The 57671-nt window shown below is 71.3% G+C and carries 41 protein-coding genes (1 of these 41 running past the window's edge); 26 read left to right on the top strand and 15 right to left on the bottom strand.

Annotation, left to right across the window (positions count from 1 at the left end):
- The 3 genes from AB0I91_RS25190 to AB0I91_RS25180 form a co-directional block, all read left to right on the top strand.
- Window positions 1–780 carry the 3' portion of a serine hydrolase domain-containing protein gene (locus AB0I91_RS25190; protein WP_499639123.1) on the top strand. Its footprint begins 342 nt before the window's first position, so the window shows 780 of its 1122 coding nt (coding positions 343–1122); the start codon falls outside the window, past its left edge; the stop codon is at window positions 778–780.
- A complete protein-coding gene (locus AB0I91_RS25185; protein WP_499639121.1) occupies window positions 777–1844 on the top strand; it encodes an alpha/beta hydrolase in 1068 nt (355 codons plus the stop codon). The genes AB0I91_RS25190 and AB0I91_RS25185 overlap by 4 nt, the downstream gene beginning before the upstream one ends.
- Window positions 1845–2152: 308 nt before the next feature.
- Entirely contained in the window at window positions 2153–2326 is a 174-nt protein-coding gene (locus AB0I91_RS25180) for a CsbD family protein (protein ID WP_498780192.1), read from the top strand.
- 107 nt (window positions 2327–2433) lie between these two features.
- Here the strand turns inward: AB0I91_RS25180 and AB0I91_RS25175 are convergent, their stop codons facing one another.
- From AB0I91_RS25175 to AB0I91_RS25165, 3 genes are all read right to left on the bottom strand, one after another.
- A complete protein-coding gene (locus AB0I91_RS25175; protein ID WP_498780190.1) occupies window positions 2434–4026 on the bottom strand; it encodes a cellulase family glycosylhydrolase in 1593 nt (530 codons plus the stop codon).
- Between the two features lie 101 nt (window positions 4027–4127).
- Window positions 4128–4745 (bottom strand): alpha-ketoglutarate-dependent dioxygenase AlkB, encoded by a 618-nt coding sequence (locus AB0I91_RS25170; RefSeq protein WP_498780188.1) that lies wholly within the window; start codon window positions 4743–4745, stop codon window positions 4128–4130.
- Window positions 4746–4821: 76 nt separating this feature from the next.
- Complete coding sequence (locus tag AB0I91_RS25165; protein ID WP_498780186.1) at window positions 4822–4989, bottom strand: hypothetical protein; 168 nt, start codon at window positions 4987–4989, stop codon at window positions 4822–4824.
- A gap of 213 nt (window positions 4990–5202) precedes the next feature.
- Here AB0I91_RS25165 and icmF point away from each other — a divergent pair, with 213 nt between their 5' ends.
- From icmF to AB0I91_RS25150, 3 genes are all read left to right on the top strand, one after another.
- Window positions 5203–8442, top strand: a complete 3240-nt coding sequence (gene icmF / locus AB0I91_RS25160; protein WP_499639119.1) for a fused isobutyryl-CoA mutase/GTPase IcmF — start codon at window positions 5203–5205, stop codon at window positions 8440–8442.
- Between the two features lie 163 nt (window positions 8443–8605).
- Window positions 8606–9130 (top strand): hypothetical protein, encoded by a 525-nt coding sequence (locus AB0I91_RS25155; RefSeq protein WP_499639117.1) that lies wholly within the window; start codon window positions 8606–8608, stop codon window positions 9128–9130.
- A 5-nt stretch (window positions 9131–9135) separates the two neighbouring features.
- Entirely contained in the window at window positions 9136–10068 is a 933-nt protein-coding gene (locus AB0I91_RS25150) for a hypothetical protein (RefSeq protein ID WP_499639115.1), read from the top strand.
- A gap of 10 nt (window positions 10069–10078) precedes the next feature.
- Here AB0I91_RS25150 and AB0I91_RS25145 read toward each other — a convergent pair whose 3' ends face one another.
- Window positions 10079–11113 carry a LacI family DNA-binding transcriptional regulator gene (locus AB0I91_RS25145; RefSeq protein ID WP_498780180.1) on the bottom strand — a complete coding sequence of 345 codons (1035 nt, stop codon included), beginning with the start codon at window positions 11111–11113 and terminating at the stop codon, window positions 10079–10081.
- Window positions 11114–11385: 272 nt separating this feature from the next.
- Between AB0I91_RS25145 and AB0I91_RS25140 the strand changes: the two genes are divergently transcribed.
- Genes AB0I91_RS25140 through AB0I91_RS25125 form a run of 4 tightly spaced genes read left to right on the top strand, consistent with a single transcriptional unit; the run spans window position 11386 to window position 15811 of the window.
- On the top strand, window positions 11386–12633 hold the full coding sequence (locus AB0I91_RS25140; RefSeq protein WP_498780179.1) for an ABC transporter substrate-binding protein: 1248 nt from the start codon (window positions 11386–11388) through the stop codon (window positions 12631–12633).
- Entirely contained in the window at window positions 12633–13553 is a 921-nt protein-coding gene (locus tag AB0I91_RS25135) for a carbohydrate ABC transporter permease (RefSeq protein WP_498780177.1), read from the top strand. The genes AB0I91_RS25140 and AB0I91_RS25135 overlap by 1 nt, the downstream gene beginning before the upstream one ends.
- 9 nt (window positions 13554–13562) lie before the next feature.
- The gene (locus AB0I91_RS25130) at window positions 13563–14444 is read left to right on the top strand and encodes a carbohydrate ABC transporter permease (protein ID WP_498780175.1); all 882 of its coding nucleotides are present in this window, start codon (window positions 13563–13565) and stop codon (window positions 14442–14444) included.
- Window positions 14441–15811, top strand: coding sequence for a GH1 family beta-glucosidase (locus AB0I91_RS25125; protein ID WP_499639114.1), 1371 nt, complete (start codon window positions 14441–14443; stop codon window positions 15809–15811). The genes AB0I91_RS25130 and AB0I91_RS25125 overlap by 4 nt, the downstream gene beginning before the upstream one ends.
- 152 nt (window positions 15812–15963) lie before the next feature.
- On the opposite strand, the gene AB0I91_RS25120 is transcribed toward AB0I91_RS25125, so the two are convergent.
- On the bottom strand, window positions 15964–16761 hold the full coding sequence (locus AB0I91_RS25120; protein ID WP_499639113.1) for a DUF3152 domain-containing protein: 798 nt from the start codon (window positions 16759–16761) through the stop codon (window positions 15964–15966).
- Window positions 16758–18305, bottom strand: coding sequence for a putative glycoside hydrolase (locus tag AB0I91_RS25115; RefSeq protein WP_499639112.1), 1548 nt, complete (start codon window positions 18303–18305; stop codon window positions 16758–16760). The genes AB0I91_RS25120 and AB0I91_RS25115 overlap by 4 nt, the downstream gene beginning before the upstream one ends.
- 158 nt (window positions 18306–18463) lie before the next feature.
- Here AB0I91_RS25115 and AB0I91_RS25110 point away from each other — a divergent pair, with 158 nt between their 5' ends.
- Window positions 18464–19504: a polysaccharide deacetylase family protein gene (locus AB0I91_RS25110; protein WP_499639111.1), complete on the top strand. Its 1041-nt coding sequence runs from the start codon at window positions 18464–18466 to the stop codon at window positions 19502–19504.
- Between the two features lie 106 nt (window positions 19505–19610).
- Here AB0I91_RS25110 and AB0I91_RS25105 read toward each other — a convergent pair whose 3' ends face one another.
- Together AB0I91_RS25105 and AB0I91_RS25100 are read right to left on the bottom strand one after the other, a co-directional pair.
- The gene (locus tag AB0I91_RS25105) at window positions 19611–21599 is read right to left on the bottom strand and encodes a hypothetical protein (RefSeq protein ID WP_498780168.1); all 1989 of its coding nucleotides are present in this window, start codon (window positions 21597–21599) and stop codon (window positions 19611–19613) included.
- A 125-nt stretch (window positions 21600–21724) separates the two neighbouring features.
- Window positions 21725–22210, bottom strand: coding sequence for a hypothetical protein (locus AB0I91_RS25100; RefSeq protein ID WP_499617958.1), 486 nt, complete (start codon window positions 22208–22210; stop codon window positions 21725–21727).
- 157 nt (window positions 22211–22367) lie between these two features.
- Here AB0I91_RS25100 and AB0I91_RS25095 point away from each other — a divergent pair, with 157 nt between their 5' ends.
- Together AB0I91_RS25095 and AB0I91_RS25090 are read left to right on the top strand one after the other, a co-directional pair.
- Window positions 22368–25862, top strand: coding sequence for an ATP-binding protein (locus AB0I91_RS25095; RefSeq protein WP_499639110.1), 3495 nt, complete (start codon window positions 22368–22370; stop codon window positions 25860–25862).
- A 30-nt stretch (window positions 25863–25892) separates the two neighbouring features.
- Entirely contained in the window at window positions 25893–29300 is a 3408-nt protein-coding gene (locus tag AB0I91_RS25090; RefSeq protein ID WP_499639109.1) for a DNA topoisomerase (ATP-hydrolyzing), read from the top strand.
- Window positions 29301–29386: 86 nt separating this feature from the next.
- Here the strand turns inward: AB0I91_RS25090 and AB0I91_RS25085 are convergent, their stop codons facing one another.
- Window positions 29387–29632 (bottom strand): hypothetical protein, encoded by a 246-nt coding sequence (locus tag AB0I91_RS25085; protein ID WP_499639108.1) that lies wholly within the window; start codon window positions 29630–29632, stop codon window positions 29387–29389.
- A 115-nt stretch (window positions 29633–29747) separates the two neighbouring features.
- Here AB0I91_RS25085 and AB0I91_RS25080 point away from each other — a divergent pair, with 115 nt between their 5' ends.
- Complete coding sequence (locus AB0I91_RS25080; protein WP_499639107.1) at window positions 29748–35342, top strand: NACHT domain-containing protein; 5595 nt, start codon at window positions 29748–29750, stop codon at window positions 35340–35342.
- Window positions 35343–35382: 40 nt separating this feature from the next.
- Here the strand turns inward: AB0I91_RS25080 and AB0I91_RS25075 are convergent, their stop codons facing one another.
- Window positions 35383–36441, bottom strand: coding sequence for an acyl-CoA dehydrogenase family protein (locus AB0I91_RS25075; RefSeq protein WP_499639106.1), 1059 nt, complete (start codon window positions 36439–36441; stop codon window positions 35383–35385).
- 140 nt (window positions 36442–36581) lie between these two features.
- Here AB0I91_RS25075 and AB0I91_RS25070 point away from each other — a divergent pair, with 140 nt between their 5' ends.
- From AB0I91_RS25070 to AB0I91_RS25035, 8 genes are all read left to right on the top strand, one after another.
- Window positions 36582–37670 carry an LLM class flavin-dependent oxidoreductase gene (locus AB0I91_RS25070; protein ID WP_498780160.1) on the top strand — a complete coding sequence of 363 codons (1089 nt, stop codon included), beginning with the start codon at window positions 36582–36584 and terminating at the stop codon, window positions 37668–37670.
- On the top strand, window positions 37667–38245 hold the full coding sequence (locus tag AB0I91_RS25065; RefSeq protein WP_498780159.1) for an FMN reductase: 579 nt from the start codon (window positions 37667–37669) through the stop codon (window positions 38243–38245). The genes AB0I91_RS25070 and AB0I91_RS25065 overlap by 4 nt, the downstream gene beginning before the upstream one ends.
- 66 nt (window positions 38246–38311) lie before the next feature.
- Window positions 38312–39028, top strand: coding sequence for a GNAT family N-acetyltransferase (locus tag AB0I91_RS25060; RefSeq protein WP_498780158.1), 717 nt, complete (start codon window positions 38312–38314; stop codon window positions 39026–39028).
- 70 nt (window positions 39029–39098) lie between these two features.
- Window positions 39099–40226 carry an acyltransferase family protein gene (locus tag AB0I91_RS25055; protein ID WP_499639105.1) on the top strand — a complete coding sequence of 376 codons (1128 nt, stop codon included), beginning with the start codon at window positions 39099–39101 and terminating at the stop codon, window positions 40224–40226.
- A gap of 186 nt (window positions 40227–40412) precedes the next feature.
- Complete coding sequence (gene hisG / locus AB0I91_RS25050) at window positions 40413–41276, top strand: ATP phosphoribosyltransferase (RefSeq protein ID WP_498780155.1); 864 nt, start codon at window positions 40413–40415, stop codon at window positions 41274–41276.
- 155 nt (window positions 41277–41431) lie between these two features.
- Window positions 41432–41980 carry an NADPH-dependent FMN reductase gene (locus tag AB0I91_RS25045; RefSeq protein ID WP_498780153.1) on the top strand — a complete coding sequence of 183 codons (549 nt, stop codon included), beginning with the start codon at window positions 41432–41434 and terminating at the stop codon, window positions 41978–41980.
- 28 nt (window positions 41981–42008) lie between these two features.
- Window positions 42009–42956: an ATP-binding cassette domain-containing protein gene (locus AB0I91_RS25040; RefSeq protein ID WP_498780151.1), complete on the top strand. Its 948-nt coding sequence runs from the start codon at window positions 42009–42011 to the stop codon at window positions 42954–42956.
- Complete coding sequence (locus AB0I91_RS25035; RefSeq protein ID WP_498780150.1) at window positions 42953–43795, top strand: ABC transporter permease; 843 nt, start codon at window positions 42953–42955, stop codon at window positions 43793–43795. Before AB0I91_RS25040 ends, AB0I91_RS25035 begins: the two co-directional genes overlap by 4 nt.
- 1 nt (window position 43796) lies before the next feature.
- On the opposite strand, the gene AB0I91_RS25030 is transcribed toward AB0I91_RS25035, so the two are convergent.
- A complete protein-coding gene (locus tag AB0I91_RS25030; protein WP_499639104.1) occupies window positions 43797–46757 on the bottom strand; it encodes an ATP-binding protein in 2961 nt (986 codons plus the stop codon).
- A gap of 347 nt (window positions 46758–47104) precedes the next feature.
- Window positions 47105–47728, bottom strand: a complete 624-nt coding sequence (locus AB0I91_RS25025) for a TetR/AcrR family transcriptional regulator (protein ID WP_498780146.1) — start codon at window positions 47726–47728, stop codon at window positions 47105–47107.
- Between the two features lie 77 nt (window positions 47729–47805).
- Between AB0I91_RS25025 and AB0I91_RS25020 the strand changes: the two genes are divergently transcribed.
- Window positions 47806–48684: an SDR family NAD(P)-dependent oxidoreductase gene (locus AB0I91_RS25020; RefSeq protein WP_498780145.1), complete on the top strand. Its 879-nt coding sequence runs from the start codon at window positions 47806–47808 to the stop codon at window positions 48682–48684.
- A 105-nt stretch (window positions 48685–48789) separates the two neighbouring features.
- Here AB0I91_RS25020 and AB0I91_RS25015 read toward each other — a convergent pair whose 3' ends face one another.
- Window positions 48790–51786 (bottom strand): 3-keto-alpha-glucoside-1,2-lyase-like domain-containing protein, encoded by a 2997-nt coding sequence (locus AB0I91_RS25015; protein WP_499639103.1) that lies wholly within the window; start codon window positions 51784–51786, stop codon window positions 48790–48792.
- Between the two features lie 335 nt (window positions 51787–52121).
- On the opposite strand from AB0I91_RS25015, the gene AB0I91_RS25010 reads away from it, so the two are divergent.
- Together AB0I91_RS25010 and AB0I91_RS25005 are read left to right on the top strand one after the other, a co-directional pair.
- Window positions 52122–53249, top strand: coding sequence for a CBM35 domain-containing protein (locus AB0I91_RS25010; RefSeq protein WP_499639101.1), 1128 nt, complete (start codon window positions 52122–52124; stop codon window positions 53247–53249).
- On the top strand, window positions 53207–54193 hold the full coding sequence (locus AB0I91_RS25005) for a glycosyl hydrolase (protein WP_499639157.1): 987 nt from the start codon (window positions 53207–53209) through the stop codon (window positions 54191–54193). Before AB0I91_RS25010 ends, AB0I91_RS25005 begins: the two co-directional genes overlap by 43 nt.
- Here the strand turns inward: AB0I91_RS25005 and AB0I91_RS25000 are convergent.
- Both AB0I91_RS25000 and AB0I91_RS24995 read right to left on the bottom strand, forming a co-directional pair.
- Window positions 54183–56282 (bottom strand): putative bifunctional diguanylate cyclase/phosphodiesterase, encoded by a 2100-nt coding sequence (locus AB0I91_RS25000; protein WP_499639099.1) that lies wholly within the window; start codon window positions 56280–56282, stop codon window positions 54183–54185. The two genes, AB0I91_RS25005 and AB0I91_RS25000, sit on opposite strands and share 11 nt — an antisense overlap.
- Window positions 56282–56425, bottom strand: a complete 144-nt coding sequence (locus AB0I91_RS24995) for a hypothetical protein (protein ID WP_499617944.1) — start codon at window positions 56423–56425, stop codon at window positions 56282–56284. The genes AB0I91_RS25000 and AB0I91_RS24995 overlap by 1 nt, the downstream gene beginning before the upstream one ends.
- Before the next feature lie 150 nt (window positions 56426–56575).
- Here AB0I91_RS24995 and AB0I91_RS24990 point away from each other — a divergent pair, with 150 nt between their 5' ends.
- On the top strand, window positions 56576–57568 hold the full coding sequence (locus tag AB0I91_RS24990) for a cytochrome P450 (protein WP_499639097.1): 993 nt from the start codon (window positions 56576–56578) through the stop codon (window positions 57566–57568).
- Window positions 57569–57671 lie beyond the last annotated feature (103 nt).

Here is a 57671-nt window from a genome sequence, read left to right as displayed (position 1 = left end):
CCGATCGGGCACTACCTGCCCGGCGTGGTCACCGGGAACTACGACGGCGACGTCATCACGGTCCGCCAGCTCCTGCAGCACACCAGCGGCATGGTCCGGGACGTCCGCGACGCCGCCGCCAACCCGGACGGCGGCTACGCGTTGGCCGAACTGGTCCGCTCCGCCATGGACGAACCCGCCCAGTTCGCGCCCGGCGCCGGCTTCGGGTACTCCAACGTCGGCTTCCTCGTGCTCGGCCTGCTGATCGAACGCGTCACCGGCCGGTCGGCCCGCGACGCGATCACCGAACGGGTCATCACGCCGCTCGGGCTGACGAGCACGTCGTTCCCCGCGCCGGGGACGCGGGCGCTGGCCGACCCGTACCTGCCCGGCTACGTCGGCGGCCGGGTCGGCCCGTTCTTCTTCTGGGCCGAGGGCACCACGAACACCGAGCTGACCCTCTGGAGCACCGCCGGCGCGATGGCGTCCACGTTGGACGACCTGGCCGAGTTCTACGGCGCGCTCCTCGACGGGAAGGTCGTCTCGGCGGCATCGCTCGCCGAGATGCGCCGGACCATCGCGCCCGACCACTCGTACGGGCTCGCGCTGCTCAGGGTGGACCTCACGTGCGGCGGCGAGGCGTGGGGCCACAACGGCGCGCTGTCCAACGGCCACTACTCGATCACCCTGACCACCGACGACGGCCGGTTCGCGTCGCTGGTCACCAACGGGAACGTGGTCAGCTCCCGGCCGGTCTCGGTCGAGGTGCTGGACTCGGCGTTGTGCGAGGGGGCGGCGTGATCCGGCGACTGACCGCGCTCGCCGCGGCCGGTGCGCTCGGCCTGTCCGGCGCGAGTGCCACCGCGTCGGCGGCGGGCGGGCCTCCGGTGTTCGTCGACGGGCACGGGCTGACCGTGGTGAGCCAGCCGGCGTGGGTGGACGGCAACGAGCGGACGTTCGTGTTCACCGTGCGCACCGCCCAGGTGCCGGCGTACTCGGTGATGGAGGGGCAGGTCTCCGGCGAGCACGCGATCATGGTGACGCTGCCGGAGGGCTACGACCAGGCCGCCGCCACCCGCTACCCCGTGCAGTACCACCTGCACGGCCACCCGGACCGCCCGAACACCGTGGCGAACCAGCGGATGTTCGAGGAGACCTCGGTCGGCGTCCCGCTGATCACGGTGGCGCCCAACGGTTCCGGGCGGGGTTGGTACACGAACTGGCTCTACCCGCCCGCCGCGCTCGGCCCGCAGAACTGGGAAACCTTCCACCTCGACCAGGTGATCCCGTTCGTGGACGCCAACCTGCGGACCATCGCGCGTCGTGACGGGCGGGCGATCTCGGGTCACTCGATGGGCGGGTTCGGCGCGTTCCACTACGCCGAGCACCGGCCGGACCTGTTCGGCTACGTCGGCTCCTTCTCCGGCGGGCTCGACCTGTTGAGCCAGGAGCAGCGCGCGGCCGTCCTGGCGTCCACCCAACTGCCGGGCAGCGGCACACCGACCGTTCCGGTGGAGTCCATCTTCGGTCCGCCGATCTGGCCGCTGGACGGCGGGTGGAACCGGGAGAGCCCGGCGCAGCACGTGGGTTCGCTGCGGGGGATGGGCGTCGCGATGTACACGGGCAACGGCGGGGACCTCACCGTGAACCCGGTGCAAGCCGTGATCGAGAACCGGGCTTGGGCGACCAACATCGTGACCCGGGATCATCTCGTCGCGGCCGGCATCCCGCACACGTTCGTCGACTACGGCGACGGCAGCGGGTGGGCGGAGGGCTGCACGGGCAAGCACGCCCAACTGCCGTGCCTGCTGGCCGACATGGACCACTTCGTGGACCTGCTGATGGGCAGCCTCACCCACCCGTAGCCGAACCACCGCGTCGTCACCGGACCACCGCCGAGGTCCGGTGACGACGCCGCAACACGTGGGACCAACTCTTCATCCCCACCCTGACCTGCACCTTTCCTGATCACGGGCTCCACGATCGGGTGATCTTGCCGCCGACGATCAAAAAAGACGCCGTTACCATTGCCCTGAAACGTCGGTTGAAACAAAGAGGTCCGCGAGCAACCACCGGCCTACCCACCCACCGCCCCGACCGCCACCCCGACCACCGCCGCGATGATCGCGACCGTCGGCCGTTTCCCCGGTCCCGGCGGGGGTACCCGGGCGTCATGGGTATCGACGACAAGTTCGACGCCAAGGCCGACGAAGTCAAGGGCAAGGCGAAGGAAGCGGCCGGTCGTGCGACCGACGATCCCGACCTGGAGGCCGAGGGCCGGGGTGAGCAGGTCAAGGGCAACCTCAAGCAGGCGGCCGAGAAGGTCAAGGACGCGTTCAAGGACTGAGCGTTCAGGGGCCGAGCGGTCAAACGCTGGCTCGCGTCCAGCGCGGCGGGTGTCCGGGTAGCAACCCGGGCACCCGCCGCGCCGCGTTTCGCGGCGAGCTCAGGGCGTCACGCCGTGCAGGCGGCTCCGCCCAGCGTCACGCCGGTCGGCGCCCCAGCGGTGCCGTTCGCGGTGAACCCGAGCGACACCGAAGCACCCGCACCCAACGACGGCGCGTACGACGGCGCGGTCACGGTGACGGTCGACCCGGTCTGGCTGAACGTCCCGTTCCACCCGCTGCCGATGGTCGCACCGGTCGGCAGCGTGAACACCACCTTCCACGGGTTCACCGCGCTCGTCGCGCTGTTCGTCACCGTCAACGAACCCTGGAAGCCGCCCTGCCACGCGTTGTCCTGCCGCCACGCGACCTTGCACGCCCCCGAGCCGTTGCCCCCGGACGTAGTAGTAGTGGTAGTGGTCGTGGTCGTCGTAGTGGTCCCACCGGTCGGCGGGATCAGGTACGGCTGCAGGATGGACTGCTTGGCCTGGTTCACCGTGGTCCAGTCGTCACCCACGATCCCGCCCGTGTCCCCGGAATTCGGGTTCCACGACCAGTACGTGAACGAGATGCCGTCGACACCCTTGCCGGTGTAGGCCATCAGGTTCTCCAGCCACACCTTGTCCTTCGGGTTGGCCAGCGTCGACCCGAACTCGCCCATCATCAACGGCGCGGTGTTGCTCTTGTGGAGGTAGCCCCAGTACTTGTCCCAGATGGCGGGCATGTTCGCCGGGAAGTCCGGCGCGTTGAACCACTTCTGCTCGAACACCGAGGTCGCGTACTCGTGCGGCGAGTAGACCAGCCGGTTCGGCACGTCCAAGCGCACCGGGAACTCGCCCGCCTTGGACAGGTTGCCACCCCACCAGCCGCAGTCCTCGTCGTTGGACGGGTCGTTGTCCCACGTGTCGGACAGCCCGCCGCTCGGGCAGCTCACACCCTCGACGAAGATCAGCCAGTTCGGCTGCACGGACAGGATCGCGTTGCCCGCCCGCTCGGCCGCCAGCCGCCAGTCGCGCGCCACCACGCCGCAGCCCCAGCACGCGCCGGTGGCGTTGGGGTTGGTCCCCTCGGCGTGCGGCTCGTTGTGCAGGTCGGCGCCGATCACGGTGGTGTTGCCCGCGTACCGCTGCGCGAGCATCTTCCAGTCGTCGATCCAGGTGCTCTCCGGCACGGTCGCGGTGTACCAGAGCGCGGACTGCCCGGCGCTGGTCGGGCGGTGCCGGTCGAGGATGATGCGCATCCCCTTCTGGCCCGCGTACTCGATGACCTTGTCCAGGATCTGCAACGGCGACAGCCCGACCAGGTCGGGGTTGGTGAAGTCGTTGACGCCCGACGCCGTCGCGCCCGGCTTGAGCGCGTCGTTGGAGAAGGGCACGCGCAGCGTGTTGTAGCCGAGCGAGGCCATCTGGTCGAGCTGCTGCTTCCACGTGCGGTTGGACCACAGCCCGTGGAAGGTCTTGTTGTCGGTCTCCATGCCGAACCAGTTGATGCCGGTCAGCCGGACCGTCGCGCCGGTGCTGTCCACGATCTTGCTGCCCGCGGTGTGCAGGTAACCACCGGCCGGGGCCGCCGTGACCTGTCCCGCCGTCGCCACCGCGACGACCCCGCTGACGGCTACCGCAGCCGCCAGCAGAGCGCCGAAGATGGATCTCCGTTGCCGCATACCGCTCTCCTTTGAGGATGTTCGCAACGCGTTCTGGGAGCGCTCCCAGAGGGAGGGTAGTGACGGCGGTCATGCTCCACAAGCAGCAGAATTCCAGGTGATCAGCGCACGCCGCGCGGGCGGAACTGGATGCTGACGCGCGGTCCGACCGCTTTGCCCGCTTTGGGCACGGCGTGCTCCCACGTCCGCTGGCACGACCCGCCCATGACGATCAGGTCGCCGTGGCCGAGCGCGTACCGGAGGGTCGCCCCGCCGCCGCGCGGACGCAACGCCAGCGCGCGCGGCGCCCCGACGGACACGATCGCCACCATCGTGTCCTCGGTCGAACCTCGCCCGATCGTGTCACCGTGCCACGCCACGGAGTCGCGGCCGTCGCGGTAGTAGCACAGGCCCGCCGTGCGGAACGGCTCGCCGAGCTCCTCGGCGTACCAGGCGCTCAACCCGTCCCGCGCCGCGGTCAGCACGGGATCGGGGAGCGGCGCGTCCTCGCCGTAGAAGCAGAGCAGGCGCGGCACGTCCACCACGCGCTCGTACATCTGCCTGCGCTCGGCCCGCCAGGGCACCTCGGCGACCAGGCGTCGGAACAACGCGTCCGCGCCGGTCAGCCAGCCGGGCAGCACGTCGACCCACGCGCCGTCGCCCAGCTCGGTCCGCCGCACACCGGTCAGCGGGCGCAGCGCCGGGGCCTCGGCGCCGTCGTCGAACAGCGACACCTGCATGAGGTCAGCATAACCCGAGGGTCGAACACCCGTTCGACCCCAACAAGCTCTATAGCTTCAGTGCTGACTAAAAAGATCAGGCATCCGGCTCGGGCTTGCGACGACGGCCACCGGTGCGGACCTGCTTGGACGGCTCGTCGGCTGACTCGGTTTGCGGCTTCCCGGCGACGGCCGCATCGGCGGTGCCCGGGTGGTCGGCGAGCAGGATGGCGGCCAGCTCGTCGTAGATAGGTGTGCTGCTCATGGAAGATCCTCTACCCCGTTTGGACGGAAGTTACACGCGTGTTCGGAGAGGGGTACGGCCAGGGTTGCGAAAACGATCGACGTCGGTCGGATAGGTCCGATTTGTCCGGGTTCTCGGTGCCTCGGGTGACCTGTCGCACAACTCACTAGTACTTCCGATAGACGGATGTCCTAGTAATCTGGACGCAGTTCCGCGCTGCCGAAGGAGCCAGTCGTGACCGCTGCCCCGCTGCACACCCCGCTGCACCCGGTCCGCTTCGTGACCGCGGCCAGCCTGTTCGACGGGCACGACGCCGCGATCAACATCATGCGTCGGATCCTCCAGTCCCAGGGCGTCGAGGTGGTGCACCTGGGCCACAACCGGTCGGTGCGCGAGGTCGTCGCCGCGGCCGTGCAGGAAGACGTGCAGGGCATCGCCATCAGCGCCTACCAGGGCGGGCACGTCGAGTACTTCAGCTACCTGGTCGAACTGCTCGCCGAACGCGGCGCGGAGCACATCAAGGTCTTCGGCGGTGGCGGCGGCGTGATCGTGCCGGAGGAGATCGAGCTGCTGCACTCGCGCGGCGTGGCGCGGATCTTCTCGCCCGCCGACGGGCAGGAGCTCGGCCTGGCCCGCATGATCAACACGATGGTGGAGGCGTGCGACGAGCCGCTGGCCGAGCGCCGACCGTCGTCGTGGGACGGGCTGTTCACCGGCGACGAGGACGTGCTGGCGAGGGCGATCACGCTGATCGAGGCGGGCGTGCTGCCGGCGGACGTGCGCGACCGGATGGTCCACGTCGCCGGCGAGCGCTCGGTGCCGGTGCTGGGAATCACCGGAACGGGTGGTTCGGGCAAGTCGTCGCTGACCGACGAGCTGGTGCGCCGGTTCCGGCTGGACCAGCAGGACAAGCTGCGCGTGGCGGTGCTGGCGGTCGACCCGACGCGTCGTCGTGGCGGCGGCGCGCTGCTCGGCGACCGGATCCGGATGAACTGCCTGGACGGCGACCGCGTCTTCTTCCGCTCGCTGGCGACCCGCCGGGCGGGCTCGGAGGTGCCCGACGGCCTGGGTGACGCGATCCTGGCGTGCAAGGCGGCGGGGTTCGACCTGGTCGTGGTGGAGACGCCGGGCATCGGCCAGGGCGACGCGGCGATCGTGCCGTTCGTCGACTTCTCGCTGTACGTGATGACGCCCGAGTTCGGCGCCGCGTCGCAGCTGGAGAAGATCGACATGCTGGACTTCGCGGACGCGGTCGCGATCAACAAGTTCGAGCGGCGCGGCGCGGAGGACGCGCGGCGCGACGTGGCCCGCCAGCTGGTGCGCAACCGGGAGGCGTTCGGCGCCTCGTGGGAGGAGATGCCGGTCTTCGGCACGTCGGCGGCGACGTTCAACGACGACGGCGTGACCGCCCTGTACCAGCACCTGCGCGGCGAGCTGGCGCAACGCGGCCTGGACGTGGCCGAGGGCGTGCTGCCGGTGGTGACCGGGAAGGTGTCGACGTCGGCGGCGACCGTGGTGCCGCCCACGCGGGTGCGGTACCTGGCCGAGATCGCCGAGGCGGTGCGCGGCTACCACCGCGCCACCGAGACGCACGTGGACGCGGTGCGGCGGGTCGCCCACCTGCGCGCGGCACGCGAGGAGCTGGCGGGGGCCGGGCACGACACGGCGGCGATCACCTCGCTGCTGGAGTCCGCGCAGGAGCGGGTCGACTCGGTGTCCGCGGAGCTGCTGGCGTCGTGGCCGCGGGTGGTGGAGGCCTACAGCGGCGACGAGATGGTCGTGCGGGTGCGGGACAAGGAGATCCACACCAAGCTGACCCGGGAGACGTTGTCCGGCAACAAGGTGCGGCGGGTGTCGTTGCCGCGCTACGAGGACGACGGCACGTTGCTGCGGTTCCTGCGCAAGGAGAACCTGCCCGGCCACTTCCCGTACACGGCGGGTGTGTTCCCGTTCAAGCGCGACGGCGAGGACCCGGCGCGGATGTTCGCGGGCGAGGGCGACGCGTTCCGCACGAACCGCCGGTTCAAGTACCTGTCGCAGGGCTCGGAGGCGACCCGGCTGTCGACCGCGTTCGACTCGGTGACGCTGTACGGCCGCGACCCCGACACCCCGCCGGACGTCTACGGCAAGGTCGGCACGTCCGGTGTGTCCATCGCGACGCTGGACGACATGAAGGCGCTCTACGACGGGTTCGACCTCACCGCGCCGACCACGTCGGTGTCGATGACGATCAACGGCCCGGCGCCGACGATCCTGGCGTTCTTCCTCAACACGGTGCTCGACCAGCAGGTCGACAAGTTCCGCGCCGAGCACGGCCGCGAGCCGTCCGAGGCCGAGGCGGACGAGCTGAAGGCGTGGGCGCTGTCGACCGTGCGCGGCACCGTGCAGGCGGACATCCTCAAGGAGGACCAGGGGCAGAACACCTGCATCTTCTCCACCGAGTTCTCCGTGCGGATGATGGCCGACATCCAGGAGTGGTTCATCCGGCGGAAGGTGCGCAACTTCTACTCGGTGTCGATCTCGGGCTACCACATCGCCGAGGCCGGGGCGAACCCCATCAGCCAGTTGGCGTTCACGCTGGCCAACGGGTTCACCTACGTCGAGTCGTACCTGGCGCGCGGCATGGACGTCGACGACTTCGCGCCGAACCTGTCGTTCTTCTTCTCCAACGGCATGGACGCCGAGTACAGCGTGATCGGCCGGGTGGCGCGGCGGATCTGGGCGATCGCGATGCGCGAGCGGTACGGGGCGAACGAGCGGTCGCAGAAGTTCAAGTACCACGTGCAGACGTCCGGTCGGTCGCTGCACGCGCAGGAGATGGACTTCAACGACATCCGGACCACGCTGCAGGCGTTGTGCGCGCTGTACGACAACACGAACTCGTTGCACACCAACGCCTACGACGAGGCGGTCACCACGCCGACGGAGTCGTCGGTGCGCCGGGCGATGGCGATCCAGCTGATCATCAACAAGGAGTGGGGCCTGTCGGCGAACGAGAACCCGTTGCAGGGCTCGTTCGTGGTCGACGAGCTGACCGACCTGGTCGAGGAGGCGGTGCTGGCGGAGTTCGACCGGCTCTCCGAGCGCGGCGGCGTGCTGGGCGCGATGGAGACCGGCTACCAGCGCGGCCGGATCCAGGACGAGTCGATGCTCTACGAGCAGCGCAAGCACGACGGTTCGCTGCCGTTGATCGGGGTGAACACCTTCCTGCCCGGTGACGGGAAGCGGGAGGACGTGACCATCGAGCTGGCGCGGGCGACCGAGGACGAGAAGCGGTCGCAGGTCGAGCGGACGCGCGCGTTCGCCGCCGCGCACGCGGCCGAGGCGGAGCCCGCGTTGCGCCGGCTGAAGGAGGCCGCCGCGTCGGGGGAGAACGTGTTCGCGGTGCTGATGGACGCGGCCCGGGTGTGCACGCTCGGTCAGATCACCGAGGCGTTCTTCGAGGTGGGGGGCCAGTACCGCCGCAACGTCTGATCAGCGGTGGACGCTGGTCCACTCGGTGTATCCGAGGACGCGCCCCGAAACTCTTAATGGGTGAAACCGCAGGGAGATGGCAGGGCGGTGGTTACCGATGAGGCGGTCGACCGGAAGATCGTTCGCAGTGCTGGTCTGCGCGGTGGTCGTCGGGTGTTCCGACGTGCCGGGAAAGCCGGTGTCCTCGCAGCTCACCACGATTCAGTCGACGGAGGCGTCCCAGGAGGGCACCGCGGCCGAACCCGAGCCGGGCGAGGCGACGGAACCCGAGGCGACGGATCCCGGCGGGGGCGAATCGGGTACTCGGGGGACACCACCGGCGCCCTCGTCCACCACGGCGGGGAAACCGGGAGCGCCCGGCAGCCCGATCCGCTACGACCCCAGCCGCCTGGCCCAGGGCCCGGAGGAGAAGAAGCGGACGATCGAGGCCCAGTTGGAGGAGCAGTGCGGCCCGAGCCGGTGCCACATCAAGGTGGTCACGAAGCTGCGCGGTAGCACCGGCTGCATCTCGGAGATCTCGCCCAACCCAGTCGACCGGGGCGGCACCGTGATCATCTACCACGGTCCGCAGTGCCCTGGCGACGGCACCACCGGGTCGGGCACCGTCGACCCCGGAGGTCCGTCGACGAAGACCACGACCACGACCACCACGACCACGACGGTCACGAAGACCTCGGCCGGTAGGTGAGCGTGGTGAGCACGCGCCGCACCGTCACCGCTCCCGCCTCGCCGGCCGTGCCCGACCTGGCCGATCCGCAGACGGGGCCGCCGCGGGCGCTGCGGATCGTGGCGTCGGTGGTCGCGAACACCACCCTGCTCACGGCCCTGCTGTACTTCTTCGGCCTGGTGGCCACGCAGGTGTTCTTCGCCCACTTCCGGGTGCACTACACGCTGCTCGGCCAGACCTCGGACGAGATCCTGGCGCGTGGCGCGGACGGGCTGTTCATGCCGCTGGCGGGGTTCGCGATCGCCGTCCTGCTCGTCACCTTCCTGGCCCGCTACCTGCGCACGCGGCTGTCCGCGCGGCGGTGGGCGGCGTTCCTGCGGGTCTGCGCGCCGGTGGCCGCCGTGCTCGGCGCCGCCCTGCTCGCGGTGACGGTGCCGATCACCGTCGACCCGGAGCCGTACCGCGGCTACCCCGGTCTGCCCGGGCTGGGTTTCGCGGTCGGCGTCGTCCTGCTGGCGTTCGCGTGGCGGCGGTGGAGCGTCACGGCGGGCCGTGGCCGCAAGGGCGCGGGATTCGGCGTCGCGGAGTCGGTGGCCGCGTTCCTGCTGGTCAGCATCGGCCTGTTCTGGGCGGTCGGCGACTACTCGAGCGCGGTCGGGACGCGGCGCGGCGCCGAGACCGAGGCACGGGTGCCGGAGATGCCCGCGTTGGTCGTCTACAGCGGGGAGAGCCTGAACCTGACCGGCGAGGGGGTGCGCCAGGTGACGTGCGCGCAGCCCGACGCGGTCCACAAGTACCGCTACGACGGGTTGAAGCTGCTGCTGCAGTCCGGGGGCCAGTACGTGTTCCTGCCCGCGACGTGGCGCACGTCGTCCGGCACCGCGTTCGTCGTGCCCCGCACCGACTCGTTGCGCCTGGAGTTCGGGCCACCGCACAGCACCCCGGCGTTGACCTGCTGACCGGAGCGGCTCACCGGCTGGACGCGCGCACCACCAGCTTGGTCGGCAGGAACGCGGGCGCGGGCTTCTCGCCGCCGTGCACCATGGTCAGCACGGCGCGGGCCGCGGCCACCCCGATCCCCGCCTTGTCCTGCGCCAACGTGGTCAGCGGCGGGTCGACCAGGGCGGCCAGCTCGATGTCGTCGAACCCCACCACCGCCAGCTCGTCCGGCACCCGCAGCCCCGCGTGGCGCGCCGCGAGCAACGCGCCGACCGCCATCTCGTCGCTCGCGCAGAACACCGCCGTCGGCGGCTCGGGCAGCGCGATCAGCGACCGCATCGCCGCCTGGCCGCTGGGCCGGTAGAAGTCGCCCTCCACCACGTACTCCGGCGGCACCGCCAGCCCTTCCCCGGCCATCGCCGAGCGGAAGCCGTCCAGCCGGTCCGCCGCCGGGCGGTTGGCCCGCGGCCCGGTGATCGTGGCGATCCGGCGGTGACCCGCGCCGACCAGGTGCCGCACCGCCATCGCCGCGCCGCCGACGTTGTCCGACGTCACGTAGGTCGCCCGCGGCCCGTCGACGTCCACGTCCACCGCCACGCACGGCAGCCCGGACTGGGCGAACGCGGTGAACGCCGAGGCGTCGGACCCGCTGTCGATGAGCACCAGCCCGCCGAGGTGGTGCCGCCGGGTCATGTTCACGTACGCCACCGGGTCCGCCAGCGACGCGCCGACCGCCCGCAGCGCCGCCGACCCGCTCGTGGCGAGCATCAACAGGTGGTAGCCGTGCGCGCTCAGCGCCGACTTCAACCCGATCAGCAACTCCTGCAGGTACGGGTGCCGCCAGCCGGGCCTGCGGTGGTCGGTGTCCCACACCAGGCCGATCAGCCCGGACCTCTTCGTGGCCAACGCGCGGGCCGACTCGTTGGGCCGGTAGTCGAGCTCGCGGGCCACCCGCTCGACCACTTCGCGCTTTTCCTTGCTGACTGTCAGCGGCTGGTTGAAAACGCGTGAAACGGTCGCCACCGACACCCCGCACAGCTGGGCGATCTCACGGATCGTGGTCATCTGCCGCCCTTTCTTTGTAACCGGTTTCAGTCGCTCAGCCAGTGCGTCCTGACCAGGGTGGACACGGTATCACCTGCGGAAACGTCGAAGCGTGGGAACGGCCAGGTTATGGTTTCGTTACTTGACGGTGTCGCGGGCCGGGGCTGTCATGTACACCACAGCGGCGGGGTGCGAACCCCGGTCGAATTCGCCGGAAACCCCCGGATCGACCCAACGCGTGTCCGGCGTGCCCGAAAACGGCCCGCTCATTGATGGAGAAGGAGAGCCGCGTTATGAGACGAACTCCGACCCTGGTCGGCGCGAGCCTGCTGGCCGCCGCCCTGGTCGCCACCGGCTGCGGCAGCGGCGCGGGCGACGGCAAGACCAGGATCACCATCGGGCTGTTCGGCAACTTCGGCTACCAGCAGCTGTTCGAGGAGTACGAGAAGGCGCACCCGGACATCGACATCACCGACCGCACCGCCTCCTACTCCGACCACCACAAGAACCTCGCCGCCCACCTCGCCACGAACAACGGCGCCGCGGACGTCGAGGCCGTCGACGTCGGCTACATCAACCAGTTCAAGGCCAACCCCGGCCAGTTCGTCGAGCTGAAGTCCGACATCAAGGACCGCTGGCTGGACTGGAAGTGGGAGGGCTCGCTGTCCAAGGACGGCAAGCAGATCGGCTACGGCACCGACATCGGCGGCCTGGCCATCTGCTACCGCCGCGACCTGTTCGAGGCCGCCGGCCTGCCGTCGGACCGCGACCAGGTCTCGGCGCTGTGGCCGACGTGGGAGCAGTTCATGGCCACCGGCAAGCAGTTCGCCGCCAAGGCCCCGGCCGGCGCCAAGTTCTTCGACGGCGGCCCCACCGTGCTCAACGCGATCGTCGGCCAGGCCCCGACCGGCTACTACGACAAGAGCGACAAGATCGTCGTGGGCGAGAACGCCGACATCAAGAAGGGCTGGAACCTCGTCGCGCAGGGCGTCGCCGACGGCCTGTCCGCCGGGCTGCTGCACAGCACCCCGCAGTGGAACACCGGCTTCAAGCAGGGCCAGTTCGCCACCCTCGCCTGCCCGGCCTGGATGATGGCCAAGATCAAGGACCAGGCCCCGGACACCGCGGGCAAGTGGGACCTCGCGGCCGTGCCCGGCGGCGGCGGCAACTGGGGCGGCTCGTACCTGACCGTGCCCAAGCAGGGCAAGAACGTCGACAAGGCCGTCGAGCTGGTCACCTGGCTCACCGCGCCCGAACAGCAGGCCAAGGTCTTCGCCAACGCGGGCCTGCTCCCGTCCGCGCCGAAGCTCTACAGCGAGCAGTCGGTCGCCCAGAAGGCCGACCCGTTCTTCAACAACGCGCCCGTCGGCAAGGTCTTCACCGACGCCGCCCGCGCGTTGAAGCCGCAGTACCAGGGCCCCAAGGCCGGTGACGTGCAGACCGAGCTCGGCAACGCCATGCAGCGCGTCGAGCAGGGCAAGCAGAGCCCGGACGAGTCCTGGGACCAGTTCGTCGGCGACGTCAAGAGGCTCGAAGACTGATGAAGAAGGACTGGCGCGAACGCCGCCACCGGTGGGACATCCGCTACGCGCCGTACGCCTACATCGCGCCGTACTTCCTGCTGTTCGCGGTGTTCGGCCTGTTCCCCCTGCTCTACACCGCGTGGGTGTCGATGCAGGACCGCAACCTGCTCGACGGCGACGCGGCCACGTTCATCGGCGTGGACAACTACGTCGAACTGCTCACCGCGGACCCGTACTTCTGGAACGCGATGGGCAACACGCTGAGCCTGTGGCTGTTCACCACCGTCCCGCAGATCCTGTTCGCGCTCGGCATCGCGCAGCTGCTCAACCGGCGGCTGCGCGGCCGGACGTTCTTCCGGATGGGCGTGCTGCTGCCGAACATCACCTCGGTGGCGGCGGTGACGATCATCTTCGCGCAGCTGTTCGGCCGCGACTTCGGGCTGATCAACTGGGTGCTGGAGCTGTTCGGCGCCGGCCGGATCGACTGGCAGGCCGGCACCGGCAGCTCCCACACCGCCATCGCCGCGATGGTGGTGTGGCGCTGGACCGGCTACCACGCGCTGATCTTCCTGGCGTCCATGCAGGCCATCCCGAGCAGCGTGTACGAGGCGGCCCGGCTGGACGGCGCGAGCGCGTGGCAGCAGTTCTGGCGGATCACCGTGCCGATGCTGCGCCCGCAGATCATCTTCTCCACGGTGATCGCCACCGCGGGCAACATGCGGCTGCTGGCCGAGCCGCTGCTGTTCAACCCCGGCGCGGGCGCCGCGACCGGCGGCTCGGACCGGCAGTTCCAGACCGCCGCGCTCTACCTCTACGAGCAGGGCTTCTCGAAGTTCGACTTCGGCTACGCGTCGGCCATCGCCTGGCTGCTGGTCATCGCGACGGTCCTCATCACCGGGTTGAGCTACCTGGCCGCGCGCCGCATCCGGACGGACTGAGAGGACACCATGACCACCGTGCTCGAACCGCTGGCGCCCGGCGCGCCCGCGCCGCACCGTCGGCGGCGCGGGATGCTGCGGATGCCCGGACCGTGGACCTACGCGGCGTTGATCGCCGTGCTCGCCGGGTCGGCGTTCCCGGTGTACTGGTCGCTCGTCGTGTCGTCGCAGACGCCCGACAAGGTGGACAGCGTGCCGCCGGTGCTGGTGCCCGGCGGCAACCTGTTCGCCAACATCTCCCGGGTGTTCGACCAGTCGGACTTCGCGCTGGCGATGACGAACTCGCTGATCGTGTCGGGAACCATCACCGTGTCGGTGGTGTTCTTCTCCACCCTGGCGGGCTTCGCCTTCGCCAAGCTGAAGTTCCGCGGCCGGTCGGCGCTCATGCTGCTCGTCGTCGCCACCCAGGCCGTGCCCACCGAGCTCGGCGTCATCCCGCTGTACATGATGATGAGCGACTTCGGCTGGGCGGGCGAGCTCCACGCGGTCATCGTGCCTGGCCTGGTCACCGCGTTCGGCGTGTTCTTCATGCGCCAGTACTTCGAACGCGCGGTGCCCGACGAGCTGCTGGAAGCCGGTCGGATGGACGGGTGCAGCTCACTGCGCCTGTACTGGCACGTCGTGCTGCCCGCCGCCCGCCCGGCCGCCGCCGTGCTCGGCCTGTTCACGTTCATGCAGGCGTGGAACGACTTCTTCTGGCCGCTGGTCGTGCTGCCACCGGAGAACCCCACCGTGCAGACCGCCCTGTCCACCCTGGCCAGCGGCTACACCACCGATTACACCCTCGTGCTCACCGCGGCCACGATCGGCACCGTGCCGGTGCTCGCGGTGTTCCTCCTGTTCGGCCGGCAGATCGTCGGCGGAATCATGCAAGGAGCTCTCAAAGGATGACCGACTTCCCTCAAAGATTCCGCTGGGGCGTCGCCACGTCGGCCTACCAGATCGAAGGCGCCGTCGACGCCGACGGGAGAGGACCGTCGATCTGGGACGCGTTCGGCGCGGTGCCGGGCGCGGTCGCCGGTGGGGATACCGGCGCGGTCGCCTGCGACCACTACCACCGGATGCCGGAGGACCTGGCGCTGCTCGGCGAGCTCGGCGTGGACGCGTACCGGTTCTCGGTGGCGTGGCCCCGGATCCTGCCGACCGGCGCCGGCGCGGTCGAGCAGCGCGGGCTGGACTTCTACCGCCGGCTGGTCGACGGGCTGCTGGAGCGGGGCATCGAGCCGTTCCTCACCCTGTACCACTGGGACCTGCCGCAGGCGTTGGAGGAACTGGGCGGCTGGCGGTCGCGGGACACCGCGGACCGGTTCGCCGAGTACGCGGTGGTCGTGCACGACGCCCTGGGCGACCGGGTGTCGAAGTGGACGACGTTCAACGAGCCGTACGTGTCCTCGATCGTCGGCTACGGCGAGGGCAGGCACGCGCCCGGCGCGCGGGAGGGCCACGGCTCCCTCGCCGCCGCGCACCACCTGATGGTGGCGCACGGGCTCGCGGTGCGGGCCATGCGCGGCACGCCGGGACACGAGTTCGGCATCGTGCTGAACCAGTCGCCGTCGACCCCGGTCACCTCGTCGGACGCGGACGTCGCCGCGGCGCGCAGGCACGACCTGCTGCTGCGCCGCCAGTTCACCGAACCGCTGTTCGCCGGCCGCTACCCGGACGACTACGAGGAGACGTTCGCGGGCGTCACCGACCTGTCCTTCCGCCGGGACGGCGACCTGGAGCTGATCTCCACGCCGCTGGACTACGTGGGCATCAACTACTACTACCGGCAGCACGTGGCCGACGCGCCGCACCGCGACCCGAACCCGGCCACCCGCACGTCGATCGACATCGGCATCGACACCACCCGCCTGCCGGACGTCCCCCGCACCGCGATGAACTGGCCGGTCGAGCCGGGCGGGCTGACCCAGACGCTGGTCGGGCTGAAGGAGCGCTACCCCGACCTGCCGCCGGTCTACGTCACCGAGAACGGGTGCGTGTACCCGGACAACCCCGGCTTCGTCGACCAGGAGCGCATCGACTACCTGCGCACCCACCTCGCGGCGGCCCACGACGCGATCACCGCGGGCGTCGACCTGCGCGGGTACTTCGTCTGGTCGTTCCTGGACAACTTCGAGTGGGCGCACGGCTACAAGCACCGGTTCGGCCTCGTGCACGTGGACTACGAGACGTTGGTCCGCACGCCACGGGCGAGCTTCCACTGGTACCGCGACCTGGTCGCCGAGCAGCGGGCCAGGACGGCCGCGGCGGGGTGACCCACGTGGCCGCCGTCGCGCGGAGGCGCGTCCGCGCGACGGCGGTCGTTCCGCCACGGGCTCCGGCCGGTGGCGTCAAGCCGACCTCTTCGGTCGCGGGCCGGGTGGGACGCGCTCGACGGAGTTCCCCGCCGACCTGAGGTCCCCGACCGTCACGGCCAGGGGTTCGGCGTGCACGACTTCCCGTCCGGCACGACCACGACACCCTGGTCGCTGCCCGTCGTGATCGACGCCAGCCCGTCGTTGTCCACGCTCAACGTCTGCTGCATCATCACCGGCGCCGGCGCGCCGTCCGCCGGGCACACCTCGTGGCCGAGGCCGAGGAAGTGCCCGACCTCGTGGTTGACCGCGTAGGTCCGGTAACCGCGCAGGTCGTCGCCGTAGGTGTGCGCGCCCCGGAACCAGCGCGCCGAGCTGAGGTGCACCGTCGAGCCGACCCGGCACGACGTGTCGTAGGGCAGCTCGAACCCGCACAACGACCGCGCGGTCCGCTGCGAGGTCAACCGGATCCGCAGCTCCGGCTCCACCTCACCGCCGACCCGCCGGAACGCGTGCCGGCTCGCCCACCCGCGCGGGTGCCGCAGCACGTGGTCGACCACGGCGGCGAACGAGTCGTCGCCGTGCGGCAGCGCCACCCCGTCCTCGACCTCGACCGCGTACGTGATGCCGGACGCGGGGGCCGAGCCCGACGGCGGCACGACGTGCCAGGTGCCCGCGCCCTGCTCGGGGAACGGCGGACCGGCCGGCAGGTCCGCGCCGGAGCGCAACGAGTCGACCGACGGCGCGCTCCGCTCCTCCGACGGCGTGGGCGAGGACACCGACGGCACGACCCGGGCCGACGGCCACGCCACCGTCGCCGGCCGGGCCTCCATCCCGACGTCCAACGCCACCACCGTCGTCGCCGCCAGGCAGACGCCGGTCAGGTAGGGCACCGCGGAAACCGCCCTCATGCGGGCTCCAGACCCGCCGAGCCGTACGTGCAGGCCGCGTTCCACAGCAGGAACGACGGCGCGCCCGCCTCTGAGGTGGCGCGCACCTGCGCCTGGACCTCACCCGGGCCGTAGTTGTGCCCCAACGAGAACGCCTGCAGCCACGGGATCACCGTCGCGCCGGTGCCCCCGGTCATCCGGACGAAGTCCGCGACCGACGCCCGCACGATCTCGTACGGCATGGCGTTCGGGTTGGCCACGCCGTACTCGTTCGGGCCCCAGTGCGACGGGTAGACCATCGGCGCGACGTAGTCCACGTGCGCGGAGATGGCCGGGATGTCCTGCGCCACGTCGGTCGGGCTGTGCGCGGCGATGCCGAACACCGACGCGCCCAGGTACGCGCCGTGCTCCCGCACGGCCGCCCGGTTCTCCTTCAGGAAGTCCACGATGGACTGCTCGGGGCTGGTGGTCAGGCCGGGGAACACCATCTGCCCGATCGGGCCGTCCGGCCGCCGCACGTAGTCGTAGAGGACGTCGTCGAAGCCGAGCGACGCGGCCTCACCGGCGATCGCGGTGTTGTACGCCCGCACCTCGGGGTTGGCGAAGTTGGTGAACGCGTACTCGCCGTAGTGCGCCGACCAAGGCGCGCCGGACGAGTTCTGCGCCAGCCGGTCGCGCGCGCCCGCCTGCCACGACGCCTTGCCGAGCACCGGGTCGCGGAACGCCACCAGCCTGCCGACCACCCGCAGCCCCATCCCGTGCAGCTCGTCGAGCACGGCGCGCGCGTCGTAGTAGTTGCGGTTCGCGCCGATCTGCCTGGCCAGCGGCACCTGCGAGTCGTAGCCGATCTCGCCGCTCTCGTCCTTGATGTCGAGCTGCACGGTGTCGATGCGGCCCTCGCGCGCCATCGCCAGCACCGGGTCGCGCAACGACGCCGTGGCCCACGCGGCGGCGCTCATGTGCACCCCTCGCATCCCGGGGTGGGTGACCTTGACCGCGACCTCCTGGCGCTGCGCGTTGCCCGCGGCGTCGCTGGCCTCGACCTGGACGCTGGTGGCCGCCGACTCCAGCGAGACCTCGAACTTCCCGTCGCGCACCGGCACCCGCTGGTCGCCCACCCGCACGGTGTCCGCGCCGTCCGCGCTGCCCTTCACCGTCACCGGGCCGCGCGGCGACTCGGCCTCGACCACGTCCACCTTCAGCGCGGGCGGTGTGGCGTCCACGGTGAACTCGCGTTGCACCTCCACGTCGGGCATCCAGGGCAGCGGGTTGGCCGCCCGCACGGACAGCGTGTGCCTGCCCTCGGCGAGCTTGACCCCGGTCAACGTCATGCGGCCGTCGGCGCGTCGCGCCTCCACCGGCTGTCCGTCCACGTGCACGGTGACACGGTCGAGCCCGCTGACCTCCGCCGTGGTGATGGACACGCGCTCTACACCCGAAGGAGTGACAGCGGTGCCGTCGCCCAGCTCCGCCACGGCGAGGCCGACACCGCGCCCGTGGACGATCGTCGTGACGACCCCGGCGATCAGCAGCAGCACCACGACGCCGACGACTGGGATCAGCACGCGCTTGAGCTTCCGGGGCGATTCCGACATCGGGTGACTCCGATCTGGCGAGGCATCGGTCATCAGCGACTTGACCGGGTGGCGGAGCGCCAAACCCAAGGTCATCCGAAGGGGTGTACCACGGTGTCGACCCGGCCGCGGCGCGGAACCATTCGACTGTGAACACCACGTCGACGCCGGTCCGGACCGTTGTGGCGCTCGTCGCGGCCCTGTGCTGCGGCTGCGCCGGCCAACCCGGCGCGGGGCCGCCCGACGAGGCCGCGGCGCAGCTGCCCGCGCGCTCCTCGTCCGCCGCGCCGTCCTCCTCCGCGCCGCCCGACCCGGCGGCCGTGGGCGCGAACGAACTCGGCCAGGTGCCGATCCTGATGTACCACCGGCTCGTCGAGCAGACCACGTCCGTCTACGACCGGACGCCAGCGGCGTTCCGGGCGGAGCTGGAGCGGTTGGCCGCCGAGGGGTACGTGCCGGTGACCACGACCGAGTACGCGACCGGGCGCATCGACCTCCCGGCCGGCGCGCACCCCGTCGTGCTGACGTTCGACGACGGCGACGCGACCCAGTTCGCGCTCGGCGCCGACGGGAAGCCCGCGGCCGGCACGGCCATCGCCATCCTGCTGGACGTCGCCGCGCGGCACCCCGGCTTCCGGCCGGTGGCCAGCCTGTACGTCAACGCCGGGCCGTTCGGGTCGCCGGACGGCGCGGCCCTGCGCTGGTTGCGCGAGCACGGGTTCGAGATCGGCAACCACACGCGCGACCACACCAACCTCGCGTTGACCGACGACGGGGGAGTGCAGGAGGCGATAGCGTCCGGGCAGCGGGAGATCCAGCGGGCCGTGCCGGACTACCAGGTGTCGAGCCTGGCGCTGCCGTTCGGCGCGATCCCGTCGAACGGCGCGCTCGCCCTGCGCGGCGGCTACGAGGGCACGCAGTACGAGTACGCGTGCGTGCTGATGGTGGGCGCGGGCCCGGCGCCGTCCCCGTACGCGGCGGACTTCGACCCGGCGCGCACGCCCCGCATCCGGTCACAGGACCCGACCGGCGAGGACGCCCGCTACGGCTCCACGGTGTGGCTCGACCAGCTGGCCGCCTCGCCCGCGCAGCGCTACACGTCCGACGGCGTGCCGGACCGGATCTCCTACCCGTCCTCGGCCGGCGTCGCCCCCGCACCGAACTTCGCCGACCGCGCGGTCGCGTACTGAGGCGTGCTCAGGCACGCACCACCGCTCAGGCTGCTGCCTGCCTGGGGGTCAGCGCCTGCCGAGCCGTGTCGCCCCGCCTGCCGCCGCCCCGCCTACCGCCCTGACCTCACGCGGTGGCGCGGGCGTGGTTGCGGAGGGCGATCGCGGCCCGTTCCAGACTGCCCAGCACGCCCGGCGGCAGCTCGTGGTGCCGACCGACGACCTCCTGCGCCATGACCTGCATGGGCGCCGACTCCTCCGCCTCCACCACCGCGAGCACCTTGAACGCCGTGCCCGGCGCGAACAGCACCCGCTCCTGGACCACGCTGCCGAACGAGTCGACCACCGAGACCCGCCGACCCGTCACCGACCAGAGCAGGAACTCCACCCGCCCGTCGACCGGCACCTGCGGCCCCGCGACGGTGTTGAGCAGACCGTGCTCCACCAGCACGTCACCGGTGCGGAACCGGCGCGCGTCACCCCAGCAGACCGTCACGCCCTGGTGCGTCGGCAACCGGCGCAGCCCCGACACCACCGACGCGGCGTACGGCCACAACCGGCCCAGCTTCCCGCTGCGCAGCGCCTCGACCAGGATCTCCTCGTCGTTGCGCAGGCACGCCGACACCGCCGCGAGGTCCGTCACCACCGCCTCGAACGCCTCCGGGTCGTCCGGGCGCTCCACGATGTGCCGGCACGCCACCGCCGCGTGCTCGCCGTACCGCTCGCCCAGCATCCGGCGCACCGCGTCGCGCTCCGGCTCCGTGCTGCGGTGGTCGACCGGCACGACCTCCTCGCCCACCTGCTCACCCCACACGGGCGCGGGGGAGTCCGCCAGCGGGCCGTCCACGCTCAGCGGCACCGGCTCGTCGGAGGTCACGGGCGGCGCGGGCTCCTCGGCCACCGGCGGGCGCGGCATCGGCGACGGGTCGCAGAACACGACCTTCAGCAGCCGCCGCACCTCCGGCTCCAGCCGCTCCACCAGCGACGCGCCCGCCACCGCGACCGCGCCCGCCGTCGTGCGGCCGGGCGAGCCGACGGTCAGCCGGGCCCACTCCGGGTCCACCGGCAGCGCCCGCACCTCCGGTCCGTTGTCCTCCGCGTCACGCACCCACAGCCCGGACGGCACGACCTCGAGCACCACGCCGCCACCCAGGTCGAAGATGCCCGGCCCGCGTTCCACCAGCCCCTGCACCGGCACCCGGTAGCCCGAGACGACCGGCGCTCCACCCGGCGCGTAGCGGACCTCGGTCACGTACGGCCGCCAGGTCTGCTGCCCGCGCGGGTTCACCGCCACCACGGCCGCGCCGCTGCGCAGCGCGCCCACCGGCAGGCCCGTGTACAGCGAGATCGGCTCGCCGAGCCCTTCCGCCACCGCCTGCGCCTGGTGCTCGCCGCCGTACCAGACCAGCCGCACCCGCGACCGCGCCACCGACGGCAGCCCGCCGAGCAGGCGGCACACCTCCTCGGTCGGGATGGCCGGCTGGCCCGGTCCGCCGATCACGACGGTCAGCACGTTGTCCCGGCACGGCAGCCCGATCACCGCCCGCGCGTCCGGCGCCTGCGGGTCGAACTGCGCGCGTTGCGCCCGCAGCCACAGCCCGGCCGGGATCGGCTCGGAGATGCCCACCTCGCCCGTCGGCCACGGCGTGTTCGGGTCGACCGCCTCCCAGTTCGGCACCGGGAACCGCCTGCCCATCGGCACCGGCGACGCGCCCGGCAGGAACCGCAGCCAGCAGCCGTACCCGCCGTTGCCCGCGACGAACGCGGCGCCCGGCACGGTGGTGACCGCGCCGTCCGGCGCCACGACCTCCGCCTGCAACTGCTCGGTCAGCCACTGCGCGGGAGCCGTCGGCCGCATCGAGCCCGAGTGGGGCGTCATCAGCCGCACCGGCCCTCTGCCGTGCAGCGCGGCGGCCACCGCGGGCCAGAACGACGTCTCGTCACCGGCCGGCGGCTCGACGACGACCACCGTGCGACCGCGGTCGACCGGCAGGCTCCGGCCGAGCGCGACCGCCGCGGGGCTCGCGCCACCGGGCGGCCCGACGATCAGCGTCGCCCCGGCGAACGAGGCCGAGAACTGAGCGGGCGCGGGTGCGGGCGCCGGTGGCGCCGCCATGGGCTCTCGTTCGACCACCGGCTCCACCTGCGGGGCACGCTCCTTCGGTGCGGCACGTCGGAACTTCAAGGCGCCCGATCACCTCCAGGCACGACAGTGCGGGAACGCCAGCACTCTACGCGGATTCACCCGATCGAGGTCGGGCGCGTTGCTCCACCCTCGTCCACTGTGGACCTCAGAGCGGCTCCGACCAGCGCGCCGAAGGCCACGTGGTCCGCCCACTGCGCCGCCCGGTGCAGCTCCCGGACCGCCGGGAACCGCCGCCCGACCAGCTCCAGGTCCACCGCCGCGATCACCGCGCCCGCCACCGCGCCGGTGCGGGCGTCCAACGGCCACCGCCGGTCGACGGCCGCCAGCACGGCGGTCCAGAAGGCCGACACGCCGAGGTGGGCCACCGCGCCGCGGATCACACCCGTGCCGCCGAGCAAGGACGCCGCCGCCCGCGTCGACCGCAGAACGTCACCATCGGTGCACAGCGCGTGCACGGTCGACGGCACGCCGCCGAACACCGATCCGACCAGCCACGCCCGCGCCAGGCGTGGGCCGGACCTGCGACGGGTAACCGGCCCGGCGGGTGCTCCGCGGGCGCGCGTGCTCCGTTCTGATTCCATGTTCGAACCTGTGTTCGAGTATGACAAGATCGCGGTGAACCACACCGACGACGTGCCCGACCGTATCCGGACAACGGGGACCGCGCGTGCTCGCGCGCCTCGCTCGGCTACCGTGAACGCCGCTCGACACACGCCACGACCTGGGGAGAACGACCCGGTGACCGCTGAGATCCTGTACGGGGCCGACGACCTGACCCACCTGGAGGGTCTGGAGGCAGTGCGCAAGCGCCCCGGCATGTACATCGGGTCCACCGACAGCAGGGGCATCAACCACCTGTTCACCGAGGTGGTCGACAACTCCACCGACGAGGGCGTGGGCGGCCACGCCACCAAGATCGTCGTCACCCTGCACGCCGACGGCAGCGTCCAGGTCGACGACGACGGCCGCGGCATCCCCACCGGCACCCACGCCAAGTCCGGCCTGTCCGGCGTCGAGCTCGTCCTCACCCGGCTGCACGCCGGCGGCAAGTTCGGCGGCTCCGGCTACAAGACCTCCGGCGGCCTGCACGGCGTCGGCGCGTCCGCCGTCAACGCCCTGTCGCACCGCTTCGACGTCGTCGTCCGCCGCGAGGGCAAGACGCACGAGATGTCGTTCGCCCACGGCGTGCCCGGCGTGTTCGACGGGCCCGGTCCCGACGCCGGCTTCACCCGCCAGTCGGGCCTGCGCGTCACCGGCCGCACCAAGCGCACCGGCACGTCCATCCGCTACTGGTACGACGCCCGCTACTTCGAGAACGGCGCCGCGCTCGACGTCGAGGCCGTCCGCACGAAGCTGCGCAACACCGCGTTCCTCGTGCCCGGCGTGACCTACACCCTGCGCGTCGCCACCGACGACGCGATCAGCGAGGAGACGTTCCACTACCCGGGCGGCCTGGTCGACATGGTCGACTACCTCGCGCCCACCGGCGACAAGCCGGTCACCGGCACGCTGCTCATCACCGGCGCCGGCGTCTACCACGAGAACGCGGCCGACGAGAACGGCGTCATGCGGTCCAAGGTGGAGCGCCACGCCGAGGTCGAGATCGCGCTGCGCTGGGGCACCGGCTACGAGCGCATCGTCGAGTGCTTCACCAACACCATCCGCAACGTGCACGGCGGCACCCACCGCCGCGGCTTCGAACGCGCGGTGCTCAAGTCGGTCCAGGACGCGATCGGCAAGACCAGGGGCCTGCTCAAGCCCAAGGAGGACCCGCCGACGCTCGACGACGTGCTGGAGGGCATGACCGCCGTCGTCCACGTCCGCATCCCCGAACCGCAGTTCACCTCGCAGACGAAGGACGAGCTCTCCACCGCGGGCATCACCAAGGTGGCGCTCGGCATCGTCGAGAAGCACATCAAGGCCTGGACCGAGGACCGCCGCACCAAGGGCGAGGCCAAGCTCGTCCTGCAGAAGGTCGTCGACGCCTCGCGCGTCCGCCTGACCCAGAAGCAGCAGAAGGACGCCGCCCGCCGCAAGACGGCCCTCGAAGGCGCCGCGATGCCCGCGAAACTGGTCGACTGCCGCACCACCGGCGTGGCCCGCAGCGAACTTTTTCTCGTGGAAGGCGACAGCGCCCTCGGCTGTTTCACGGGTGACACGTTGGTGGCACTGGCCTCGGGACGTGCGATGAGCTTCGCCGACCTCACCGCCGACTGGGAACGCGGTGTCACCCACTTCGGCTACACGACGAACCGCGCCGGCCGCGTCGTCGTCGCACCGCTAGTGGAGCCTCGCCTGACCAAGCGTGACGCCCCGCTGGTGCGCGTCACGCTCGACAGTGGCGAATCGGTCCGCTGCACACCGGATCACCTGTTCCGCCTCCGCGACGGCTCCTACCGGCGAGCGGACCAACTCCAGCCGGGTGATTCGTTGATGCCGCTGTACCGATCGACCTCGGCCAAGGCCTCGGGTGACAAGCTCGAGGGCTACGAGCGGGTCTGGATGAACGACCGCGAGGAGTGGGTCTACACGCACTACCTCGCCGACGCCTACAACCTCCGTCACGGCCTCGACAGCGCTGACAACGGCACCGTCCGTCACCACGTGGACGTCGACAAGCGCAACAACGACCCCCGCAACCTTCGCCGGATGACGTGGGACGATCACGCCGCTCTCCATGCCTCGATGATGGGCGAGCACGTCCACGCCGGTTACCGGGCCTGGCTGGCGGAGGGCGGGCTCGAGTTCAAGTCGGCGATGTTGTCGGCGCAGTGGGAAGACCCGGACTTCCGGCAGGCGTGCCTGGCGCGGTTGGCGGCGCTGAACGCCGACCCGGAGTTCCGGCGGCGGATCGAGCAGGGCTTCCAGGACTGGTACGGGTCGCTCACCCAAGACGAGCGGATCGACTACGCCGAGCGGATGCGCGAGCGGCAGGCGGCTTACTGGGCGCATCCCGAACACCGGGAGGCGGCGGCCGAGCGTGTTCGGCTGTACTTCGCCGAGCCGGGTCGCAGGGCGGAGTGGAGCGAGAGGTCGAAGCGGCAGTGGGCCGACGAGGACCTGCTGGCGTGGCGCTCGCAGAAGACGGTCGAGCAGTTCTCGGACCCGGCCGAGCGGGAGCGCCAGAGGGCCGCGGTGATCGCCTGGCACGAGGAGAACCCGGAGTTCGGGGAACGGCACTCGCTGCGGATGAAGCTGCGGATGCTCGACCCGGACAACGACCACCTGGCCAAGGCCCAGGCCGGTCGGCGTCGCTACGTGGAGTCGGTGCCCCGGTCGGAGCGCGTCGCCAAGCAGCAGGAAGGCAGGCGACTGGCGGCGCTCAAGCGGCTGCGCCCGCTGCTGTCGTTGACCGACGCGGAGATCGGCGCGGCGTACGACGCGGACCGCCTGATCAACGCCCGCACAGGCCTGAGGTTCGAGCGTCTGGTCGAGGGCTTCGACGGCGACTTGGACCGGCTCCGCAAGGCCGCGGCCCACGTCAACCACGCCGTGGCGTCGGTCGAACCGCTCACCGAGACGGCCGACGTCTACGACCTGACGGTCGACGGCTATCACAACTTCGCGCTCGAAGCGGGCGTGTTCGTGCACAACAGCGCGCGCATGGCGCGCGTGTCGGAGTACCAGGCGTTGCTGCCGCTGCGCGGCAAGATCCTCAACGTGCAGAAGGCCAGCCTCGCCGACACCCTGCGCAACGTCGAGATCGCCAGCATCGTCCAGGTCCTCGGGGCGGGCACCGGGCGGACGTTCGACCTCAACACCATGCGCTACGGCCGGGTGATCCTGATGGCCGACGCGGACGTCGACGGCTCGCACATCCGGACGCTGCTGATCACCCTGTTCGCCAAGTACATGCGGCCGGTGATCGAGGACGGGCGGCTCTACGCCGCGATGCCCCCGCTGCACAAGGTGATGACCAAGGGCCGCAACCCGGAGACCCACTTCACCTTCACCCAGCGCGAGATGGAGCAGAAGGTCGCCAGGCTGGAGAAGGCGGGCAAGACGGTGGTCAAGCCGGTGCCCCGGTTCAAGGGCCTCGGCGAGATGGACGCGGACGAGTTGTGGGAGACCACGATGAACCCCGCGACCCGCTCCGTGCGCCGCATCACCATGCACGACGCGGAAGCCGCGGAGGCCGCGTTGGAGTTGCTGATGGGCGAGAAGGTCGAGCCGCGCCGGGCGTGGCTCGTCGAGTCGTCCGCCCGGGTCGACCAGTCCGCGATCGACATCTGAGCCGCCTGACACACGAGGGAACGACCGACCATGGCACGCCGCAAGACCCCCACGACCAGGGTCGACCCGTCCGCCTTCGACCGCGCGGGCGCCCAGGTCTTCGACAACTCGCTCACCACCGAGATCGAGGACTCGTACCTCGAGTACGCGTACTCGGTGATCCACTCCCGGGCCCTGCCCGACGCGCGCGACGGCCTCAAGCCGGTGCACCGCCGGATCCTGTTCTCGATGAACGAGCAGGGCTACCGCCCGACCAGCTCGTACGTGAAGTCCTCCCGCGTGGTCGGCGACTGCTTCGTGCGCGGCGCGCTCGTCTCCACGCCGGAGGGCCTGCGGCCGATCGAGGAGATCGAGATCGGCGACCTCGTCCTGGACGGGCGCGGCGAGCCGGTCGCGGTCGACGAGGTGTACGAGAACCCGGTCTCCGAACTGGTGCGCGTCACCTGGTCGGACGGCCACTCGATGCTCGTGACGCCCGGCCAGCGGTTCCACACCGGCGACGGCTGGACCGACGCCGACTGGACCGCCGCCCGCGACCTCGTCGGCGCCCGCACCACCGGCTTCGGCTCCGAACGGCACGCGAACCTGCTCGCCGACGGCGACGCGTCCGGTTTCGTGCTCGGCCTGGTGGCCGCGTCCGGTGACGTGCTCGCCGACCGGCGCGTGCGGCTGGAGTCGACCGACGTCCACGCCGTCGACATCGCGCACGGCTGGGCCATCGCGCACGACGTGACCGCGTCCCGGGAGAAGGACGGCGACCGGCTCACCCTCACCTTCGCCCGGCACGCCGGGCTCGAAGCGGCGGCGACCGGCCGGCTGGACGCCGTGCTGCGCGACCGGTCGTCCTGGACGCCGTTCCTCGCGGGCCTGTTCCTCGCGTCCGGCCACGTCCGCGACGGCCGCGACATCGTCCTGCCCGGCGGCGACGCCGAGCACGCCGTGCTGGCCGACGCGGGCCTGCGCGCCCGCCGTGCCGCGACGACCCTGACGATCACCGGCCGCGACGCCGCCGCGCTCGCCGTGGCGCTGCTGCGCTGGACGGGCGTCGGCCCGCGCCAGGACGGCCTGGTCCAGGTGATCCGCAACGCCCGCCACGCCGCCGACGAGCACTTCCCGCACGTCGTGTCGGTCGAGCCGGCCGCGCCGGACACCACCTACGACATCCAGGTGTCGAGCCCCGAGCACGCGTTCGCGGTCAGCGGCCTCGTCGTGCACAACTGCATGGGCAAGTACCACCCCCACGGCGACACCGCGATCTACGACGCGATGGTCCGCCTGGCCCAGGACTTCTCGCTGAACACCCCGCTGGTCGACGGGCACGGCAACTTCGGAAGCCCGGACGACGGCCCGGCTGCCTCGCGTTACACGGAAGCACGCATGTCGCCGGCGGCGATGTTGCTGGTCGGGGAGCTGGACGAGGAGACGGTCGACTTCCGGCCCAACTACGACGGCTCGTTGCAGGAGCCGTCGGTGCTGCCCGCGGCGTTCCCGAACCTGCTCGTCAACGGCACGTCGGGGATCGCGGTCGGGATGGCGACGAACATGATCCCGCACAACCTGGGCGAGGTCGTGGCGGCGGCGCGGCACCTGGTGACGCACCCGGACGCGACGCTGGACAAGCTGATGGAGTTCATCCCGGGCCCGGACCTGCCCACCGGCGGCGTGCTGCTCGGGCTGGACGAGGTGCGCAAGGCCTACGAGACCGGGCGCGGCGTGGTGCGGATGCGGGCCAAGGTCGAGACCGGGTTGCTGGAGGGCAGCCGGGGCAGGCAGGCGATCACGGTCACCGAGCTGCCCTACGGCGTCGGCCCGGAGAAGATCATCGAGAAGATCACCGACGAGGTGACGAAGTCCAAGCGGCTGACCGGGATCTCCGACGTCAAGGACCTGACCGACCGCGAGAACGGCACGCGCGTCGTGATCGAGTGCAAGGTCGGGGTGAACCCGCAGGCGTTGCTGGCGGACCTGTACCGGCTCACGCCGATGGAGCAGTCGTTCGGCATCAACAACCTGGTGCTGGTGGAGGGCCAGCCGCGGACGTTGGGCCTCAAGGCGCTGCTGGAGGTGTTCCTCAAGCACCGCTACGAGGTGGTCACGCGGCGCACCCGGTTCCGGCGGCGCAAGCGCGAGGACCGGCTGCACCTGGTCGAGGGCCTGCTCAAGGCGCTGCTGGACATCGACAAGGTGATCAAGCTCATCCGGGGCAGCGAGAACGCCGCCGCCGCGAAGGAGGGCTTGATGGCGAAGTTCAAGCTCTCCGAGATCCAGGCGACGTACATCCTGGACACGCCGCTGCGCCGGTTGACCCGCTACGACTCGTTGGAGTTGGAGGCGGAGCAGGAGAAGCTGCGCAACGAGATCGCCGAGCTGAGCAAGATCCTGGACGACCCGGCCGTGCTGAAGAAGGTCGTGTCGGCGGAGCTGGCGAAGGTGGCCAAGGACCTCCAGCAGGAGCGCCGGACCGTGCTGCTCGACGGTGACCTGAAGGAGGTGCTGGCGGCGTCGAAGCCCGCCGGTCCGCTGGAGGTCGCGGACGACCCGTGCCAGGTGATCCTGTCGGCGACGGGGCTGGTGGCGCGGACGGCGGCGGAGTCGGAGGAGTCGTCGGAGGCGCGTCGGCGCAACGGGCGGACCAAGCACGACGCGGTGGCGGCGACCGTGCACACGACGGCGCGCGGCCAGGTGCTGGTGGTGACGAACCGGGGCCGGGCGTTCAAGACCGACGTGCTGCCGTTGCCGGTGTTGCCGGAGCAGAGCGGCACGGTGTCGTTGAGCGGTGGCATGGCGGCCGGTGAGCTGGTGGGGCTGGAGGCCGGTGAGAAGGTCGTCGGCATCGCGCCGCTGACCGACACCGGGTCGCCGGGGCTGGCGCTGGGCACGCGGTCGGGCACGGTGAAGGTGTGCGCGCCGGAGTGGCCGGTGCGGTCGGACGAGTTCGAGGTGATCACCCTCAAGGAGGGTGACGAGGTGGTCGGCGCGACGTGGCTGGCCAGTGCGGACGAGACGCTGGTGTTCGTGACGTCGGAGGCGTCGCTGTTGCGGTACCCCGCGTCGTTGGTCCGCCCGCAGGGCCTGCGCGGCGGTGGCATGGCGGGCATCAACGTGGGGTCGGACTCGCGGGTGGTGTTCTTCGGCGCGGTGCGCACGGACGACGACGAGCACGGTGAGCCGATGGTGGTCACGTCGACCGGGCAGAGCGTGAAGGTGACGCCGTTCGCCGCGTACCCGGCGAAGGGCCGGGCGACGGGCGGTGTGCGGGCGCACCGGTTCCTGAAGGGCGAGACGGCCCTGGCCTTGGCCTGGGTGGGGCCGCGGCCGGCGGGTGCGGCGCGGAACGGGTCGCCGGTGGAGTTGCCCGTGCCGGACGAGCGCCGTGACGGTTCGGGGCACGCGCACCCGGGTCCGGACGTGGTCGGTCACCTGATCGAGCGCGACTGAGCGAGCGCGCAGACCCGCGGTGAGCACCAGTGTGGTGCGATCACCGCGGGTCGGGAGGTGACGCCGGGACGGTGGACCGCCCGGCGTCACCGTCCGAGGTTCCGGATCGCGTCGGCCCTGCCACGTCGCTCACCGACATCGACCCGCTCGACCGTCGCGTAGGCCCGGAGCACCTGCGCCCGGTCCGAGCTCCTGGTCCCCTTCACCGCGATTGCCAGCATCCACGCGCGGGCCGCCGACCTGGCGGCGACCCCGAGCACCCGCACGAACGCGATGGCGACGAAAGCCCACGCCGCTCCGGTCTCGGCGAACCCCGTCAACTGCTCGACCACTGTGCTCTCCCTCTGTCCGTCGATCTCTCCGGGTCGACGTTGCGCCACCGGTCGGCTTCCCGGGAGGGTGGGAAGATTGCCGGAATCCCGCAACGCCGACCCGCGGAGGAAACCGGTGGCAGACGAGCTCTTACGTGCCAGGGCCGAGTACGCACGGAGGGTGCGGGAACTCGTCAGAGCGCTTCCGGACACGCAGGTCGCGTTCGCGAAGGCGGTCCACACCTCGCCGTCGAACCTCGCGCACGTGCTGAAGGGCGAGCGCTTCCCGTCGGACGAGCTGGCCGCCGACATCGCGGCACGGTTCCCGCACGATGCCGCCGAACTCCACCGGCTCCACGCCCTGGGGCGCGGTGCCGAAGCCGGCGACGTGCCGGCCGTCGTCGTGGACCTGCTGCGCGCCATCCGGGCGGTGGGGGAGGAGTTGCCGTACTTCCTGCCCACCCACCAGCGGTTGTCGCTGTCCGGCGTGTACGTGCAGCAGAACGTCAACTCGCCGAAGGAGACCAGGTGGGCGCGTGAGGAGCTGGCCGAGGAGCTGGGGTGGCTGGAGGCCATCCGACCTGTCTCCACGCTCGCTCAGCCGTTCGTCGACGTGTTCGACCAGTACGAGCACCTGGTGGTGGAGGGCGGCGCCGGGCTGGGCAAGTCGACGCTGCTCCGGCAGCTCGCGGTGGACCGGATCGACGCGTTGTCAGCGGCGGCACCGCTGGAAGGCGGGCGCCTGATCCCGCTGCTGTTGCCGGCCAGGGTCCTGGCGACCCACGTCCACCTGGACTGGCCCGAGGCGTTGAGCGCAGCCCTGCGCGACGAGTACCGGGGGTTCTCCGACCGGGAGCTGCCGTCATCGTTGTTCGTCCAGGGCATCAGGGGACACCGCTGGCTGGTGCTGGTCGACGCGTTGGACGAGGTCCCGGACCCGGCGGACCGCGATGCGCTGATCAAGGCAGTGTCCCGTCGGATGGGCGTCGACGGACCGCTGCGGTTCGTGATCACCACCCGACCGCTGGAGGCGCGGGAGACGGCCCGGCTGGCCGGTGCGGGGTTCTTCGAGCTCCAAGCCTTCGACCGGGCGGCGCTCGAGCGCTTCGCCCACCGGTGGTTCGACCCGGACGGGACGCGGACCGGGGCGGTCGTCGCCGAGACCTTCCTCGCGCGAGTCGCCGCCGCCGGGCTGACCGACGTCTTGGAGGTGCCGCTGTTCGCCGCCATCGCCGCGCACATGCACCAGTCGGACCCGGACAGCCCGCTGCCGACCAGCCGTTTCGCCCTGTACGAGGGCTACTTCAGGACCTTCGCCGAGGCCAGGCAGGAGCAGTACGCGGCGGCGTTGAGCGCGTTGGGCGACGACGTCGACCTCGTGCAGCGGATCGGGGACCACTTCACCTCGCTGCTCGAGCGCCTGGCCACGTCGTACACGACCTCCGACGAGCTGCTGGTGGAGGTGGCCAAGCGGTACCTGACCGAGCACGATCTCCTGCCGGCGCGCCGCCCGGTGGCGTGGGACGACCTGCTCGGGACCTGGCTGTGCCAGAGCGGCGTCCTGGTCCGCAGCGGCCGGCGGCTGCGATTCCTGCACCAGACGTTCGCCGAGCACCTGGCTGCCAACGCCAGGGCCACGGAGCTGCCGGTGACGTTCGTCGCCGAGGCCGAGGTCTGGGACGCGCTGATCCGGGGACTGGTCCTCGACGTGGAGGCGGACAAGCGGGTGGTCCTCCACTACCTCCACTTGGGTGGTGATGGCGACGCGTTGCTGAAGTGCCTCCAGGAGAGGTCGTCCGATCACCGCGATCGCGCGGGCGAGCTGATCGCGGAAGGGATCTCGTGTGCTGACGAGCGACTGGTCGCCTACTTGGACCACCTCGAGGCCCAGGTGCTCGGTCAGCGCTACTACGTCGTGTCCGAACGAGTCCGCGGTCTCGTCGGCTTGGTCGTCCGGCCACCGGTCAGGGCGTGGCTGCTGCGGTTGATGGGCTCGGAGCAGGTGAACAGCGAGGTCAAGACCGTTTTGGTCGACGTGCTGCGGGAAAGCTCGTCGGGTGTGGTGCGGGAGGGCGTGGACCACCTCGTCGACCAGATCACCGCGGGCGAGTCACCCGACCGACGGCTGAGGGCCGCGGTGGTGCTCGCGCGTTTCGACGGGCAAGCGCGTGAGATCGCGTTGGAGACGCTCCGCAGTTTGGCCGACCTTGCTGTGGACGTCGACACCCGCGTCGACGCCGCGCTGGCTCTGGCCAAGACCGGCGGAGCGGGCCGCGAACAGGCGGCTGACGTGCTGGTGTCGGTGATCGGAGACGTCACGTCTACGTCGTACGGCCGCACTTCGGCTGCCGAGCACCTGGTCAAACTCGGAGGACAGCATCACGAGCGGGCTGTGACGTTGCTGCGCGAACTGGTGTACGACACCGGTCAGGCTCTCGAGTTCCGGATGAGAGCGGCTCGTGTGCTGGCCGGAGCGAGCCGGTTCGACCGCGCTGCCGCGACGCACCTGCTGGTCCGCTTCGCGGAGAACCCGTTGGTTGACGACGCGGAGCGCATCAGGTCGATACGCCGGGTAGCCGAACTCGATTCGAGTCGCCGCGACTGGGCTGCGCGCGCACTGACCGCAGCCGCCCGGGATCCGCTGCACTCGGGGCGGGACCGCAGGCAGGCCGCGAGCGACCTGGCCGCGCTGGGCCGGAACCACCGGCAGGAGGCGGCAGATGCTTTGACGGAAGTGGCCGCAGATCCGCTCCAACGCGGACATGATCGAATCGATGCCATTCAGAAGCTCGTCAAGCTCGGACGGGCCTACAGGTCTCGCGCTCTCGCTGCCTTGGTGACGGTCGCCGAGGATCGCACCGTGGACGACCACGCTCGTGTCTGGGCCATTGTCGAGTTGGCCGGTTTCGGGGCCGAGGCGTTCCCAGCGGTGGTCGAGACTGCTCGGACGTGCCTGACCGAGTGGTCGAACGGCGGCTACGGGTGGATGCAGGTCGCCCGTCTGCTGGCCAACTTGGGGGCGGGGCTCCGCCAGGAGGTCCTGCGCCTGTGCGACTTGCACCTTGGAGACTTTGCAGCACCTCCGCTCTTGAGACTGCGGGCAGGACTGCTCGCGGGGGACATCGACGTCTCCAGGACAGCTCTCGCTAGCGCCTTCCTCATCACTGTCACGCAGTCGGTCCGACTGCGTGCGGAAGACTCGGCTCTCATGGCGGACGCGCGCCGTGCGCTGGGCGGTCGAACTCAGCACGACCGACTGGCGGTCAGTGCTTGCACCGACCCTCGGGGTGATCAGCACGACAGAGTGCAAGCCGCATTGGCACTCCTCGCCCTCCCCGCTCACCGTGAACTGGGCGTGGCAGCGTTGCGTCATCTGCTCACCGACCCTGGTTGGGGTGTGGCGCACCGGTGGTCGGCACTGGACGATGTAGATGGTCTCCGTTCGAAATGGCTCGACACCAGCGCCATCATGGCGCGGTGCTTCGCTGCACCTGAACTCGATTCCGTCGATGAGTTCGACTGGTACTTCGTCAGCAGTGGGTTCGACTTGTCCGCTCTGTCCCAAACCCAGGTGCGTGGCGCACTGGAGACACTGCGCTGGTGGCTCGCGGGTCCTTTGCACCGACGGGAATGGCAGACCGTTTTGTTGAAGACCGCTGCGTCAGCAGGCCCGACTGAGGAAGAACGCGCCACGGGAGTGCTCCGCGCCCTGGCAGCGGATGGAACTGTGCCGGCGGAGCAACGCCTGAAAGTGATCATCACGCTGCTGGCGAAGGGCGTCGCGGCACAGGAGTGGTGCCAAGACCTGGTGCGGGACACCGACACGGTGCTGTTGCACCGCGTCCGCGCGGTGAGGCTGCTGATGACTGAGACCGCCATCTCCGAGGACGACGCGATCGACCTCCTGGTGAAGTTGGCGGACGAAACGCCGCCGGACACCGAGGCGGAGATCACTGGTGCGTCGGCGCTGGTCCTGGCAGGTGGTGAGCACCGCCGCCGTGCGCTGTCGACACTGGTGCGGATCGCCGCCGACCCGGCGGTGCACCCGCATTACCGGTATGCGGCGGCGGAGCGCCTGACCGAGATCGGCCGTGAACGCCGCGAGGGCATTGCCAACGCACTACACGCGTTGGTGTCGGATTCCTCAGGAGAGCCGAAGATCCTGCTCGAGGCTTGTGCACTGCTCGCACGGTTCGGTGGCGACCACCTTCACCACGCCGTCGAAGTGGCCTCCGGTCTGGCACTCGACAGCTCCACGCCACCGGACCGGCGCATGGCCGCCGTGGACGCACTGGCCGCGTGGGGCGTCGCGGCGCTGAACCCGCGGGTCGAGGCGCTGCGGTCCGTGGCCACAGACTCGTCGGCCGACCCGTTCTTCCGCAACCAGGCAGCGAACCACCTGGAGAGGTTGGGCCTCGAACCGCGTCGCCACGCGATCGCGGCGTGGCGGAAAGTAGCGGAGGACCAGCGGGTCGACGGCTGGAACCGGCTGTGGGCCGCGACGGCGCTGGACCGCCAGGACGCCGAGTTTCGTCCGACCGCCGCCGCGGTGTTCGCGGAGTTGGCAGCCGCCGGGGGAGTGCCCGCGCTGCGCGCGCGGGTGGAGTTGACCCGGCTCGACCCGCCGCAGGCGTGGGCGGCCGCGGCCGACTTCGAGGAGATCGCGTCCGACACGGCGTCGAGTGGCCACCTTGGCCTGGAGGCGGTCGAGGCGCTGCTCGACGTCAACCCGTTCGACCTGCGGTCGGCGCGGCGGGCGGTGCGGAGGATCGCCGAGGACCGGGCCCTGACCGTGTGGGAACGACGGCTCGCCGCGATGCGGTTGGCCACTTTCGACCTCGAAGGTCGGACGGTGGCGGTCGAGGTGCTGCTCGCGGTGGTGAACGATCATGACGTCCCGGTGTGGGAGCGCGCCGAGGCGGGCTTGCGCGTCGTGCGGTTCGAACCGGACCTCCACGACGACGTGGTGGGGCAGGTGCGTGGTTGGGCGGAGGACGGCTCGGTGGCACCCGTCGAGCGGCTCGCCGCGGTGCGGTGCCTGTTCCGGATGTCCCGGCTGAGCTACCCGGCCGCCAACTCGGTGCTGGAGGCGTTGGCGGCCGACCCGGCCGTCGAGCCTGAGGCACGCCTGCGCGCCGCCGGGCTCATGGTCGTGAAGGGCCGTGCCCGTGCGGAGGGGATTCCGCTGCTCAAGGGAATGGGCGGAGCCGACGGGCCGGGCTTCGTGCGGGTCCGGGCCTGGGAGTCGCTCGCGCAGTTCGACGACCGCTACCTGCACGAAGCCCGCGCGGTGGCGGTGGAGGTGGCGCAACACCCGGACGGGGACGCGGTGGCGGTTCGGGCGGCCTGTCGTTTCCTGCTGGCGCAGGCCGGTGACCTCCGCGCTGCGGCCGTCACCGCGCTGGGTGTCGAGGCGAAGAGGACCGGGCTGGACGCCGACCTGGCGAGAGGTCTGCTCGCCGCGCACGGGTACGCGGACCGCGCGGAGGCCGGAGAGGCGCTGCGTCGCAGGGCGCGGGCGGTGGACGACCGCGCACGGGTCGAGGTCGCGAACGTGCTGCGGGAACTCGACCCCCGTCACCGCCGGGACGCGGTGGGCATCCTGCAGGACATCATGACAGGAAAGGGCGACGCCGTGCTCCGGCTGATGGCCGCCGACGTGCTGGACGAGATCGCGGATGCGGTCGAGGTGGTGAACGACCTCCGCCCGATCGAACCGGAAATGTGGTGAGAGGCCGACCACGCGGGTCGCAGTGCTGGGGCGGCTCACCTCACCTGCCCAGGAACACCGGGCCGTAGCGCTCCAGGTTGGCGTTGGGGTGCAGGATCGCGTGCAGGTTCAGGGCGTGCGCGTCGCGCTGGACGCGGTGCAGCGCCGGGCTGTCACCCCGCAGCACGTCGACCGCGTCCCGGGCCCGTAAGCACGCCTCGCCGAGGTCGCGGCGCACGCCGGCGCGGTCCTCCGGCGTCCACTCCTCGCCGCCGGCGGCCTTGAGGTCGACCACGGCGGCGGCGCGGCGGGAGTGGAACTCCGCCTCGTCGGCCAGCACCGTCGCCTCCCGCAGCCCCGATCCCCGCGCCGCGTCCACGGCCGCACGGGCCAGGCCGGCCGCGGGCGCGCTCACCGTGGCGCAGGCCGTGGGCGTGAACGGCGCGCGGAACATCGGCGCGGCGGCGTGGGGGTGGGCCCGCAGCACCGGTTCGAGGGGCAGCACCCGTTCGGCGGGCACGAACACGTCCTTCGCCACCGTGGTCACGCTGCCGGTCGCGCGCAGCCCGGTGGTGTGCCAGTCGTCCACGACCGACAGGTCGACGAGCGGGATCGCCAACGCCACCGGCGTCCGGTCGGGCAGCAGCACCGCGGCGTTGGTGGTCCAGTGGCTCTGCGGCGCGCCGGTGGTGAACGCCCACCGCCCGTTGACCAGCACGCCGCCGCCGACCGGCTCGGCCGTCGCGGTGGGACTGAGGATGCCGGTCACCCGCACGTCCGGTTTGGCGAACACCTCGCACCGCACGTCGTCGGGGAACCGGCCGACCACCCACGTCGAGAGGGCCCACACCGCCGCCGTCCACGCCGCCGAGCCGTCACCGCGCGCCAGCTCCGCGACCACCCCGACCACCGTGGCCAGGTCCGCCTCGTGGCCGCCGTGCTCGGCGGGCACCCGCAACCGCAGCACGCCCGCGTCGGCCATCGCCTCCAACGACGCCTCGTGCAGCATCCGGTTCTCGTCGCCCCACTCGGCGTGGGCGCGCAGGACCGGGACGATCTCCGCGGCACGCCGCACCAGCTCGTCCTGCCCGGTGCCGTACGCCCCAGTGCGGTGCACCACCGTGCCGTGCCTCCCCCATAGGTGACCCGTGGCACACACCTTGGCGTGCTCCGCGCCACCAGACAACACCGGAATAGCCGGCGACCCGGTACGGTTGTGCGAGTTAGTTGAAAGCGCAACTACCGGATCGAGGAGTGGCCATGCAGTTCGGTGTCTTCACCGTCGGCGACGTGACGCCCGACCCCACCACGGGGCGGACGCCGACCGAGGCCGAGCGCATCAAGGCCATGGTCGCCATCGCGCTCAAGGCCGAAGAGGTCGGCCTGGACGTCTTCGCGACCGGCGAGCACCACAACCCGCCGTTCGTCCCGTCGTCGCCGACGACCATGCTCGGCTACGTCGCGGCGCGCACCGAGCGGTTGATCCTGTCCACCGCGACCACGCTGATCACCACCAACGACCCGGTGAAGATCGCCGAGGACTACGCGATGCTGCAGCACCTGGCCGACGGCCGGGTCGACCTGATCATGGGTCGCGGCAACACCGGCCCGGTGTACCCCTGGTTCGGCAAGGACATCCGCGACGGCATCGACCTGGCCATCGAGAACTACGCCCTGCTGCGCAAGCTGTGGCGCGAGGACGTCGTGGACTGGGAGGGCAAGCACCGCACGCCGCTGCAGTCGTTCACCTCGACCCCGCGCCCGCTCGACGACGTGCCGCCGTTCGTCTGGCACGGCTCGATCCGCAGCCCGCAGATCGCCGAGCAGGCCGCGTACTACGGCGACGGCTTCTTCGCCAACCACATCTTCTGGCCCAAGGAGCACTTCCAGCGGCTGATCACCTTCTACCGCGAGCGCTTCGAGCACTACGGCCACGGCGCCGCGCACCAGGCGATCGTCGGTCTCGGCGGCCAGGTGTTCATGCGCCGCAACTCGCAGGACGCCGTCCGCGAGTTCCGGCCGTACTTCGACAACGCCCCGGTGTACGGGCACGGCCCGTCGCTGGAGGAGTTCACCGAGCAGACCCCGCTGACCGTCGGCAGCCCGCAGGAGGTCATCGACAAGACGTTGACCTTCCGCGAGCACTTCGGCGACTACCAGCGCCAGCTGTTCCTGATGGACCACGCCGGCCTGCCGTTGAAGACGGTGCTGGAGCAGCTCGACCTCCTCGGCGAGATCGTGCCGACGCTGCGCCGCGAGTTCGCGGTCGGCCGCCCGGCCGACGTGCCCGACGCGCCCACCCACGCCTCGCTGCTCAAGACCGCCACCTCGGAGGCGAACGCCCGATGACGACGCTGACGGTCGTGGAGGCCGGGCTCGGGACGCCGTCGTCCACCCAACTGCTGGCGACCCGGCTGGCCGAGGCCACGCAACGGCTCGTGCCCGACCTGGAGGTGCGCACCGTGCACCTGCGGGACGTGGCGCGCGACATCGCGGACAACCTCGTCACCGGGTTCCCCGGCGCACGGCTGCGGGACGTGGTGGAGTCGGTGGTCGGCGCGGACGCGGTGATCGCCGTGACGCCGACGTTCAACGCGTCCTACAGCGGGCTGTTCAAGTCCTTCGTGGACGTGCTGGAGCCGGAGTCGCTGGCGGGCAAGCCGGTGCTGATCGCCGCGACCGGCGGCACGGAGCGGCACTCGCTGGTGCTCGACCACGCGTTGCGACCGCTGTTCGCCTACCTGCGGGCGGTCGTGGTGCCGACCGGCGTGTACGCCGCGTCGTCCGACTGGGGCGCCGACGGGCTGCCCGGCCGCGTCGACCGGGCCGCGGGGGAGCTGGCCGACCTGCTCGTCGGCCGGGCGCCCGCGAAGCCCGCCGGCACCGGGTTCGTGCCGTTCGACCAGCTGCTCGCCGGACGCTGAGCGGCCACGCGAGCGAGGCGGAAATGGACCTGACCACTGGTCCGGGTGCCGCATAGGGTTCGGCCCATGTCCGCCTCGCTGCACCTCGCGGTGCGCAACGCCGCCGTCCTGGCGACCGCCCTCGCCCGCACCCGCGGGCACGTCCTGATCAGCCGCGACGCGTTCCTCGCGATGAGCGGCCCGACCCTGCTGCGGGTGCTCGCGGTGCGGCCGGACCTCGACCCGGACGACTTCGCCGAGCTGGAGCTGCTGATCAAGCGGGCCGGGACGCGGGTCGTGGTCGAGGACTCGTTCGGCGGGATCGACGGCGCGGCGCTCGGCCTGATCCCGCGGCACCTGCCGGTGATGGTCCGGCCGCCCGCGCCCGCGCCGCCGCCCGCCCTGGAGGTCCGGCGCGTGCGTACGGCCGCCGAGTGGGCCGTCGCCGAGCAGGTCGTGGTCGACGGCTTCCCGCTGCCGGGCTTCCCGACCGGCAACGCGCTGCCCCTGGCGCTGAAGGACCGGGAGGGGTTCGGGCTGCACGCGGCGTGGCGTGACGGCGTCGTGGCCGGGGCGTGCCTGACCGCCGAGGCGGACGACGTGGTCGGCGTGTACTGGGTGACGACCCTGCCCCGGCACCGCTCGCGCGGCGTCGGCCGGGCTCTGCTGAACTCGGTGGTCAACGAGTACCCGACGCGACCGATGGCCCTCAGCGCGACCAAGCAGGGCCTGCCGCTGTACGAGTCGCTGGGCTTCTCCGTCGTCACGCAGGCCACGTGGTGGTCGAACACGGGCTGGTCGTGACCCCCGGACCCGCCGCGACGCCGCCGAATTCACCCGGTCCGCCGCCGCCCGGAGCAGTTACCTTGGGAGGATGACCGCAGAGGTGGGGCAGCGGTCCCGGCTGGCCGCGGTGGACAACCTGAAGGTGCTGCTCGTCGCCTGGGTGATCGGCGGGCACGCGCTCCTCGGGTACTCGGCGGTGGGCGGGTGGCCGTACGACGAGGTCAACGAGGTCACCTTCGAGCCGCACGTCGAGGCCGTGCTCGCCGCCGTCCTCGGCCCGTCCGGGCTGTTCCTGATGGGCACCTTCTACCTGCTGTCCGGCCTGTTCACCCCCGAGTCGGTGGCCCGCAAGGGCGCCGGCCGGTTCGTCCGGGACCGGCTCGTCCGCCTCGGCGTCCCGTTCGCGCTGTCGGCGCTGCTGGTGTGGCCGCTGACGCTGTGGGTGGCCTACCGCGCCGCCGGGCACGACGTCAGCCCGTGGTGGGTGTTCACCCACCGCGACCCGATGCTCGACTCCGGCTCGCTGTGGTTCGTGGAGATCCTGCTGCTGTTCTCCGTCGCCTACGCGCTGTTCGGCAGGCCGCGCGTGACGCCGGTCGTGCTGACCGGCGGCCACCTCGTCGCGGTCACCGCCGGCGTCGTGGTGAGCACGTTCGCGGTGCGGCTGTGGTTCCCGGCGCGCAGCGGGCAGATCGGCGATCTGCACGTCTGGTGGTGGCCGCAGCTGATCGCCATGTTCGGGGTGGGGATCGTGGGCGCGCGCTCGGGCCTGGCGCAGCGGGTGCCGGAGCGGATGTGGCGCGGCAGCCGGGTGGTCGCGGCGCTGGCCATCGTGTCCGTGCCGGTGACCGCGATCGCCCTCGGCGTGTCCGACCTCGCCGGGCAGGCGGGCCCGTTCCTCGGCGGCTGGCGGTGGCAGGCGCTGCTGTTCGCCGCGGTGGAGGCGGTGCTCGTGGTCGGCGGGTCGGTGTGGCTGCTCGGGTGGGCGCAACGGCGGCTGACCCGGGACGGCCCGCTGGCCGTGGCGCTCGCCCGTGGCGCGTTCGCCGCGTTCTTCATCCAGGGGCCGGTGCTCATCGTGCTCGCGGTGGCCGCCCGGCCGTTGCCGTTCCCGGCCGAGGTGAAAGCATTCCTGGTGGCCGCGGTCGCGATCGCGGTGTCTTTCGGGGCGGGCTGGCTATTGACCTCGCGAACCCGTGCGGGCCGGTTTCTGTAATTCATTCGACGGCCGTCGTCAATGGGTTGAACAGGTCCGCCGGGTCAATGTCCCGGCGGTCCGCGCTCACCTAGTGGGAAGCACGGACGGGTGACGCCGGCGCGACACCGCGTGGTTTCCACACCGTGGGACACCTGGGCATACCCGAGACGTGGGTGCGCGCCCCCGTGTGGGAGACTTCGCGCCATGGCTCCTCTTCGCTTCGCCCTGCCCAACAAGGGCTCGTTGAGTGCTCCCGCGGCGCAAATGCTGGCCGAAGCTGGTTACCGGGTGAACAGGTCCGGCCGTGAGCTGATCGTGGCGGACCCGGCAAATGATGTGCAGTTCTTTTTCCTGCGTCCCCGCGACATCGCGGTGTACGTGGGCGAGGGGTCGTTGGACGTCGGCATCACCGGGCGTGATCTGCTGCTCGATTCCACCGTGTCGGCGAAGGAAATCCTGCCGCTCGGCTTCGGCCGGGCGTCGTTCTACTTCGCGTCCAAGCCGGGCGGCATCCACGACGCCGCGGGCCTGGAGGGCAAGCGGATCGCGACCAGCTACCCGAACCTGGTCGGGCACCACCTGGCCGACCTCGGCATCAAGGCGCACCTCGTGCGGCTCGACGGCGCGGTGGAGACCGCCGTGGAGCTGGGCGTGGCCGACGCGATCGCCGACGTGGTCGAAACCGGCATCACGCTGAAGACCTCCGGCCTGGAGACGTTCGGCTCGCCGATCCTCAAGTCCGAGGCCGTGCTGATCCAGGGCGACACGGTCGCCGACGCCCCGGACGCCGTGCGCGCGGTCGAGATCCTGCACCGCAGGCTCCAGGGCGTGCTGATCGCCCGCCGTTACGTGATCCTCGACTTCGACTGCCCGGTGGAGGCGCAGGAGGAGGCCTTCAAGCTGGTGCCCGGCATCGAGTCGCCCACCGTCTCGCCGCTGGCCCGCGAGGGCTGGGTCGCTGTCCGATCCCTCGTGCCGCGCGACGACGCGCCGTTCATCATGGACGAGCTGTGGCGCGTGGGCGCCCGCGCGATCCTGGTCAGCTCCCTGGACACCTGCCGCATCTAGCCACGCGCACCGCGAAAACTCCACGTCCCCACCCCGGGGACGTGGAGTTTTCGCGTTCCGGACGTTCGACTCACCCGTCCTCAGCCCAGGACGCGCGGCTGCTAGATCCGGTCTAGCGGGCCGTCTCGCGCCTACTGGGTGAGAGGAGGTGGCGCGTGGAGCCGCTGTGCATCGCCGTGATCATCGGCAGCACCCGCGAGGGACGCGTCGGTGACGGCATCGGCCGGTGGGTCGCCGAAGTCGCGGCCGAGCGCGACGACGTCGAGCCGGTCGTGCTCGACCTGGCCGACTACGACTTCCCGCCGTGCTACCCGGGCCGGCCGACGCCGGAGATCCGGCGGTTCACCGGGCAGGTGGCCGACGCGGACGGGTTCGTCGTCGTCACCCCCGAGTACAACCGCAGCTTCCCGGCCTCCCTCAAGCAGGCCATCGACTACGCCTACGACGAGTGGCACGCCAAGCCCGCCGGGTTCGTCTCCTACGGCTACCGCTCCGAGGGCTTCCACGCCGTGGAACAGCTCCGAACAGTTTTCACCGAGTTGCACGTCATGACAGTGCGAACGGGCGTCGGCGTGAACCTGCTCGCCGACGAACCGCTCGACACCGAGCACCGCCGCCGGGCCGCGGCGGCGATGTTCGACCAGCTCACCTGGTGGGCGTCGGCCCTCAAGGATGCCCGCACCCGACGCCCGTACGTCTCCTAGCTGTGTTTCACCGAGAAGGGGGAACTCCATGAACGCCATCGAAACGTCGGGCCTGGTCAAGGTCTTCGGCGACACCCGCGCGGTGGACGGCGTCGACCTGACCGTGCCCGCCGGGACGGTGTACGGCCTGCTCGGCCCGAACGGCGCGGGCAAGACCACGACGGTCCGCCTGCTGGCCACCCTGCTACGACCCGACGAAGGGGAGGCGCGGGTGTTCGGTCACGACGTGCGCGCCGATCCGGACGCGGTGCGCCAACTAGTCAGCCTCACCGGGCAGTACGCCTCCGTCGACGAGGACCTGACCGGCACCGAGAACCTGGTCCTGCTGGGCAGGCTGCTCGGCCACACCCGCCCGCACTCCCGCGCCAGGGCCGGGCAGCTGCTGGAGGCATTCGGGCTGACCGACGCCGCGTCCAAGCAGGTCAAGCACTACTCGGGCGGCATGCGCCGCCGCTTGGACATCGCGGCCAGCATCCTCAACACGCCGAAGCTGCTGTTCCTGGACGAGCCGACCACCGGCCTCGACCCGCGCAGCCGCAACCAGGTGTGGGACATCGTCCGCGCGGTCGTCGCGCACGGCACCACCGTGCTGCTGACCACGCAGTACCTGGACGAGGCCGACCAGCTCGCGTCCCGCATCGCGGTGATCGACCACGGCAAGGTGATCGCCGAGGGCACGAAGGGTGAGCTGAAGGCGTCCGTCGGGGTCGGCGCGGTGCACCTGCGCTTGCGTGACGCGGACCAGCGGGAACGGGCGCGGCAGGTGCTGGCCGGCGCGCTGGAGGCCGACGTGCAGCTGGACTCCGACCCGGTCGCGCTGACCGCGCGGCTCTCCGGCCGGGCCACCGAGCAGGCCGCCGAGGCGCTGGCCCAACTCGCCCGCGAGGGCATCACCGTCGACACGTTCTCCCTCGGCCAGCCCAGCCTGGACGAGGTCTTCCTGGCCCTCACCGACAAGAAGGAGGCGGCGGCGTGACCGTCACCAAGGAAGCCGAGCTCCTGCCCGCGCCCAAGGCGGAGGACCTGGCGGCGGTGCTGCTGGAGACCGTGCAGCCGCGCCGGCCGAGCGCGCTGTCGGCGTCGCTCACGTTCGGCTGGCGCGCCGTGCTCAAGATCAAGCACGTGCCCGAGCAGCTGTTCGACGTCACCGCGTTCCCGATCATGATGATTCTGATGTTCACCTACCTGTTCGGCGGCGCGCTGGCCGGGTCGCCGGGGGAGTACATCCAGTACCTGCTACCCGGCATCACGGTGACCAGCGTCGTGATGATCACCATGTACACGGGCGTCGCGGTGAACACCGACATCGAGAAGGGCGTGTTCGACCGGTTCCGCACGCTGCCGATCTGGCGGCCGGCGCCGATGGTCGGCTACATCCTGGGCGACCTGCTGCGGTACGTGCTGGCGTCCGCCGTGATCATGGTGGTCGGCCTGATCCTGGGCTTCCGGCCCGGCGGCGGGTTCGTCGGCGTGGTGCTCGGCGTGGCGGTGCTGGTGGCGTTCTCGTTCGCGTTCTCGTGGGTGTGGACGATGTTCGGCCTGCTGATGCGCAGCGAGAAGTCCGTGATGGGCGTGAGCATGCTCTTCCTGTTCCCGCTGACGTTCCTGTCCAACGTCTACGTCGACCCGGCGACGATGCCGGGCTGGTTGCAGGCGTTCGTCGACGTCAACCCGATCAGCACCCTGGTCGAGGCCGTGCGCGCGCTGATGGCGGGCGAGTTCGACGGCGACGCCATGATGTGGACGCTCGGCTACGGCATCGTGTTCACCGTCGTGTTCGGCGCCCTGACCATGCGCCTGTACAACCGGAAGTGAGCTAGAGCCGGAAGCTCTCGTGTCCTGAGTAGACGCACGTCGCCCCGGTCGAGACGGTCTCCCTCAAGTGGGCCGCGAGACCGGGGTGGCGTTCGTCCAGCTTGCGCAGGGTGTCGCGGATGCGGGCGGTGACGGCTTTGCGGGCCCGTTCGGCTTCGTCGCCGAGCCTGCGGGTGCGACCGGCCAGACCGGCGGCGGTGCGCAGTTCCTCCAGCAGCGCGGCGCGTTCCCGATCCAGGGCGGCGGCGCGGTCGTCGTCGAACGCGCGGTCGATCTCGTCGTCCAGCTGCGCCAGCCGACGCCGGTAGCGGGACTTCGCCTCGTCGTCCAGCACCGGGTCGCCGCCCAACCGCGCCGACGCCACCGCCTCCGGCGCGAGCAACGCCACCGCGGCCACCGGCTCGCCCGGACTGCTCAGCAGCACGTGCAGGTCGCGCAGCCCCTTGGAGTCCGGCATCCGCACGGTGACCCCGTCGTAGGACAACGCCCACACCTCGCCCTCACGCCGGAACTCGCGGACCGGCACCGACCCGGCCGGCCCCGACGGCGCGCCCTGCGCCCGCAACGCCTCCGCCAGGTGGCACCGCGCCCGCGCCACCCACGGCCGGGCCCGCATCCGCTCGGCCGACCCCAGCGCCGCGGTCAACTCGTCCACCGCGTCGTCACACCGGCCGAGCGCCAGGTCCACCAGACCCAGCCACAGGTCCACCGGCCCGCTGATGTCGCACCCGTACAACGACACCAGCCACTTGCCCCGGTGCGGCGCCAACTCCTCGCGCACCCGCGCCGCCAGCTCCCGGTCACCCGCCGCGTGGGCGAACTGGGCCCGGAACCGCAGCCACAGCGGCTCGAACGACGCGTGCGACCGGTCGTCCTGGACGGGCTGCTCGAGGTGGACCCGGGCGGCCGCCACGTCACCGCGTTCGAGGGCGGCGATGCCCGCCGGCAGCCCCGGGTACGGGTAGTTGCTCGCGAGGATCTCCGGCGCCAACTCGTCCAGCTCGGCGAACTTCCCCTGCAACACCAGCAACGCCCACCGCAGGTGCAGGTACATCATCCGGAACCCGGTGTGGTTGCTCGCACCCAGCTCGATCGCCCTGGCCAGCAACGCCTCCGCCTCGACGAACCGGCCCTGCATCGCGGTGATGATCGACTGGTCGATCGCGGCCGAGAAGTTGAACCGGCTCATGCCCAGCCGCTCCGACAGCGCGACGAACGCGTGCAGCTGCTCGACGTAGCGCGGGTCGCCGAGCTCCACCAGCGCCACCCACCGGAACGACGTGGCGAAGTGCTCGACGGTGTGGTCGCCGCTGCGCCGCGACACGGTGATCAGCTCGTCGATCAACGCCAGCCGCTGCTCGGCGTTGCCGATGCCCACAGTCGTGTCGTGCACCGCCCACAGCCCTGAGGCCAACGCGTCGTCGTCGCCTCCACCGCGCGCCACCTCGGCGGCGTGCAGGCTCATCTCCCGCGCCAACACCTCCGTCGGCACATCGGGCGCCGGCCCGATCAACCGGCAGTACGCCTCCCGCACCACCGCGGTGGCCCGCGCCTCGTCCTCGGCGAACCGGTAGACCGCCAACGCGATCCGGGCGAACGGCTCCGCGTCGTCCAGCTCCCGCGCCAGCGCCGCCGCCTCGTCGAAGATCTTCCGCGCCTCCGCGGGCTCGGCGCAGTGGTACAGCTCGTTGCCGAGCTCCAACGCCACCGCGATCCGCCGCCTGGCGCCCTCGGCCCGCTCCAGCGCCCGCCGGTAGTGCCCGGCCGCCTCCTCGACCGCCATCCGCCGGCTCGCGTCCCGCGCCGCCGCCACGATCAGGTCCACCGCGCGGTCGGCCGCCAACCGGTCCCCGGCCAGGTGCGCGTGCCGGGCCAGGTCCGCCGGGAACACCTGCTCCGCGAGGTCGCCGTCCAACGCCTGCACCACCGCCGCGTGCCGTGCGTCCACATCGGACAGCGAGCCGTACAGCGCCTCGCGCACCAGGTCGTGCGCGAACGAGAACCGACCACCGCCCAACCCGTGCACCAGCCGTGCTTGCGCGGCCTGGTCGAGCAACCGGTCCACCGCCGGCACCGGCAGCGAGGCCGTGGCGGCCAACACCTTCCGGTGGAACTCGTGCCCCAGCACCGCCGCCGTCGTCAACAGGTCGCCGACCGGCGCGGGCAGCAACGACAACCGCCGCCCCAACGCGTCACGCACCCCGGGCGCGACCGCCGTCACCGACCCACCGCCGTGCCACAGCCGCGCCGTCTGCTCCACGAAGAACGGATTACCGCCCGTGCGCAAGTGCACCTCGGCCACGAGCTCCGGCTCCGGCTCGCGCCCCGCCGTCCGCGCCATCAACTCACCGACCTCGGCCGGCGCCAACCCGGTCAACGCCACCGTTGCGGCCCGACTGAGCAACGGCGTCATCAACGGCCTCAGCGGATGGCCCTCCGCGTCCACCTCGTTGTCACGATAAGTGCCGATCAGCAGCACCCGCTCGAACCACGTGTGCTGCGCCGCGAACTCCAACAACTTCAACGACGCCGAGTCCGCCCAGTGCAAGTCCTCCAGCACGACCACCACCGGCCGATGCTGCGACACCGCCACCAACGCCGAGGTCACCGCGTCGTACAGCGCGAAGCTCTCCGACCTGTGCTCCGAGGGCTCCTCACCGAGCAACACCGCCAGCGGCCCCCGGTCCACCGCCTCCCACTCCTGGACCGCCGCCGCCCGCCGCAACGCCCGGATCACCTGCACCCACGGCCAGTAACCGGGCGCGCTCTCGGAATCCCAACAGGACCCACCGAGCACCAACGCCCCCACCCGCCGCGCCCGCTCCGCCGCGCCGGTCACCAACGTGGTCTTACCGATCCCCGCCTCACCCGCGACCAGCACCAACCCACCGTGGCTGCCAACCGCACGGTCTACCTCCGCGCTCAGCACCCCGGCTGGGTGGTCACGTCCGATGAGTCGCATAGCAACCAGAAACTTAGCCCATCAGACCGACAACAGGCGTGCGTTCAGGCGATGTCCAGCACCAAAACTCGCTCACGTGTGCGAATCGCCCACCCCCGCCGCCCTACCCAAAGGAAGGGCTTCGTGTCATCCCGCCGACCTGGCTCCGCCCTACCGCGCGCGTCAAGGGGGCCTGTGCGTCCCTTGCCCGCCCCTCCGCCAATACCGGCCCCCTTGACGCGTGTGGTAGCCCGTAGGGAGGTCGGTGGGATGACACGAAACCCGACCAACAACGGACCCGCCGCCGAACCACCCACCGGCCCGTCATCCTGCTGATCTGGCCCGTCCGGCGAGGACTCTCTTAATCTTTAAAGCTCTTCCACCCCACCCACCGCACCCGCCCCGTCCACCGAACCCAACTCACCCAACCGCGCAAACGCCGCATCCACCGCCCCGGGCAACACCTCCGGATCGCCATCCGCCAACGCATTCCCCGCCGCGAAGCAGGCCATCGCCAACTGCGGCGCAAGCGCCGCCACCTCAGCCGACGCACCGCGCTCGAGCAGGTTGGCCCGGAGGATCTGGGACAACCTGGCGAACTTGCGCGCCGCACGGTCCCGCAGCTCCGGGTTCTCGCGCAGCAGCCGTTCGTGCGTGCGGTAGTGCTCACCGTCCGCCGTCAGCTCTCGGCACAGCTCCGTCGCCACCACCCGCAGCTGCGCCAGCGCGCCCGCCAAGTCCGTCACCGGCGGCAACGCCCGGTGTCGTTCGCTCAGCGCCTCGACGATCGCCTGCTCGTCGGAGAACACCACTTCCTGCTTGTCGCCGAAGTGGCGGAAGAACGTCGTGCGACCCACCTCGGCCCGTTCGGCGATGTCGGTGACCGTCACCGCGGCGAACCCGCGTTCGTCGAACAGCTCGAACGCCGCCTCCACGATCTGTTCCCGCGCGCGCTGCTGCTTGCGCAAGCGCAGCGGCATCCGTTCCGACATGGCCTCAGCATAGCGGCCCCGGTACGAAGTCCGGTACGGTACTGAGTACCACTTCGAACTACGTACCAGGAGCGACCATGGGCACCACGGGCACCACATTGATGACCGGCGCAAGCCGTGGCCTCGGCCGCGAAGCCGCCGAACACCTGCTCCGCCACCACCCGGACCGGCACCTGCTCGTGCTCAACCGCAAGCCCGGCCTGGCCGCCGAACTGACCGCGGTCACCGGCAACCGCAACGTCTCCGAGGTGGTCGGCGACCTGGCGTCGTTCGCCGACATCCGCCGCGTCGCCGCCGAGGTCGAGGGGCCGCTGGAGGGGTTCCTGGGCAACGCGGGCTTGCAGATGGCGACCACCCGCAAGCTCACCGCCGACGGCTTCGAGATGACCTTCGGCGTGAACGTGCTGGCCTACCACCTGCTGCTGAACCTGCTCCTGCCGCGCTTCACGAACCCGGCGCGGATCATCGTGGTCGGCAGCGACGTGCACGACGCCGACCTCAACACCTTGGGCCTGATCCCACCGCCGCGCTGGGACCACCCGCGCGAGCTGGTCAAGCCGGGCAAGGACTCCGGCAGGGAGGGCAGGCGGGCCTACGCCACCAGCAAGCTCGGCGTGATCTACCTGGTCCACGCGCTGCGGCGCCGGCTACCGGAGGGCGTGGACGTCTACTCCTACAACCCCGGGCTGGTGCCGGGCACAGAGCTGTCGCGCGACGCCGGTCGGCTCGGCCGGGCCGCGTTCCGCGCGGTCGGCAAGGCGCTGGTCGCCCTGCCGGTCGCCACCACCCCCGCCGAAGCCGGCCGACTCCTGGCGGAGGCGATGGCGGGGCCGCGCCCCGGCGAGAGCGGTTCCTACATCAACAAGGGCAAGGTGGTCCCGTCATCGTCGGAGTCCTACGACGAGCGACGCGAGGAGGAACTGTGGGCCACCGCCAACGAACTGTGCGGCCTCTGAGGCGTCCCGCACAACGCTTTCACCGCACGGGCCTTCTTACCCCCATCCGCACCTTCCCCACCCGCACCGGGCCGCTCACCGACAAGCGGCCCGGCGCGGCCCGCGTCACCCGAGGGGCTCGACCCAGATGTTGCGGAACCTGACGTTCTCACCCGGATCACCGTGGTCCTGCAGCCGCAACGGCCCCGCCGTCGGCCCTTCCGCCGCACCACCACCGGTCGGCCCGTCGACCACGAAGTCCTGATGGACCGTGACCCCGTTCCACACCACCGTGACCCGCGCGTTCGCGATCTTCACCCCCGCGCCGTCGAACCGGGCCGCCCGGAACGTGACGTCGTACGCCTGCCACGTCTGCGGCGCGCTGCCCGCGTTGACCGACGCCGCCCGCTTCAAGTAGACGCTCCCCGCCTCATCGGCGCCCAACGGCTGCTTCCCGAAGCTGTCCAGGATCTGCAACTCGTACCGGTCCTGGAGGTAGACACCGCTGTTGGCCCGCTGCTGCCCCGTCACGTTCGACGGCAGGTTCGGCAACCAGAACTCCAGGTGCAGCTTGAAGTCCCCGAACACCTGCCTGCTGCGGATGTCGCCGCCGAGCGCCTCCATCGACCCGCCCGCCACCGGCCACGACGGGGCGCTGCCGTCGGCGTTGCGCCAGTTCTCCGTGCCGCCACCGCCGTACAGGACGACGCGCTGGGCCGGGGTGACCGTCAGGTAGTCCAGGTTCACGTGCCCGACGTCCCCGCTGTCCACCCGGTACGCGATGGTGTTCGCGCCCGCCCGCAGCGTCAACGCCTCGGTGTGCGTCGCCCACGTGTCCCACGTCCCCGTATCGGCCAACGCCACCTGCCTGACCTTCGCACCGTTGACGTACACGCTCACCGTCTTGGTCCCGGACGACGGGTTGGGCCCGTTGCTGTAGCGCAGCCCCACGTTGTGCGAGCCTGCCGCCGCCGCGTTCACCGCGAACCGCGTGGTCGCACCCTGAGTCCCGTACCCGTCGACGAATCCCGAGCCCGAGTAGCCGGTGTGGTCGGTGTTGACCCCCGCGCCGCCGGACAGGGCCGCGCTCTCGGCCTCGAACGACTGCGTGGCCGACGGCGCGGCGCCGACGAGGTTGTTGAGCGTGTACCAGGCCTCGGTGTTCCACAGCGGCACGCCGGTGTTCGACGAGAACGGCCGCGGCGAGCGGAGGTGCACCACCCGACCGGCCTTGAGACCGTTGAGCTTCAACGTGACCTTCCGGCCGTCCGCGGACACCGCCGCAGAGGCGACCGAGAGGCTTTCCTGGTCCACCTTCGGCCCGCCGTACGTCGGCGCCGCCGCGTACCGCCACTGCGTGGCCCGGTACCGACCGGCGAGCCCGGCCGCCGTCTCCGCCGACAGCGGCTGGGTGTACTCGATCTCGAACCCTCCCGCGATCGCCCGCATCGCCAGCACGTCGAACGTCCGGCCGCCGTTGGGCGCGAGCTTCTGCAGCCCGTACAGCAGCTTGCCGTCCTGGCCCCAGTTGCCGCCGTCCCCGATGCCGCCGACGTAGATCGCGCCGTCCGGGCCGAGGCTGATCCGGTTCACGCCGGCCTCCAGCCCCTGCGTCATCCGGAACACCGCGCCCTGGTACTCGCCGTTGACCTTCTCCAGGAACGCGCGCTGCAACCCGCCGTACGTCACGTCGCCGAAGACCATCTGCCCGGCGTAGACGCCCTGGGTGAGCTGGACGGGCGTGCTGGGGGAGTTGGCGATCTCGTTCTGCGGCAACCACAACACCGGCGGGCTGACCGGCTTCGCGTCGAACGGGCCCGCCGGGTTGGTGTAGTGGTTGAAGAACCGGTCCTGCTTGATGTGCACCATCTTCGACGCGGGCAGGTAGCCGCCCTGGTTGTCGTTGACGAAGATGCCGCCCTCCGGACCCCAGCCGATCCCGTTGGGCGTGCGCAGGCCGCCCGCGATGTAGCTGACCTGCCCGGTCGCGCGGTCCACCTTCACCGTCGTGCCCCGGTTCGCCGCGGGCTGCGGGTTGGTCGTGGCGCCGCCCTCGTTGATCGCGACGGAGAGGCTGAGGTAGAACGCCCCGCTCTGGTACAGCAGGCCGAACGCGAACTCGTGGAAGTTGCCGCCGTACGGCCACGACGCCACCGCGCGCGACTGGTCGATCACGTCGTCGCCGTTGGTGTCGGTCAGCTCGGTCAGCTGGTGCTTCTGCGACACGTAGATCCTGCCGTCGAGCACCTTCAGGCCCATCGGCTCACGCAGGTTCGTCGCGATCCGCTTGGTGGTGACCCGGTCCGGCGAGGTGGCGCCGGTGACGTTGCCGAGCACCCAGACCTCGCCGGTGTCGGTGCTCTTGCCGTCCCAGGTGGCGATGGCCAGGCGGCCGTCGGGGAACCAGTCCATCGCGCTGACCCGCGGCTGGAAACCGGTGGGGCGCAGGGTGGTCAGCGTGTAGTCCGGGTGCACGGAGTTGAGCGGCAACCCGTCGCCGGGGGAGTCGGAGCCGGTCGCGCAGTCCTTGCGGCCGGGCGCGGTGACCCGCACGACGTCCGCGTCCGTGCTCAGCGCCGAGTTCGGCACGACCGTGAAGCCGGTGGCGCCCGGCGGCCTCCACTGCAACGTCAGCTGCTGCCCGCCGTCGCGCTCGAAGTGGTCGATCAGCAGGGAGTGGTAGCCGGTCGACAGGGTGACCGTGCCGTCCTTGGGGTCCGGACCGTGCAGCCCGTCGTGGTCGACCACGACGCCGCCGTCCACGGCCAGCCGCGACCCGTCGTCGCTGAGCAGCCGGAACGCGTAGGTGCCCGCCTGCGTGACGTTGAGGTTGCCGGTGACCTGGGCGACGAACCGGTCGGCGAACCCGAAGTCGGTGGTCGTCGTCCAGTCGACGGTGGGCATGAGCTTGTCGACGTTGGGCGTCTGGGCGGGCTTGAGCGCGCACAGCTTGTCCAGCGGCACCTGGACGTCGAAGACCCGCAACGTCACGCCGGGCTCTTGGGGCGGCACGGCGTCGTCGCGGGGATCGGCCGTCGCCGGCAGGCCCGAGCCGCCGATCAGCAGGGCCGCCGCTAACAGGCCGAGGGCGGGGTTGCGCGTCCGTCGCGCTGTCCATCTCATGATCCATGCTCCAGGAGGGCAGGGACGACCACGCGGTGTCCGACGTCGTCGTCGCACGGTTGCAGGGTCCGCACGCGGTGGCGGGGTGTGGCAGGGGAGCTGTGGTCGGGTCACAGGGGATGGGCGGAACGTGGTGAACGGTAGGTCGCCGGCAGTGGTCTAGTCCAGAACTTTCGCTGATTCTGACCGGACTTTTGTCTGGTTCTTACATAAGTCTTCGGGGTTGCGGACCCCCGACTCTTTCTCCGCGCCCATGCCCGCCCTATGCTTCTGGGAGCGCTCCCAGAGCGCAGCCCGGCTCGTGCCCTGCCAACGGCGGTGAAGGGACCAACGACGTGAGGTTGTTACTGCTCGTCTCGCTGATAGCCCTGACCCTCGCCCCACCGGCCGCGGCGGCGCCGGGCGAGTGGATCGAGGCGGAGGGCGGCGCCCTGTCCGGCGTCGTGGTCGAGACGTCCGTCGAGGGTTTCTCCGGCGCCGGTTACGTCGGCGGGTTCGACGAGGCCGCCGACCACGTGAGCATCACGATCCCGGACAGCCCCGGCGGGCTGCACGACCTCACCGTCCGCTACGCCGCGCCCTACGGCCCGAAGCAGACGGCCGTCTCCCTCAACGGCGCCTCCGTGGGAGAGGTGGCGCTGGCCGAGAACCCCGGCTTCACCGAGGCCACCGGCGCGAAGCTGCTGCTGGCCGAGGGCGACAACACGGTCACCTTCACCACCGGCTGGGGCTGGTACCTGATCGACGCGATCAAGGTGACCCCCAGCGCACCTCCCGCGCCCGGCGTCCACGAAGCCGAGGACGGCGAGCTGAACGGCACCGTGGTCGAGTCGAGCGTGGCCGGCTTCTCCGGTCGCGGTTACGTGGCGGGCTTCGACACCGGCACGGACAACGTGACCATCACGATCCCGGACAGCCCCGGCGGCCTGCACGACCTCACGATCCTCTACGCCACCCCGTACGGCGCGAAGACGGCGTCGCTCTCCCTCAACGGCAGCGGCCTCGGCGACGTGCAGTTCCCCGAGCACCCGACGTTCACGTCGATCCCGGCCGGCAAGGTGCTGCTGGTCCCCGGCGACAACACGGTCACCATCACCAACAACTGGGGCTGGTACCTGATCGACGCCATCAAGGTGACGCCCAGCGCGCCGCGCGGCCCGCACCAGGTCACCGGCGCGTTGACCGACCCGGCCGCCACCACCGAGGCCAAGGGCGTGATGCGCTACCTGGCCGACAACTACGGCGAGAACATCCTGTCGGGTCAGCAGGACCAGGCGAGCATCGACTGGGTCGAGCAGAACATCGGCGAGGCGCCCGCCATCGGCGGCTACGACCTGATGGACTACTCGCCCAGCCGGGTCGAGCGCGGCACCGTCGGCCGCGACGTCGACCACGCCCTCGCTACGACCAGCGCGGCGGTATCGTCACCCTGGCCTGGCACTGGAACGCCCCGTCCGGCCTGATCGACCAGCCGGGCAAGGAGTGGTGGCGCGGCTTCTACACCGACGCCACCACCTTCGACCTCGCCGCCGCCCTCGCCGACCCGACCTCCACCGACTACCGGCTGCTGATCCGCGACATGGACGCGATCGGCGTGCAGCTCAAGCGCCTCGCCGACGCCAAGGTCCCGGTCCTGTGGCGACCGCTGCACGAGGCCGAGGGCGGCTGGTTCTGGTGGGGCGCCAAGGGGCCGGGCCCGGCCAAGCAGCTCTACCGCCTGCTGCACCAGCGGCTGGTCGGCCACCACGGCCTGCACAACCTGATCTGGGTCTGGAACTCCGTCTCGCCCGACTGGTACCCCGGCGCCGACGTCGTCGACGTGGTCAGCATGGACTCGTACCCGCCGCAGGGCGACCACGGTCCGGTGATCGGCCCGTACGAGAAGCTGGTCGACCTCGGCGAGGACCGCAAGCTCGTCGCCCTGGGCGAGGTCGGCTCCATCCCGGACCCCGACCTGGTCCGCGCCTACGAGGCCCGCTGGTCCTGGTTCGTCACCTGGAGCGGCTCGTTCATCCAGGACGGCGTGGTCAACCCGCGCGACTTCGTGCACCGCGTGTACGACCACGCGAACGTGATCACCCTCGACGAGCTGCCGGACTTCAAGACGACCCAGGGCGACTGCGCCGCGACCATGCGCGTGGTGGCGCAGTGGGGCACCGGGTACCACGTCGAGATCACCGTGCGGCACCAGGAGAACTCGCCGTCCGCGGGCTGGCGGGTGAGCTGGCCGTTCCCGAACGGGCACGTCCGGCACGCCTGGGGCGCGACCATCACCACCGACGGCACGACCGCGACGGCCAGGAACGTCTCGTGGAACTCGGCGATCAAGCCGGGGGAGAGCGTCACGTTCGGGTACCTCGCCAGCGGCTCCCCGACAGCGCCTGCGTTGACTTGCGCTATCGGGTGATCACGTCCGGTGGACCGGCGGGAGCGAACAGGGGACCGGACGCGGTGTCCGCACCCACCTCCCGCCACCACCGGGCTTGTTCCGGTGTCGTGACGTCGGCGGCGGTCACCCCGACGCCGGCGTCACGCACCACCTCCAGCACACCGGCCAACGCCCGCGCCACCGCCGTTCCCGGTCGCGTGGCGGGCGACCGCGCCATCCGCACCGCCCGCACCGGCACGCCGTCGAGCAGGCGCGCCAGGTCGTCCGGCGCGGCGGTGAAGTCCTCCACCTCGACGCCCACCCCGTCCTCGACCAGGTACCTCAGCGTGTCGGCCGCGTCGCCGCGCTCGCCGGAGAACGCCTGACCGGGCGCGCCGAGCCGCAGCGACGACGCGGGCAACCCGGTGTCGGACAACGCCTCCCGCACCACGGCGTGCAGCTCCGGGTCCGCCGCCTGGCTCGGCGTCAACGCCCACCGCACCGGCAGGTCGCGGCCCCGCTCCCGCCGCCACGACCGGGCCTGCTCGCACGCCGCGCGCAGCGCCCACGTGCCCAGCGGCACGATCAGCCCGGTGTCCTCGGCCAGGGCGAGGCACTGCTCGTGCGGCAGCGCGCCCGCCGTCGGGTGGTCCCACCGCAGCACCGCCTCGGCCGACTCCACGCGCCCGTCCGCCAGCCGCACCACGGGCCGGTACAGCACCGTGATCTCGCCGTTCTCCCACGCGCCGGGCATGGTCGCGGCCAGGCTGAACGCGCGCCGGTCCCGACCGTCCCGCGCCGGGTCGTACAGCTCCCACTGCCTGCGCCCGTTGCCCTTGGCCCGCCGCAACGTCAGGTCGGCCGAGTCGAGCAGGTCCGAGGGCGCCGAGTCGCGCGGCGGCCGGTGCACCACGCCGATCGTCGCCGACACCGCCACCCGATTGCCGCCGGAGTCGAACGGCGCGGACAACAGGTCGTTGATCCGGCGGATCGTGGTCACCACGTCGGGGGTGGTCGGGGTGTTCTCGATCAGGATCGCGAACTCGTCGTGCCCGAACCGGGCCACCATCGCGTTCTCCTCGGCCACGACCGCGCCCAGCCGGCCGGCGACGACCTTGAGCACGTGGTCGCCGACCTCGCGGCCGAGGCCGCCGGTGATCCGCGAGATGCCGTCCAGGTCCAGGTGGAACACGGTGACGCCCGTGCCGGGATCGGCCGTGCGCAGCGCCTGCTCGAGCCTGCTGGTGAAGTACTGGCGGTTGGGCAGCCTGGTCAGCACGTCGTGCAGCGCCTGGTGGTTGAGCTGGCCTTGCAGCAGGTTGACGTCGGTGGCGTCCTCGGCGAGCACGATCACCTGGGCGTGGCCCTCCAACCGGCGCAACGGCGACAGCGTGAGCATCACCCAGGCCGGCTCGCCGTCGCCGCGCAGCAGCCGGCGCGGCTGGGTGACCGACCCCGTGCCGCCGTCGGCCAGCTCCGCGAACTCGGCACGCAACGCCGTCCGCTCGTCCGGGTGCGCCAGCTCGATCAGCGACGACCCGGCAAGCTCGGCGGGCGGGCGGTCCACGATCCGGGCCAGCGCGCCGTTGGAGCGCACCAGCCTGCCGTCCGGGTCGGCCGTCGCGATGCCGGTGGACAGGTGGTGCTCCAGCAGCTCGAACCTGGCCTCGCCGTACTGGAGCTCCACCTGCGCCTCGCGCATCGCCTTGTACAGCGAGCGGCCGAGCTGCTCCTGCTGGGTCAGCACGGTGGCGCGGGTCTTGTCGACGAAGCCGGCCGAGAGCGAGGCGATCACGTCGACCACGCGTTCGCGCAGCTTGTCCGGCGGCGCGAGGGAGGACATGCCGAGCAGGCCCTTGCTCACGATCTCCACCGAGACCCGCAGCGCCTCGGCGGTGGTGCAGTTCAGGTCGACCAGCACCGCGCCGACCTCGTAGCCCGCGCGCTGCGCCAGCGACTCGGTCGCCACGCCCGCGCACAGCCGTTCGACCAGCCCGAGCAGCTGCCGTTCCAGCTCGACGGCGGTGAGCGGGACGAACGTGCGGGAGCTGAGCAGGTAGGCCCACTTCTTCGCGAGCTTCGTCCGGGCCCGCAGCCCGTCCGCGTCTCGGGGGACCGCGGCGGTCATCACCGACCCCCGGCTACCGGCTCACGGTCCGGCTCCGGCTTGCGGCCGACGCCCGCCCAGACCCGGGTGTCGTCCTCGTAGGTCCTGGCCACGCTCGGCACTGTGGTGTCGATGCCCTCGGGCACCCAGTCCAAGTCGGTCATGGCGCGCTCCGGGCTTTCGCGAATCGGTCGAGGGGACGGGCGGACCAGAACATCCAACCGCTCGCGACGCACGGGCACCAGCGGATTCGACCAACTTGACTCCAATGCGCGATCCCGCCGGGCTCCGAACGGCGCATAGAGTGCACGCCGATGACCGCCAGTGCGAATGCCGGGAAAACCGAGGTGCCCACGGTTCCCGGGCGATTACCGCTGCTCGGGCACACCGCCGCCATCCTGCGACAACGGCTCGCCTTCACCACCGAGCTGCGGACCCACGGCTGGGTCGTGCGGGTCTACCAGGGCAAACTACCGCTGCACTTCGTCACCACCGCAAAATTGGCGCACCAAGTGCTCACCGGCGACACGGACAAGTTCGACAAGGGCCTCTTCATCGACAAACTGCGGCTGGCGTTCGGGAACGGCCTGGTCAGCACCGACGGCGAATTCCACCGCCGGCCACCGCGGATGATCCAACCCACCTTCCACCGCCGTCCGCTCACCCGGTATTCGGAGACGATGACCGCACTGGCCGCCGATCCGGCGAATTCCTGGCGGGATGGACAAGTGCTGGAGTTGGGCCGGGTCATGCAGGACCTCGCGATCACCGTGATCGGCCGGACGCTGTTCTCCACCGACTTCGCGCGGTCGGTGAGCGCGGAGATCCGGGCGCACACGCCGACGCTCATCCGGCTCGGCGTGGTCCGGGCCCCTGTCGCCCGCCGGGCTCGAGAAGCTGCCCCGGCTGCCGTACTTGCGGCGCGTGATCACCAAGGCTTTGCGCCACTACCCGTTGTGGCTCATGCTGCGGCGCGCCGACACGTCGGTCTCCTTGGGCGATGTGCGGGTGCCGGCGGGCCGGAGGTCGGCTTCAGCCCGCACGCGCTGCACTACGATCCCCGCTACTACGACGACCCAGCGCGGTTCGACCCCGCCGTGGGCACGCGTGACGCGGCGGTGTGCGGCCTGCCCGCCACGGACTGCTCGACGTCGGAGACGCTGCGCGCGGCCGAGGCGCCGTACTTCCGCAGTCCGCTGAGGGCCTGCGCGCTGTCCGGCTACGGCCACTCGATGAACCTCGCGCCCAACGCGCGGGACTACTGCTCGGCGGTCTCCTCCTGGGTCTCGCAGGAGGTCGGCCGCTGACCGGTGGGAGTCGATGCTGCGCCTGAAGGCCGCGGTCAGCCCGGTCGAGGCGTTCGTGGACGAGAAGTTCCAGTCGGTGATCGACGACCCGACCGGCGTCGAC

Origin of the sequence: Actinosynnema sp. NPDC049800 (assembly GCF_040656635.1) — a bacterium.
Classification (GTDB): domain Bacteria; phylum Actinomycetota; class Actinomycetes; order Mycobacteriales; family Pseudonocardiaceae; genus Actinosynnema.
Note: the sequence above shows the minus strand (reverse complement) of the source record. Positions and strands in the feature narration are given on the sequence as shown.

Excerpts from the sequence above, each read along its gene's own strand:
- AB0I91_RS25065 (WP_498780159.1), top strand. The coding sequence starts at position 37,667 with ATGACGACGCTGACGGTCGTGGAGGCCGGGCTCGGGACGCCGTCGTCC.
- AB0I91_RS25130 (WP_498780175.1), top strand. The coding sequence starts at position 13,563 with ATGACCACCGTGCTCGAACCGCTGGCGCCCGGCGCGCCCGCGCCGCAC.
- AB0I91_RS24990 (WP_499639097.1), top strand. The coding sequence starts at position 56,576 with ATGACCGCCAGTGCGAATGCCGGGAAAACCGAGGTGCCCACGGTTCCC.
- AB0I91_RS25055 (WP_499639105.1), top strand. The coding sequence starts at position 39,099 with ATGACCGCAGAGGTGGGGCAGCGGTCCCGGCTGGCCGCGGTGGACAAC.
- AB0I91_RS25170 (WP_498780188.1), bottom strand. The coding sequence starts at position 4,745 with ATGCAGGTGTCGCTGTTCGACGACGGCGCCGAGGCCCCGGCGCTGCGC.
- AB0I91_RS25030 (WP_499639104.1), bottom strand. The coding sequence starts at position 46,757 with ATGCGACTCATCGGACGTGACCACCCAGCCGGGGTGCTGAGCGCGGAG.
- AB0I91_RS25120 (WP_499639113.1), bottom strand. The coding sequence starts at position 16,761 with ATGAGGGCGGTTTCCGCGGTGCCCTACCTGACCGGCGTCTGCCTGGCG.
- AB0I91_RS25145 (WP_498780180.1), bottom strand. The coding sequence starts at position 11,113 with ATGACCACGATCCGTGAGATCGCCCAGCTGTGCGGGGTGTCGGTGGCG.
- AB0I91_RS25165 (WP_498780186.1), bottom strand. The coding sequence starts at position 4,989 with ATGAGCAGCACACCTATCTACGACGAGCTGGCCGCCATCCTGCTCGCC.
- AB0I91_RS24995 (WP_499617944.1), bottom strand. The coding sequence starts at position 56,425 with ATGACCGACTTGGACTGGGTGCCCGAGGGCATCGACACCACAGTGCCG.
- AB0I91_RS25020 (WP_498780145.1), top strand. The coding sequence starts at position 47,806 with ATGGGCACCACGGGCACCACATTGATGACCGGCGCAAGCCGTGGCCTC.
- AB0I91_RS25100 (WP_499617958.1), bottom strand. The coding sequence starts at position 22,210 with ATGGAATCAGAACGGAGCACGCGCGCCCGCGGAGCACCCGCCGGGCCG.
- AB0I91_RS25015 (WP_499639103.1), bottom strand. The coding sequence starts at position 51,786 with ATGAGATGGACAGCGCGACGGACGCGCAACCCCGCCCTCGGCCTGTTA.
- AB0I91_RS25180 (WP_498780192.1), top strand. The coding sequence starts at position 2,153 with ATGGGTATCGACGACAAGTTCGACGCCAAGGCCGACGAAGTCAAGGGC.
- AB0I91_RS25105 (WP_498780168.1), bottom strand. The coding sequence starts at position 21,599 with ATGGCGGCGCCACCGGCGCCCGCACCCGCGCCCGCTCAGTTCTCGGCC.
- AB0I91_RS25000 (WP_499639099.1), bottom strand. The coding sequence starts at position 56,282 with ATGACCGCCGCGGTCCCCCGAGACGCGGACGGGCTGCGGGCCCGGACG.
- AB0I91_RS25140 (WP_498780179.1), top strand. The coding sequence starts at position 11,386 with ATGAGACGAACTCCGACCCTGGTCGGCGCGAGCCTGCTGGCCGCCGCC.
- AB0I91_RS25135 (WP_498780177.1), top strand. The coding sequence starts at position 12,633 with ATGAAGAAGGACTGGCGCGAACGCCGCCACCGGTGGGACATCCGCTAC.
- AB0I91_RS25025 (WP_498780146.1), bottom strand. The coding sequence starts at position 47,728 with ATGTCGGAACGGATGCCGCTGCGCTTGCGCAAGCAGCAGCGCGCGCGG.
- hisG (WP_498780155.1), top strand. The coding sequence starts at position 40,413 with ATGGCTCCTCTTCGCTTCGCCCTGCCCAACAAGGGCTCGTTGAGTGCT.
- AB0I91_RS25125 (WP_499639114.1), top strand. The coding sequence starts at position 14,441 with ATGACCGACTTCCCTCAAAGATTCCGCTGGGGCGTCGCCACGTCGGCC.
- AB0I91_RS25060 (WP_498780158.1), top strand. The coding sequence starts at position 38,312 with ATGTCCGCCTCGCTGCACCTCGCGGTGCGCAACGCCGCCGTCCTGGCG.
- AB0I91_RS25040 (WP_498780151.1), top strand. The coding sequence starts at position 42,009 with ATGAACGCCATCGAAACGTCGGGCCTGGTCAAGGTCTTCGGCGACACC.
- AB0I91_RS25090 (WP_499639109.1), top strand. The coding sequence starts at position 25,893 with ATGGCACGCCGCAAGACCCCCACGACCAGGGTCGACCCGTCCGCCTTC.
- AB0I91_RS25175 (WP_498780190.1), bottom strand. The coding sequence starts at position 4,026 with ATGCGGCAACGGAGATCCATCTTCGGCGCTCTGCTGGCGGCTGCGGTA.
- AB0I91_RS25070 (WP_498780160.1), top strand. The coding sequence starts at position 36,582 with ATGCAGTTCGGTGTCTTCACCGTCGGCGACGTGACGCCCGACCCCACC.